A 57,671-nucleotide genomic window follows, 5' to 3' on the forward strand; every position below is an offset into this window, starting at 1 on the left:
TTCTCTTCATCACTTGAACTGTCAGGTCCATGACCATATGAATATTGTTTACCTATTGGTTGGTCGAATCGATGCACCTGATTTTCACGATACCATTTCATCCACGTTTTGATTTGAGACACATTTTTAATCCCATACTTCTCCATGATTTCTTGATTCGTAAACTGACCACTCATCTTATCTTTAACTACTGCCCATTTAACCTCATTTGAATATACGTTTTTGCCCACGCAAAAACACCTCCGAATTAACACTTTAATTAAGTGTACCATTTCGAAGGTGTTTTATAGTGTCTCATTTATCTAGGTTAGTCTATTGGGGAGGATTTTTATTTTATCATGGCCGTTCCAGCATTCTGTCCAATGCCAGTTTGGCAAAAGCTGCTGTCTGCTCTTCTACTTGGATTCGATTGTGACCTTCACCCCGTTCAATTGTTTCCAGGCACCAAACCAGGTGCGGCAAATCAATACGGTTCATAGTCAAACAAGGACACATATGTGGATTAAGAGAGAGAATATGCTTATCCGGGTGCTGATTGATAATCCTGTTAACCAGATTCATTTCCGTTCCAATCGCCCATGAAGAACCCGGTTTGGAATTTTCAATTGCCTCTATTATATAATTCGTCGATCCAGCCATATCGGAGATTGCTACAACTTCCCTTTTGCATTCAGGATGAACAATGATTTTCATTTCCGGGTACTGTTTGCGGACTTCTTTTACATTTTCCACAGTAAAATTTTCATGAACGGAACAATGACCCTTCCATAGGATCACTTTAACGTTCTCAAGGGGGCCCTCATATTCCAGCTTATCTGAAACCGGGTTCCAAACAGCCATTTCATCAAGCCCAACTCCTAAATTATAGGCAGTATTTCTGCCTAAATGCTGATCAGGAAGGAATAAAATTCTCGGCCTTTGCTCAAATGCCCAGCTCACCATCTTTTCAGCATTTGAAGAAGTGACCGTCGCTCCTCCATGACGGCCTACGAAAGCTTTAATGGCTGCAGTGGAATTTACATAGGTTAAAGGTAGCATGGTTTCCCCAAATATATTAACGAGCTTCGCCCAGGCTCTTTCAGTTTGGTGTATATCTGCCATATCAGCCATGGAACAGCCCGCACGCATGTCTGGCAAAAGCACTTTTTGTACTGGAGTTGTCAATATATCCGCGGTTTCAGCCATAAAATGGACTCCGCAAAATACAATGTATTCTGCATCCTTGTTCTCCTCTGAAAGCTGGGCAAGCTTTAATGAATCACCAGTGGCATCGGCAAACTGAATAACCTCATCTTTTTGGTAATGGTGACCGGGGATAAATAGCTTCTTCCCCAGCTTTTCTTTTATCTCCCTTACACGTGACTCGAGTTCCAAAACTGTCATCCTGCGATATTTTTCCGGAAGAATATTTGATTGTTTTTCTGCTGTCTGAAAAATACTCATATCCTTCATCCCCCTTTGCATATATACTTTTTTTATTCGACGGTAACTTTCACGCTAATATCAAGCGCCTTTACTGAATGTGTGAGAAAACCGAGCGAAATAAAATCCACCCCAGTATCTCTATAACTGGCCAAGTTTTCTAATGTTATGCCTCCGGACGCTTCTGTCAGGATTGTTTCAGGAACAAGGCTGATCCACTCTTTAATTTCTTCAGGCTTCCTGTTGTCGAACATAATAACATCCGCCCCTGCCTCAACTGCTTCCATTACCTGTTCTTTTGTCTCTGTTTCGACTTCGATCTTTACCATATGCCCAATTTTTGACCGTGCTGCTTCCACTGCTTTTGCAATCGAACCTGCAAAAGAAATGTGGTTATCTTTAATCATAACTGCATCGTAAAGGCCATAACGATGGTTAAATCCGCCGCCGCACCTGACTGCATATTTTTCTGGCATTCTCAGGCCGGGAGTTGTTTTCCTTGTGTCGCAAATTTTTGTATGGGAGCTGTTAAGAATACTGACAGCCTCATTTGTTTTCGTTGCAATCCCGCTCATTCTTTGGAGAAGATTCAAAATAACTCTTTCTCCTTTTAAAAGAATAGCTGCAGGGCCGTATGCTTCTGCAAGAATTTGACCTTTCTCAATCTTTTCTCCGTCCTGTACTTTTAAGTCAATATCCACACTTGAATGGAGAACTGTGTATCCTGACCGGATAATTTCTTCTCCGCAAAAAATCCCATTTTCTTTAGCAATGAAAACAACCTTCCCGGTCTGGCCTTCCCCAAATATCAGTTCGCTTGTCAGGTCACGGTCGCCGATATCTTCCAGGAAGAATTGTTCAAGTTGCAATCGCAGCTTTAATTTGTTCATTTTTACCATCCTTTTCTATTTTTCGGCATTGAATAATGCTTTTTCTAAGCCATTCATGATTGTTTTCGAAGGGAAAATCCTGGCGGAAATGGCCACCCCTGCTTTCCGTCCTTTTTAGGGCGGAATCGGTTACAAGCCATGCAGCAATCAGCATGCATGCCCTTGTAATCTCATCCTGGGAAAGATCATCGAATTCCGCTGCTACCCATTTTTCAATTTGAAAGCTCTCAAGCCAAGCAAGCTGCTTCAGCAGCCCTTCCTTTGTTCTGATAATGCCCGCATGCTTCATCATATTTGCCTTTATTTCAGTTATGGAAGGTAAATACTCTGGTGAAGGACTCATTCCTCCTGACTCTGGACTTGGATCCTTTTTACTGAATTCACAGGCAGGCTGTTCATTAATCCATTCCGCCAATTTTTTGCCAAAGAATAAGCCCTCCAGCAGCGAATTGCTTGCAAGGCGGTTTGCGCCGTGTATGCCCGTGCACGCAGCTTCTCCTATTGCATACAAACCGGGTATGCTGCTTCTTCCCAGTAAATCGGTTTTAATCCCTCCCATCAAGAAGTGGCTGCCTGGTGAAACAGGAATTCTTCCCAGGCTTATGTTTACTTCATTTTGCTCACAGATATCTGTAATGGTTGGAAATCTTGATTTAAAGTTTTCAATGGGGGAAATATCCAAAAAGACCGATTTTTCTTCTTTCAACAGATTGTAAATGGTCTGTGACACGACATGTCTAGGTGCCAGGTCTCCTTGAGGATGAATGCCTTCCATGATTGGTTTGCCTTCATCAGTGACCAGACTGCCACCCTCCCCCCTTACCGCTTCAGAGACCAGGCCTAAAGCTTTGCCGTCTTTATAGAGTAAAGTAGGGTGAAACTGTATGAACTCCATATCTACTATCTTTGCTCCTGCCCTATATGCCAGGGCAATGCCATCTCCTGTTACGGTTTCAGCATTGGATGTAAATTCATATAGCTGTCCGCACCCGCCGGTAGCCAGCACAACATGGTCTGAAAAGAACCTATTAATATTGCCATTAGTGTCTTTTCCTTTTGCACCTATGCACCTGCCGTCCGACTCATTTATCAGCAAGTCAAACACATGCATATTTTCTATGATTCTAATGTTTTCGTATTTCTTTGATAGCATAAAATCAATTACTGTCTTTCCGGTTGCGTCTCCGCCTCCATGGACAATTCTATTTTCTGTATGGGCGCCCTCCCTGCCCAATGCGAGGAATCCGTTTGAGTCCCTATCGAACATGCAGCCGTCTTCAAAAAGGCTATTAATAAGGGATGGGGCTTCATTTGTAAGGGCCAAGACTGCATCAAAATCATTATGGAATCTCCCTGCCTCAAGTGTATCCATGTAGTGCTTAGAGGGATGGTCGTTGATTCCGAGAGCAGCAGCAATCCCACCTTGTGCCATATAGGAATTTCCATTTTCCACAGCAGACTTTGTGATAATAATCACATTTAAGTCTCGGCGCAGCTTCTTTGCCAGCTGCAAAGCAGCTACCCCGCTTCCAATAATTAGAACGTCGGCGTACATCACTTTTTACCTCCTGTTTTTACAGGTGTCTTGACACCTATATTTACATAGTTTTAGAATTATGACAAGAGTTTTTCATAGAATAAGAGGAACTTCTGTCCGTTTTAAGCAGAGAACTGTATGTATTTAAAGAAAAGGCTCTGTTAAAGCTCGTTGTTGATATCGGCACCCTGTTGACTGGAACGGAAGGCGCCAGATCCGTAAAAATGCATTTGCATTTCCTTCGTGCGGTGTTTATTCGAGGAGGCTCATTCAATGTCCAGCGGGAGAAGCGAGTCAAAGGCAGACCCCACTGGTGTGCAGGCCGCCGAGGAGGCTCCGGACCTCCCTCGATAAGCTGAGCGCTTGGAGTAAAAATCAACTGGCAAGTATAATAAAGCCCAAAGAAAAAATTTATAAAAAACGAAAGCAGGTGTGATTATAAAATACTTTGATTATGCCGCAACATGTCCACTGGATAGAGAAGCGGCAGATGCCTATATAAAAGCTTCAAGTGAATTCTTTGGCAATTCAAGGAGCCTTCATGATACAGGCAGTGTGGCTGAGGGCCTTCTCGAAAATTGCCGTGCGGAACTTGCAAAAATTTTGGGTATAGAGAGGGAAGGTATCTACTTTACAAGCGGGGGGACGGAAGGGAATTTCCTTGCAATTCATGCACTGCTTTCTTCTTCGGAGAAAATTGGGAAACATATTATTATGGGGATGGCCGAGCACTCTTCAATTCATATCATATTGGAAAAGCTCAGTCTGGAAAAAGGATATGAAATTACCAAGGTCCCTTTTGGAATTGATGGACGTATTGACCAAGAGAAATTAAAGGCAGCCATAAGGGATGATACCGTATTGATTACCCTTCAGCACGGCAATCCTGAAATAGGCACATTGCAGCCAATCCTTGAAATTAGCGATATTTGCAAATCAAAAGGGATTTTGCTGCACAGTGATTGTGTCCATACATTTGGCAAAACTGATTTAAAAGAAATAGCAGCGAATGTTGACAGTTTATCTTTTTCAGGACATAAATTTTATGGTCCAAAAGGGGTTGGAGCTGTTTACCTTCAACCCGGATTGCGGTGGGATGCTTTTTTACCAGGAGTGTCCCATGAAAAAGGATTCAGGCCAGGAACCGTAAATGTTCCAGGTATTGCAGGGATGACGGTTGCAGCCCAGAAGGCATATGAAAATCTTAATGTCCATACCAGACACTTTCAACTGTTGCGCGATGCCCTTCTGCAGGAACTTGAGACTGCAAAAGGGAAATTCGTGATTTACGACTTTGGGCGCGAGTACCAGCTCTCTTCGACATTAGGATTGCGCATTAAAGAACTTGAAGGCCAATACATCATGCTGGAATGCAACAGACATGGCTTTGCCATTTCAACTGGAAGCGCCTGCCAGACAGGAATGAAGGCTATATCAAAAACGATGAAGGCACTTGGAGTGTCTGGAAAAAGCGGCAAGGAATTTATCCGAATTTCTTTTGGATGGAATACGTCCGTCGAAGAAGCAAAAGCTTTAGGCAGAACACTTACAGAAATCGTACAGGCACCAGTGCCGCTTTAAGTTTTTATCTTCTTCCGGTTATTATGTTAGAATGAGACATTATCGGAAAGTAAGGGAGAGTAAAACATGAAGGAACAAAAAAAGGTACTCGGAGAAGAACGAAGATCCTTTTTGCTCCAGCTTCTTAAAGAAAGCGGGCAGCCCATAACAGGCGGTGAGCTTGCTGCGAAGACAAATGTCAGCAGGCAAGTGATTGTAGGAGATATAACATTGCTTAAGGCAAGAAACGAACCGATCATTGCTACAAGCCAGGGTTATATGTATCTTCATCAGGCGTCTCCTTCTGTTACAGCTGAACGTACCATTGCCTGCCATCATCACCCCGAGAGGACAGAAGAAGAATTAAATCTCCTTGTTGATCACGGGGTCACAATAAAAGATGTAAAAATCGAGCATCCCGTGTATGGGGACTTAACCGCTTCTGTTATGGTGTCGACCCGTAAAGAAGTAAAGCAGTTTATGGAAAAAATAAAATCCACAAATGCGGCTTTCTTATCAGAGCTAACGGACGGCATACACCTTCACACCATCTCTGCGCCATCCGAACAAAAACTGGATGAAGCTGAACAGTCATTAAAAAAAGCAGGGTTTCTAATTGACCTGTAATATGAGATGCACTTCCGGCAATGCCGGCAGTGCTTTTTTATAGCCAATGAAAACCGCACCGGAACAAGCAATGACCCGAAAAATGGAAAGCAATACCATGTATGATTGATACAAAGCCATTTAGTCTTGAAGGACCTTATTTTCCTTTTTATGCAGATGGAAATACGGGTAACTCCCCAATATTTTCACGCTGCATCCTAATGCTTCCAATTCGGCAACCGCCCCAGGTATCAGCACATCATCCTGTTTCATATCTATATCTATGATAAAGAAGTAATTGCCCAATCCCGTTTTCATTGGTCTTGATTCTATTTTAGTTAAATTTAATTTCCTCCAAGCAAACGCAGAAAGCACTTGGTGAAGCGCTCCTGCCCTGTCAGCCGGCAATGTAACCATGACAGTCGTTTTATGTCCGGAAAACTCTTCCCTGTCTTCTTCAATTGTGATTTTCTTATTGGATAAAACAATGAATTTTGTATGGTTGAAATCAAAGTCGTGTATATCCTCTTTTGCAATAGCCAATCCGTACACCTGGGCAGCTAATTCATTGGCAATGGCACCAGCTTTTTCACCTGGGTGATCTTTAACATATTGTGCTGCGGCAGCCGTGGAAGTTGTACTTTCACATGGAATTCCTTTCAGCTCTTTATGTAAAAATTTGTGGCATTGGGCAATGGCATGGGAATGACTGTAAACCACATCTGTTTCTGCCCAATCTTCCAAATTGCCGGGATGGACCATAAAATGCTGGCGTATAGGTGCTGTTAGTTCGCCAACTATCGGCAAATCTACCTCATGGATTAAATAATCTAGAGTAATGTTCACTGAACCTTCCAATGCGTTCTCAAGAGGAACTACCGCCAAGTCTATTTCATTTCCGATCATAGCATCAAAGCAAGCGGGTATTGTCGGGTAGGGAACTGCTGTCTCTTTCGGAAATAAGCTCCTCACCGCTATATCTGTGAACGTTGCCTTCGGGCCCAAGAATCCAATTTTCACGGTAACTTCCTCCCCTTCGTCAGAGTTGTTTCAACTTACTGAAAACTTTCTTTATACTTTACCACTTTAACATATGTGTGTAAATGACGAAATGAAAATTTTAGAAAAACCAGGCAATCGCCAAGCCATGGTATTTATGATCAGATATTATAATTGGAACCTAGTTAATAAAAGTACATTTATAAAACTACGTTAAACTTGTCTTTTAGCGAAAAAAAGGGCCGGATACCGGAGCGCAATTCCTTACGCACCTGTTCCCAGCACCTCTACTTTTTCTACAAATTCCAATTTTCGGAGCCTGGTTAAAAGCTCATCAATGTCTATCCCCATTCCAGTTACATTCAAGGATAAAGTGACATTGGCCCTCCCTTGAAGGGGAATAGTCTGGTGAATCGTGAGGACATTGCATCCTGATGATGCTACTACTCCCAACAAATGGGATAGCGTCCCCGACCGGTCTTCCAAATGAAAAAATAATGTTATAAGCCGTTCTTTTACAACGGTATGAAAAGGAAACACAGTGTCTCTGTATTTATAAAAAGCACTCCGGCTCAAATCAACTTTCTGGACGGCGTCCCAAACCGATTCAGCCTTTCCCCTTTCGATCATTTCCTTCGCATCCAATGTTTTTTTCATTGCTTCAGGCAAAACATCTTCACGAACCAAATAAAATTTTTTATCGAATCTATCTTTTCTCATTTCTCCACCCCGTCAATCGAGAAGGTTAGTCAATAAACTCGAATTCGTAATCAAGGAGCTTGACGGTGTCGCCGTCTTTTGCTCCTTTTTCGCGAAGAGCATCATCTACACCCATACCGCGCAGCTGCCTTGCAAATCTGCGGACAGATTCGTCTCTTGAGAAATCCGTCATCTTAAAGAGCTTCTCAATTGCATCTCCAGATACAACAAACACTCCAGCCGGATCCCTTGTAATAACAAACTCTGTTTGATCGGCTTCATGCTTGTAAAGAACGCGATGAACTCCGGTTTCTTCTCCCTCTTCTTCATGTGCAAGAGGAAATTCAGGTGTCTCTTCGATTTTATCAGCGATTGCAAATAATAAGTCCCTTAGCCCCTGGCGTGTAACAGCCGAAATAGGGAAGATTGGGTAATCCTCTTCCAGTCGCTCTTTAAATTTCTCAAGGTTTTCTTTTGACTCCGGCATATCCATTTTATTAGCAACAATAATTTGCGGTCTTTCTGTTAATCGCAAGTTGTACTCTTTCAGCTCGTTATTGATGGTTAAATAATCTTCATAAGGATCTTTTCCCTCTACTGCTGCCATATCAATAACGTGAACAATGACCCTTGTCCTCTCGATATGCCTTAAAAATTGGTGGCCAAGACCTACTCCTGAATGGGCGCCTTCGATTAACCCCGGCAAATCTGCCATAACAAAGCTACGTCCATCCTCTGTTTCAACCACGCCCAAATTAGGTACAATGGTTGTAAAATGATACTCGGCAATTTTCGGCCTTGCAGAGGATACAACAGATAAAAGCGTGGATTTTCCTACACTTGGAAAACCAACCAAACCTACGTCTGCAAGAAGCTTTAATTCAAGAACTACATCCCTTTCCTGGCCAGGCTCACCATGCTCTGACAATTCTGGTGCTGGGTTCGCAGGTGTGGCAAAGCGGGTGTTTCCTCTGCCGCCCCGTCCACCTCTGGCAATAACAGCTCTTTGGCCATGCTCAGTTAAGTCTGCTATTACTTCGCCTGTTTCTGCATCCGTTACAACTGTGCCAGGAGGGACTTTTACAATCATATCTTTTGAATTTCTGCCATGCATGTTCTTGGACATCCCATGCTCACCGCGAGGCGCTTTAAAATGGCGCTGATAACGGAAATCCATTAACGTACGCAAACCCTCATTTACTTCAAAAACAACATCGGCGCCTTTACCGCCGTCACCGCCGGCAGGGCCGCCATTCGGCACATATTTTTCACGGCGGAAAGCAACCATTCCGTTACCCCCGTCGCCACCTTTTACATAAACTTTGACTTGATCGACAAACATTTTTTATTCCTCCCGTCTGCAGTATGTCCCGATTGCCTGGCATTCAGCCAAACAGCCGGTACTGACTGGATCCACTCCTACCTTGAAGGATTACCCCCAAACCTGCAGAGTTTCACTTTATAGTATTACTTTTTACGACGGAAATCACTCTCTGCCATTTGCAGCAAATGGCACAAAAAGCTCCAGCGCTAGCTCCTGTTCAGCTAATACCTGAACAGCTACAGTTATGTCAGCATATTCCTTTTTTAAAAATTGTTCCAAACTGCCCATATCTGTTATTATTCCGCTAAAATCAAAAAAGAAACGAGCACCTTCTTTTTCATGACCGATTGAAACGGATAAATGATTTTCATGGTAAGGCTTTACCGATGAATTAAGACAGTCAAAAAAAGAGCCTGTCCACTCAGAAAGAATGCAATCATCCAATCGTCCTGCTATTGCATCATCCAGGACTTCATATTCAAGCTGGAAGGAATGATTCTCCCAGTTATATGTGAAAAGAAGTGAAGCAAATTGTGGAAGGTTTAAATTCGACAGTTTTGCTTCCTGCTGTGCTTCCACCACAATTTCATCTATAATTTCCTTTGCCCTGTCAACCTTGTTAAGGGAAAGATTACCTTTAATTAATTGTATTTTATTTAGCCAGTCATGCCGGGCATGACGCAGCACCTCAATCATATTCCAGTCTTTTTCCATATATGCACTCCTGTATGGTTATTAAGGTGTCAGAAGACTGCTGCTTGCTGTAAGTATATCAAAAAACTAAATGACAGTAAGCAATTTTATGCTAAATAAGAAAATATTGCTTTATGTATCGAGAAGCAGACCCAGCTTCCTCAAAAAAGTAAGCTGTCTTCTAAAAAGCTATAAATTCCATATAAAAAAATAAGCCGAAGTGCATGTGTGAAATTTTTTTAACCAAAAAGAAAACCCTAACCTTGTGGGCTAGGGTTTTCTCGAAAGGCTTACGCCTCTTGAGCTGCAGGATATACGCTCACTTGCTTACGGTCACGTCCTAGACGCTCGAACTTAACAACACCGTCTACTTTCGCAAATAGTGTGTCGTCGCCGCCTTTACCCACGTTTACACCTGGGTAGATCTTAGTACCGCGCTGACGGTATAGGATAGAGCCGCCAGTTACGAATTGTCCGTCTGCACGCTTAGCGCCAAGACGCTTAGCGATTGAATCACGGCCGTTCTTTGTAGAACCTACTCCCTTTTTAGAAGCGAACAACTGAAGATCTAATTTTAATAGCATTTATTCCACCTCCTGCTTTTTGAAGGTAATGTTTATATACTTTCCGTAGTCTTCTTCAATCGTCTGCAATGATATGACCATGCCTTCAAGAAGAAGTTGGACTTTCTCATTTACGTCCTCCGGCAGATCCGGCAGAACACAGCGGAGAAAGCCATCCTCCCCCTGGCCAATCTCTGGCGTCACACCGGTTAAGGCGTGCACGGCATTGATTGCGCCAATGGAGACAGCAGATACGCCTGCACAGACGATATCTTTTCCTCTATTTGCAAAGAATGCATGACCGCTAATTTCAAACGAATGAATATTTCCGGAGCTTTTACGATTAATCGTAACATCAATCATCTAATATCGCCTTATTAAGCGTTGATTTTTTCAATCACAACTTTAGTGTATGGCTGACGATGACCTTGCTTCTTGCGATAGTTTTTCTTCGCTTTGTACTTGAAAACAGTGATTTTCTTTTGACGGCCTTGTTTTTCAACTTTAGCTGTAACAGTAGCACCATCAACTACAGGGCTTCCTACTTTTACACTATCTCCGCCAACGAAAAGAACCTTTTCAAAAGTAACTGTTTCGCCTGCTTCTGCGTTAAGCTTTTCGATGTAGATAGCTTGACCTTCTTCTACACGTAATTGCTTTCCGCCAGTTTCAATAATCGCGTACATGAACTGCACCTCCTCTTAGACTAAGACTCGCCATCCCAGGCGCCGACAAGAAAAGCGGAGAGTGCCTGTTTATCGGCACTCGCAGCTAGACACAACTGCGCGGACTTAACAACCTGTTCTGAGCGGTTGTAGCACGGGTGCGCTACAAACATAACATGAAAATCCTATCATATAATGAATAATCATGTCAATAAGAATTATATGATTCTCCCCAAAGGCATCCAATTAAATATTTTACTTGCATGCCTATCTATTATATAGCTTTTGTCCTTCCTGGGAAAGTGGCAAATAATGCTCTTGCTTCCCAAAACAAAAGCAGGCCGGGATTATTTTTCCCTCGCCTGCTTTTTCTTTAATTCTTCCGCATTGCCAAACTGCCTTATTTCATAAAATGGCTTACAAGTATCCTTGAAGGTAAAGATCACTTCCAAGCCGATACTGTCTTCTATTCTTTTTTTATGGATTTCATTCTCACCGGAAAAGACCCCTGCTACTTCCGGTGTGGTTTCAACCAAAACTGCTTCATGGTCCTGGCCCCGGTGCTCCCATAATTCCCTTTCAAGTCTGAATGCAATCGTTTCACCACTCAAAACCCTTCCGGTGCCTTCACATACTGTACACCTTTCGGTAAGTGACTCAGAAATCGCCGGCTTCGTTTTCTTTCTGGTCAGCTGAAGGATTCCTAGCGGGGTAAATCCCACCAAATTAGTGCGCCTATCATCTTCCTTCAGCGCAGCTTCCATTTTGGCAAGAATATGCTTTCGGTCAGACTCTTCTTTCATATCGATAAAATCAATTAAAATCATGCCGCCAATATCCCGGAGCCGGATTTGCCTTGCAGCTTCTTCAGCCGCCCATTTATTGGTCTTCAAAACGGTATCACTACGATCCTGTTTACCGATGTATTTTCCAGTATTCACATCTATAACCGTTAAGGCTTCTGCTTCGTCAAAAATCAGGTAAGCCCCATTTTCAAGCCAAACAATACGCTTTAGCGCTTTGTCAATCTCAGCTTCTATTTTATAGGCAGCAAAAATATTTTCCTTGCCGGTGTGCAGGTGAATAGGGAGACTGCTGGATTGCTGGAGCAAATTTTTCAGGTTTAAATCGTCTACAACGACTTCTCCTTCTTTCAGGTCCTTTATTTCTTCGAGAATTTCCACAATAAAGGAATCCACTTCAAATACTTTTCCTGGCTTTTTTAGAGCTTCAGCTGTCCTTAAGATATCCCTGTACTCCATCCTAAGCTTTTCGAGCTCTTCAATCAGTTCAGCTTCCTGTTTCTTTTGAGAGGAGGTCCTGAAAATCAGCCCTTCGTTCTCTTCTTTTAGACGATAGCCAAACTGGCGGCATTTTTCTCTGGCAGCACTATCCTCAATCTTTTTTGAAACGGCTACATAACGGCCGTTAGGCATATAAATGAGTGAATCGCCGGAAAACTCAATCAGCCCCGACAATCTCGGGCCTTTCGTTCCTGTCGCATCCTTCTCAATCTGCACAAGAAGCTTTTCCCCCTGATGCACATAGGAAGAAATACTCCTTTTATCCTTAACAAGCTTTTCTTCGTTAGATTGAATGTAGGAAGCCAATTTATCGCGATGAAGAAAGCCGCTTTCCTCTTCACCAATTTCTACAAAGGCAGCATTCAGCCCAGGCATGACCTTGGCAACCGTTCCCATATAAATATTTCCAACCGATGACCGATGCTTCGGCTGATCAATAAAAAGCTTCTCGACCCTGTTATTTTTAAAGCGTGCAAATCTCCGTTCTCTTGCTACATAATTAACAACTATCTTATCCAAATACATTTCCTCACTTTAACGCAGTAATCAAGCTGTGCCATCTTTAAAAAGCCTGCTCTTAATAAACATACAGCAAATCACCTATTTTCGCTGTTAGTACTTTTTCTGCAAAATAGGCATGCAACAGCTCATTTTCATCTAAAGAACCTTTTTCTTTCCCGTCTTTTTCAATTATGATTGGATGCTTACATCCACGCTGGAATCTTTCAAGAACGTGAATAACCAATTCTTCTTCTTTTACAACAAGGGGCTTTAACGTCCGAAAATCGCTGTTCTTGCCGTAATATCGCTCAAGGAGAAAGCGGATAAAGACAAATCGGCTTTGCTTCCATTCATGATATAGCGAAAAAAGCAAAAAAGCGAGGACTACCCATATATTCAGGTTAACAGGAGAAGTCAGCAAAGTAAAAATAATGAACCCCATTATGCCAGCTGCTGATATCAGCAATGTTTTTTGGTGAGCATCCGGAAAAGCCCGGTAAAGTGACATCCATAAAAAAATCAGCTTTCCGCCATCCAAAGGCCAGACAGGAAGCAGATTAAATATCAAAATCATTAAATTAAATTGTATAAATAGCTGAAAGATTTCTTCTGGCATCCAAGTAAGGTGGTAAAAAAGCAAGGCTGCTCCCATCATCCAAATATGCTGAAGCGGCCCGGAAATAATCACAATGATTTCTTCCTTAAGCGGCCGATTTCCATGCTCATCCATTTCCGCTACCCCCCCAAAGGGCAGGAGGGCTATCCTTTTGATTCTCCAGGAAAAAAGGGCCGCTGCCGCCGCATGACCCATCTCATGCACGAAAATAATCAGGAGCAACAGACATAGTTCAATAAAATGGGCAGTAGCCACTGCCAGCCCAATAATCGCCCATAACAAAGGGTGGATATGAATATACTTTATCAATTCTGCCATTTTATTCAAATGGTATCACCTGAATTGGATCTATAAAGTCATCACCTTTTTTAATAGCGAAATAAAACGAGCCTTTTTCACCATCTTCAGTATCACCCGCAGTGCCTAATCCTGTACCTTTTTCAATATATTGATATAGATTTACATTAATATCTGCTAAATTGCCATACCAGGACTCGCTTTTATCGCCATGTTGAATGATAACTGTGTTTCCGAAGCCATCTTTTTTCCCGGCAAACCGCACAAGTCCCTCGCTCATGGCTTCAACGGAAGCTTCCTTCCCGGTTTCAATTGTAATCCTTTGGCCGTTATCATTAAAGTCTTCAAGAATTTTTGCAGAAGCAGGGAGTGCATAATCACTGTTTTCTTGTGGACTCCGGGTCTCTTGTTTTCCGTCTGAAAATGGAAGGAACGCTAGCGGCTTACCAAACTGGTCTTCATACCATCCTGAAACCGCTGCGAATTGAAAATCCTTTTCCATGGAAGCTTTCACAAAATCCCTTGCAGGGTCAAGAGTCGCCGCTTCATTTTTAAAAAGAATGGCTGCAAGTAAAAATAAACAGGCCGAAGCTAGCAGTTTAAAAAGGAATAATTCTTTTCGAAATAAAGGGTGGTCTCCTTCCCCCACTTTGCTGTCATAAGAAGGAAGCTTATTAAATCCGTAGCGTTCCTCGTCCTCGGTCCAAAGAATATTTGAATCTACCTTGTTAGACACCCTGTCTTTTTCTTTTTTTCTCCGTGCAATTCTTTTGCGTATTTCATCCGCTCTTGAATTCATGAAATCCCCACCATTTCCTTAATAACTCTATTTGTACAAGTTTATGAGTTGTCCAAAAAGAGTATGACTCATGGAAGGAATAGATATGAAAAAAATAAACCGGGGAATTCTCCCCGGTTGTTTGACTGCTAATACTTGATTATTTAACACCAAAAAACTTCTTAATTTTGGAAAAGACGCCCTTGTTCTCTTCATCAAGAGGCTGAAGCGGCACCGATTCGCCAAGAATGCGGCGCGCAATATTTCGGTATGCTACTGATGCTTTGCTGTTAGGATTTAAAGCAATAGGCTCGCCATGGTTTGAAGCCTTGATCACTTCATCATCATCTGCCACAATACCGATTAAATCAATCGATAGATGGGCTGTAATTTCATCCACATCCAGCATATCGCCATTTTTCATCATATGGCTCCGTATTCTATTAATAATAAGCTTTGGAGCCTCTACATTTTCTTCTTTTTCAAGCAAACCGATAATCCGGTCTGCATCACGTACAGCCGAAACTTCCGGAGTCGTAACTACAATTGCTTTATCCGCTCCGGCAACCGCATTTTTATAACCCTGCTCAATCCCGGCAGGGCAATCGATTACGATATAATCATAATCCTGCTTCAACTCATCAACCAACTTCTTCATCTGCTCAGGCTTTACGGCTGATTTATCGCTTGTTTGAGCAGCCGGCAGCAAATACAGCAAGTCGTCAAACCGCTTATCTTTGACAAGTGCCTGATGAATTTTGCATCGGCCTTCAACCACATCAACAAGATCATAAATGATGCGGTTCTCAAGACCCATAACAACATCAAGGTTACGAAGGCCAATGTCTGTATCCACCAGGCAAACCCTTTTTCCCTGAAGGGCAAGAGCCGTACCTACATTTGCGGAAGTAGTCGTTTTTCCGACACCGCCTTTACCGGACGTAATGACAATCGCTTCTCCCATCCTAGCTTCCCCCTTGCAATCTAGTAATATTTTGTCTTAGATGCATTAAGACCTGTAATCTATCAACTGTAATTTGCTCATTTTCATCTATGTAAGCACATTCCATTTCTCTCTTTTCATCGTCCTGATCCTTGTCAGGAGCTCTATTAATGCAGTCGCTGATCCTTAATTGGGAAGGCTTCATAAGAGAAGCAACAACAACCGCCTCCTTATTTCCATGGCAGCCTGCATGGGCAATTCCTTTTAAAGCGCCCATAATAAATATATTTCCTCCCGCCATTACAGTGCCTCCCGGATTTACATCCCCGACGAGCAAAAGATCCCCCGGAACTTCTAAAACCTGCCCCGATCGAATCATTTTTGCAACTGATACGATTTCGTTTTCTTCTCTTCGTTTTTCAGCTTCTTCTTTTGTTATAACATTAGAACTTATAGACTCAACGATCAGATTTTTCTTTTGCCGGATTAACTCCTTCAATTCTTCCTGCTGTTCTTCGGTAAGATATCGATTGCCTACTTGAACCCTGACCGAAATAAGCCTGTCTTCGCCAGCTCTGGAGCTTTCTGAAAGCTTCAGATCAAGCTCTTTCTTCAGTTCACCGTAGGAGCAAGAATCATCGAGATGCAATGTCAGCCCGTCTTTTGTCCCTTTAATTGTTACGTTTTGGTTTTTTTTCATTTCAAGATGTTCACCTCAATGATAAGAAACGCATAAGTGCTTTATTGCACTCTATTTTCAAGCAGCCCGCCTAATAGGTACTAATCTGCAATAGAAGACTAGAGGTCAGTTAAGGCTGAATTTTTAAACAAATAATTATGTCTATTATCCCTATCCTAAATTGCCCATAGTAAGTAGAATTCGACAGAAACCTTCTAAATTCCTTTTTCCCTAAAAATATTCATTTAAAAGAAACCGGGGCCACCCGGTTTCTTTTTGTAGGATGATATTAAATTAGAATGGTACTCTTTTTTCCTATACCCGATCGCTATTCATTTAAGCTATCAGCATATTTTTCAAAAAGCCTTTTGAATGGATAGGCAGCCAGGATAATAAAAATCAAATTCAAAATAAGCGTGGGCACAAGGCGGGAAGATAAAAAGGCTGCAAAATCCATATCTGTTCGATGAATAAGAAAGTTCATCTGGTACGCGCCGGCCTCAAGCAAGGCAACACCCAAGAGAACAATTATAGAAGCCATGGCTATATTCGTCTGAAGAATTTTCATCAGTTTTGTCATGATATAAGCAATGATTGGAAACAGAAATAGATAAATCCCTATTATTTCAATATAAACGATATCGAAAAGCAAGCCGAATAAGAGCCCGTAAATGACTCCATGCTTTTTTGAACCGTAAATGGTCAAAAATAGCAAGCTGGCAATCAGAAAACGCGGAACGGCAATTTTGCCGCTGCCAAACAACTCAGGCGGCGTTAATTGAACGAATATACTTTCACCAATAAATAAACCAAGGAGTATGAGAGGAAGAAGGAATCTTCTCACAGTTCCTCCTCCTTCTCATCAATCATTTCCATTAATTCAGGCTGCAGAGCCCCTCTCTTTACGACCATCACATGCCCAATATCGTAAAAATCCGCCCCAGGTTCAATATAAGCAGTCTGCGTTAGGCCAAACTCATCAGGAACTACATCCACGACTTTGCCGATTGGCAGACTTTCAGGAAATACGCCTCCCAGGCCTGAAGTAATAACGTTCTGCCCTTTCTCTACTTTAGCATCATAGGGTATGCGTTTAAGCAGGAGAAGACCCTTCTCTTTATCATAGCCTTCGATCAGACCGAAAAAGTTATTTTCTCCAGCCTGGATTTTAGCCGATATGCGATTGGTCGGATCCATCGAACTTAGCAGCTGAACCGTTGAAGTGAAAGTATTGCTGCTCTTCACCTTACCGATAAGCCCTTTCGACGTAATGACCGCCATATTCGGTTCAATCCCGGCATTTTTCCCTTTATTGATGATAAGCAGTTCATGCCATCTATCCGGGTTCCTTCCTATCACCGTTGCCTGCTTTGGTTCAAATTCACTTAATGAATCTTGTTTATCAAGGATCTCGCGCAGCTCTGTATTATCTTTCTTAAGCCGCTGAACTTCTGACTCCAGGCGGGCAAGTTCATCCAGCCGTGTTTTCAACTCTTTATTTTCTTTGTATGTATTTTGCAAGTCTTGGACATTTTCAAAAAACACTGCAACATAATTTACAGGACGGGATACGGCATTTTGCACAAAACCGGTAGTATCTTTTAAAAATTGCTCAGGCCAAGTTAAATTTTCTCTATCTTTTAAAGAAAACCCAATCAATGCCACGAGAATAATGATGCTGACAAGCAAAATAATCAGGCGTTTATTCAAAAAGAACTGTGGCATCAGTTACACCTCGATTAGTATTTTTTCCATAGGCTATAAGAAAAACGCATTGCGCTTCACTAAACCATCATTGCTTCCAAAGATAACATATATCTACAAATTTATCATTTAGCATATAAGGACAACCATACGAAAGTTGAGCCCAAACACTTCATACTCGTGAATGGGCTTCATGATTTTATCGTATCTATCTTGTATTTTTTATCGTGACTCTTTTGCTTTAGTTTTGAATAAATCAATATGATCCAGAGCTTTTCCAGTACCAATTGCCACACAATCAAGCGGGTTTTCCGCAATAAGGACAGGCATTTTCGTCTCTTCGCTGATCACCTTGTCCAGGTTGCGAAGCAATGCACCCCCGCCAGTTAGAACAATGCCGCGGTCCATAATATCAGCAGCTAGTTCAGGCGGTGTTTTTTCCAGCGTGTTTTTCACTGCATCCACAATGGCATAAACAGTATCATTAAGAGCTTTTGAAATCTCTTCTGCAGTAATTTCAATCGTTTTTGGCAAGCCTGTCAAAAGATCACGACCTCGGATTTCCATGTTTTCCACGCCCTCTGGATCTCCTGCAGAGCCAACTTCAACCTTAATCATTTCAGCAGTACGGTCACCGATCATCAAATTATAATTTTTGCGGATATAATTTATAATGGCATCGTCCATTTCATCACCAGCAATACGGATAGACTGGCTTGTTACAATGCCGCCCAAAGAAATGATGGCTACCTCGGTAGTTCCTCCGCCTATATCTACAACCATGCTTCCTGTAGGTTCCCAAACAGGAAGATTAGCGCCAATTGCAGCAGCAAATGGCTCTTCTATTGTATAGGCATCACGAGCTCCTGCCTGGCGGGTTGCATCCACAACTGCACGCTCCTCTACAGCTGTAATTCCAGAAGGAACACAAACCATTACATAAGGCTTGCCAGAGAAGAAGCTCTTATTTTTATTGGCTTGTTTAATATAATATTTCATCATGACGGCCGTTGTTTCATAATCGGCAATTACCCCATCCTTCATAGGCCGGAGTGCTACAATATTGCCGGGTGTTCGGCCGATCATATTCTTCGCGTCATTTCCGACAGCCACAATATTTTTGGTGTCCGTCTGGAGCGCAACTACTGATGGCTCTCTGACAACGATTCCTTTTCCTTTAACATAAACAAGTGTATTAGCTGTCCCTAAATCTATTCCAAGGTCTCTAGTACCGATTCCAAACATAAATGGTATCTCCCTTTCTGATACAAAATGCTAATTTTAAGATAAGTATAATTATTGAAATCTCTTTAATTTATCAGGTAAAATGAGCCATTTTAAACGCAAGGCATCTCAAAAATCATAACCAATATTATAGCTTAACGTCAATTAAAAACATAGCTTTTTTACAAGGTTATTTCTAATGTTACATTATAAATAACCTTTTTCTTTAAGGCTGACAAATTTATTCTCACCGATAATAAGATGGTCAAGTACATCGATGCCGATTATTTTGCCGGCCTCTGCCAGCCGCTTTGTTACCTCTATATCTTCTCTGCTCGGAGTTGGGTCCCCGCTCGGATGATTGTGAATACAGATAATGGATGCAGCTGACCTGCGAAAGGCTTCTTTAAATACCTCCCTTGGGTGCACAATCGAAGCATTCAGGCTTCCAATAAAAATGGTTTGCTTATGGAGCACCTGGTTTTTCGTGTTTAAATAGAGGCATACAAAATGTTCCTGGGACAGGAATCGCATGTCGTTCATCACATAATTTGCACCATCTTCAGGAGAGCGGATGATATATCTGTCATCGTAGGCAAGATTTGAAATCCTCCGGCCAATTTCTACAGCAGAAAGCAATTGGATCGCCTTTGCAGCCCCAATCCCCTTAATCGCGGTAATTTCATCCAACGATGCATCCTTCAACAGGCGGAGCCCTTCAAATTTGGTGAGGAGCCTATTTGATAATTGCAAAACAGATTCTTCTTTAGTTCCCGTTCTGAGCAAAATGGCAATCAATTCGTGATTGGAAAGGCTTTGTGGTCCATTTTGGACAAATCGCTCACGAGGACGTTCATCTTGAGGAAAATCTTTAATCAAAAAGGATTCAGTTTGCATATTAATTCCTCCCTAACCTTTGGGCCAGGGACCAGAAGATGAGGAAAGTATATTAAGGATGCGAGTAACCCGCCTTCCTTAATTCCCGAACCGTTCTTGACACAGGAAGGCCGACAACCGAAAAATAATCTCCACTAATGCTTTTTACAAGCACGCTGCCAAAACCTTGTATTCCATATGCTCCCGCCTTGTCAAAAGGTTCACCGGTGCCGATATAAGAGTTAATTTCTTCATCTGTTAACTCCCAGAATACCACATCGGTTTTTTCATAGAATTTTATTTGTTTGCCTGGTGCCAGAATTGAGACACCTGTGTAGACGGAATGAGTTGTTCCCGACAAGCTCTTTAGCATGCTGAAGGCTTCTTCGCTGCTGCTTGGCTTTCCTAAAACGTTTCCATCTTTGACTACCACAGTATCTGATCCAATAACAAAAGCATCAGGATACTTTTTAAACACCGCATCTGCTTTCCTGAAGGCGAGCTCCTTCACAATTTCATCAGGTGTTAACCAGGGATCAAAGCTTTCATCAACATCACTGCTGGAAACTTCAAATGTAAAATGAAGATTTTCAAGAAGTTCTTTTCGCCGTGGGGAAGAAGAGGCTAAAATGAGGTTTTGCATATAATCACCTTACCTTTATGTATCATTTTGGGAGATACAGATTAATCGTATCAAAAATCGGCTAGACAAACAATTTAAAAAGGACTGCTTTACAAAAATATTTGATGAAATTTGATAAATATCGACAAAATGAAAGAGCCTGCCGAAATTTCCCGAACAGACTCCTTTAACATGTGATATTTCCCAGAAAATATTCGAATGGAAGAAGATTTTGGCACTATTTGCTTATAATGACTGATAAGCAGCAAGAAACGCAAGCAGATGCTGCTGAACTTTGCCTGCTGAAGCTGCATCTCCAGATTGCTGGAAGGCATCCATTTGCTTTGATGCATTTTCCAGTTCTTCTTTTATAGAAATAAGCTCTTGGTTTTTGATTTTATCTGCTTGCAATTCATTTAAATTAGCACTCTGTTTTTTTATATCCTCTAACAAGCCTGCAGGGATGGATTTTTCAACAGCTGCACTGGCTGCCCCTGCTGAAAGAGTATGATACAAAGAAGGTGCCATTTCAAGCAATTTTTTCTCTACTGCATTTAACCCCTCTATAGACTTCGCATCAAATGTGATTTCTTTTGCAAATACATCTATTCCTTTACTTTTTAAATCTGCACCCATTTCTTTCGCATGCTCAATACTGTCCGACACTCCTAAATAAAGAAATGTTTGTCCGCCCATTTCTATTAGGTGGCTATTGGCTCCTTTTTGAGCATTTGCTTCCTGTATTTGTTTGGCGGCTTCGTTATTTGAGAAGACTCCTCCCTGAACCACAAAAGTGGCCAATGGGTCTAGTGATGCCGTTTCCGTTCCGGCCTGCTCTCCAGAAACAGCAGGGGTTTCAGTTACGGGAGGAGTAACTGTCTCGGCTGCCTGGTCAGTGAATACCAATTTAAGCATAATGAATCCAAAACTTATTCCAAGCAGGACAGCAAAAAAGACAGCCAGAAAAATGGATGTGAGAAAACCTTGCTTATTTTTCCTCTTGAAGTTTTTGGCCAATGTACTGAATCCTTTTTTTGCTGGGGGCTTTGGAGGGGTTGCTACCTTAAATTCTTTAATTTCCGAATTCTCTGTTTCCTCTGGCAGGATCCAATCGAAACTGTCATCTGCTTCTTTTGCAGCTGCGGTTTGTATTGAAGCAAAGAACTCCGTTTCCTCGTTGTTTTCTTTTCTTTCCAAATCTTTTGGCTTCCAGGTTTCTTTCTGTTTTTCTTCATTTTTCTCCTGAAACGGACGGTCCTTGCCATTTATCTTTATTGTGATCGTTTTTCCGTTATTAGGCTTGTCCACATCTTGTCCTCCTTCCATGTCGATTGCTGAATTGGTTTCATCCTAACATACTGCAAAAAAAAAATAACAAGACTTTTGTCGTCTTGTTATTGAATGATTTCGTCAAATATCGTCATTTAAGAAGAAAGGGCATTTCAATCGTTTCACCAGATAAAAGCCTGGTAATCCCGTTCCATTCTTTAATGGTGTCTTCACCATCCCTGTTATTATAATATTTAATTGCAAGGCTAATTAATGTATCACCTGGTTTAACCTCGTAAATATACACTATATATGAATTTCCGTTCTTTTCTACAACCTTTGAAGCCAAAGTGCCAAGATTTTCTGACGGATACTCCGCTGCGTTATCCAACACACCGTCTATACTATCATTTTTATTTTCTGCAAAAGGATACAAAGGATTTGTTTTATTAGCTGGTGAAGGCAGTTCGTATTTTGGAAGCTGATCTTTAAGTTCCTTAAGCGTCGGATAGTAAAACGCCGAGACTGTCACGCTATAAATAAGTTTATTGACTGTTTTTCCAGCCTCTCGAACCTCCCTGTTCCCTGTAAAGGCAAGGCTATCAATTTGGGTTAAACGCTGCAAATCTTCAATTGCCTTAATGAAAGCTTCGAGCTCGATATAAGAAGGTGCTTCAACAATCATCGACACAGTAAGCCTTTCAATTCCTTCAGGGAAGAAAAATTTACGGGGCTCAGAAGCTATTTCGTCTTTTGTATTGTCATTTTGAAAGTTAAGATCGACCGAAAGCTCTTCGGATTGTTTATAGTCCGATTCGGATAAAGTCTCATTTTGAGCAACACTTTGGTTCTCATTAAAAGAAAAGCTTGTTATTAGACTGCCAGATGATATTTCGGCTTTTTCAAGGTCGAGAATAAATTGATCCAGTATAGGCGCAACCGGAAGCATCTGCTGCAAAAAAGCAGTTTGATTCGCTAACTCATTTCCTGTACTTTTTGGATCTTTCTCAAGCTGGGAAATTTGCACTTCTTTACTTTTAATAGATTGAGTTAACCCCTCAACCCGATCTTTCAAAGGGATTAAATGAAACCAATAATAATAGCCCAATCCCAAAATAAGCAAGACAAAGATCAAGGTAAAAGATAAAGTAATTTTCTGCCGGGAAGACATTAGGATCCACCCTCCCCGCTCTTATGGACTTGTTTAATGGCGTTTTTATCTATCTGAACTGTATATTGTGCAAAATACCTCGGCAATATAGATAGATCAGATTCTGACTCGCTGGATACTCTCTCTGTTGTTATGCTTAACAGGTTAGCGTTTTGAATAAATTCTGATTCCTGCATGCTTTTAAAAAAAAACGCAGCATCCCTTGAAGAATCAAACTGGACAGACAACTGGACATTCCCTGATTCCTGATAGGAAAATGACAATACAAATCCACGTTCCGGCAAAAGAGAAGTTATATGGCGCAGCAATTTATAAGTGGAAATCGGGTAATTTTCCGCCCAGGCCAAAGCCGTTTGCAGCTTTTCCTCTGCATTCGGGTTGTCAGGAGAGTTGGGATTCTGCTGTACAAGGCTTTTCAGCTGCTGAACGGTAGCCAATTCCGTCTGCAGTCTTTTTTCGTGGTCAGCAAGCTGTTTTTGTTCAAGCCAAAGATAGCCTCCGCACCCAGCTGCTAAAATAATGATGAAGATAAAAAATACAGCAATAGCGGAATTCCTCTTTTCTTTTTGGGGCAATAAATTTATATCAACCAGCATGCTAGGCACCTACTTTAATGCGAGTCCAATACAATCGTTGAATACAGGAGGAATATTAATTCCCTTTTTTATCTGAAACAAAGGCTGTATAAGCGTTTGGACTTGGAGTTCAAATGAGTCGCTTATGGTTCCCGCGTATTCATCCATATAAGGGTGGTCTCCAAACAAAATCAGCTTTGTTATTTGATGGCTGCCTTTTGTTAAATTAAAACGGTAAAAATTCATGAATCTTTCAATTTCTGTATTTATATCTCTTGCCTGGCCATCTAATCTGCTTTGTTCAACATTCCATATGTAAAATTCCTGTCCGCTCCTGCCTCTTTTCAATTCCAGCTCTTCCTGAGTCAAAGAAAGCTTGGAGTGCCGGACAATGCTTGGATAATGATCATGGAAGACAGAAAGCTGCAGCGTATCCATCCCAAGCTGAACCATTAGTACATGATCTTTCTTGTTAGCTTGTCCTATATGGTAATAAAAGCGATAAAGTGACAAAATTGACAAGTCCGCTACAACAGGCTTTAAAGAGCAGGCTTCAAAAATCTCCGTATAATCCCTAATAACAGATTCCTTTGTAGCAATGAGCAGGACTTCATTTAGTCCTCCTTTCCCCCCGAGGAAAACAGGCTCAATGATCGGATCATCAAAAGGAAGATGAATCGTCTCTCCCAACTGCATATATAAATAGCCTTTCAGCTCATCCTCCGTAATCTCCAGCGGCACAGAAACCTTTCTGACAATCATAAAGGGATCCGGTATACACATAGTGATTTTGCTTCCTTTCAACTTCCCTTCCTCAACGATTTCATCTAGAATCATGCCAAAAACTTCAACATCCTTGATCCGTCCTTCTTCAATGACTCCAGCAGGAAGGCATTTCTGCCGATAGGACAGGAAAGTATGTCTCTTATCACTCTCAACAAAGCGAATATAGTGGTCGTTAATTATAAAATGAACTCTGTGTCTGCTGCTTCTCATTAATGACCTCAACCGCTTCACCTCTCCATTACATTAAAAAACTCGTAAAATACCAATCAATAATTTCTTCTCCATAAAAATAGGCCAAAACCGCACCTGCGGCAATGAATGGGCCAAAGGGTACAGGCTGCCTCTTTTTATATTTGCCAAGAAGCATGCCGCTAAATCCATAACCAGCCCCAGCCAGTGTAGCCAAAAAGAATGAAAGCATTGTCAATTTAAAGCCCAGCACGATGCCGACGAGGAAATACAATTTAATATCTCCTCCCCCCATTCCCCCTTTGCTAACAATAGCAATGGCGAAGAGCAGCAGGAAGCCTGCAAAAGCACCTAGAGTTGAGTCCCACCACGGAGAAAGAGGCACCGCGATCCTTTCCAACATTAAAATCGGCAGGAAAAACAATAAGACTTTGTCAGGGATAATCATATAAACAATATCTGAAACAAAAATAATCACTAATAAGGAAATGAACGTTAAAGCGACAATCAGTTCCAAATGAAAGCCTATTTGGTGGAACGCAAACACAAATAATAACCCTGTGGCCAATTCGATCAATGGATAGACCGGCGAAATAGAAGTGCCGCACCCCCGGCATTTTCCTTTTAACAAAATGTAAGAAAATACAGGTACCAGGTCCCCAGCAGTCAAATTCCGTCGGCATACCGGACAATGAGACCTCGGAGCAACAATGGATTTCTTCAACGGCACTCTCAGCCCAACCACATTATAAAAAGAACCCAAAACAGCGCCTAAAACGAACAAATAAAAATAAAGTAAAAGCATAAAAGCCCTTTTCCTTTTCTATGAATATAGTCCTTATTATACTAAACAAACCTGCTGATGGAAATTAGAAAAAGAACTCCTTTGGAGAGGAGTTCAATTTTAGAGAATTTCTTTAGAAACTATTTCTAGAGATAGATTTACCTATTAAATTTCTTGTTGAAACTTTAGTATGCTGGCTTTCCTTTAGCAAATCCTCTGCAAACCGGTAAGTGATTCCAAGGATAATCCAATAATATGGAGCAACAGTGATAACACTAATATTGAAAAAGGCCTGTACAAGATAGCCGATAATAGACGCAATGAAACATAACAGGATGATAAACTCAGTACCCTCGGCAACATGCAAAGCCCGGAAAGCCTTATACAGAATAGTAAAAATAAGAGCCAGGTATGCGAATAATGCGGGTACACCCATTGTAATGGCCATATGCAAATACTCATTATGCGCTTTATCGACAATGATATTTGTTGTATGAAAGTATTGTTCATATTCTTCTTCATTGTACGGAAAGACTTCCCCTAACGTATCTGGGCCAGACCCCAGCCAAAAATACTCGAATACAAGAGGAAAAGATTTTTTCCATATATACATCCTGCTTGAACCAGCATGCATATTCTCTTCTAAAATTGCCTCATTTGCATCCTTTACAATGGATGTAAAACGGTTAGATATTGAACTGGACTCTGTGAAATTCACGGCTAAAAATAAAACAACAAAGCTGATGCTTGCTATAAAAAACTTCTTAAAATACATCCGATTTTGAAGCAAAATAAAGACTCCAATGAATACGAGCAATACCAAAACGCCCAGCCAGGCGCTTCTTGTTTGGGAGTAAAGCAGTGCAGCAAAATGAGTATTTAAAATAAATAAGAAAATCGGACTCTTTTTCTTATCGGATATAAAATAAACCAATAACGAGATAGCCAGTACCAGGACTAGATACGAGCCAAAAAAATTTGGGTTGTCAAAGAACCCATAGCTTCTGGTTTGATTAACCCTTGAATAGTACCTTGGAAAAAAGTCCAATTTGAAATGCTGCAAGATGCCATACATTGAAACCAAAAAGGATATGTAAACAAAATAATATAATTGATCTGTGAACTTATCCATTTTGATAAACATATACGAAAAAGTGAACAATGTTAAATAGCAAAACCATGCTACCAGGCCTTCATACCTGTTTTCTCTTCCGTAAAAAGACAAGAAGTGATCTACCGAGAAAATCGTAGAGATGATTAATAATACTATAAAAATATATATTAGTTTATTTAAGGTGAATATGTCTTTAAGATTCTGTTTGTTTTTTAGCAGAAAGGCTATTAATAAAATTAGTGCTGAGTACATCAAAAATTGGTTCTTAAGAAAAGTATCCGTGAAAAGAAATTCATTTGGGAAATAGATTAATTGATAAACCAGGATAAATATAAATAAAAGTTTTTTCATGAATATAATAAAAGGGAGTAGAATTATACTCCCCTTCCTGTCTTTGGATTTTTATTCTGATACTAAATCTCTACCTGCCTTTGCTAAACTTTGTGCAGTTTCTCCATTTATAACAGTATTACCCGAATCAACTAATGTAACTTTATATAAGAAACCTCCTGTAGCTGTTGTATCTATTACCACTTTACTAGTAGTTGAGTCATAAGCAACATTAGTTTTAGGACTTACCGGAATTTCCTCAATAAAACCTGCAGTGTGAAGTTCTCCTAAAGTCATAGTGTTATCGGTACCTGTACTAATCGGATCCTTCGAAGCCACAGCAAGCTTAGCAGCTCCTAAAATCTGCTGAGCATTCGAAACATGCGCATCCTTCTTACTATTTTCCATAATTTTCCCAATACTCGGCACCGCAATCGCCGCAATAATCCCCAAAATCACAATAACTGCCAACAATTCAACAAGCGTTAATCCTTTTTGATTTTTAAAATAGTTCCTAATCCTTTTAAACATCATTTTCTCCCCCACTATTTTCTAAATGTAAAACGCGCCTTATGTAAGTCTATTAACCTAGGATGATAGCTTTATTGATTTCTAAGTGAAATAAAAAACCAATTTTCAGACTGTATAAGAACAAATTCCCATATCAATCCTGAAAATTGGCGGGTTGCACTACTTGCTCACGTTCGTTCAAGTGCCCAAATAAGAACAAACGGTCATTGCTTCCAATTTCACTATAAAAATCCAACTTATAAAATCATTATATGATGCTTAAGTACTAAAATCAATTATGTAAATGTGAAGATTTATATATTTATTGCTGAATATTTTCAAAGATCGTAAACATTGGGACTGCAATGGCAGCCACAATTCCTCCTACTACAAAAGCAAGGAGGACAATCATCATCGGCTCGATTAGGGATTTTATTTGGTCGGTAGCGTTGTCCACTTCCATTTCATAAAAATCTGCCACTTTGTCGAGCATCTGGTCGAGTGTCCCTGATTTCTCCCCTACTAGTATCATATGTGAAACCATAGGCGGAAATGCCCAATGCTTTTCCATCGGGATCGAAATGGACTGCCCTTTTTCAATTGAAATTCTTGCTTCTTTTATCACATGTGCAAGCACTTCATTTCCCATGATTCTTTCAACAATGGTTAAGGATTGTAAGATTGGAACCGAACTTGCAAACAGTGAACTCAGGGTCCTGGTCATTTTTGCAATCTCAGCTTTTTGCAGAAGCTTGCCAAATATCGGAAGCTTAAGAAGGACAAAATCAAAATAATATTTTGTTCTTCGATTGGATTGCAAATAGCGGACTGAAAGGATCAAGGATACAGCAGCTGCGAATAAAAGCCACCAATAATCACTCAAAACATTTCCCATTGTCAGTACCATCATAGTGATAAGAGGCAGCTTTCCATCAAAAGAAACAAACATGTCGGCGAATGCCGGAACAACCGTTGATAATAAGAAGATCACGATTACAATGGAGATAAGCCCTACTGTTAAAGGATACGCCATGGCTGATTTAACTTTTTGGCGGGTATTATGCTGCTTTTCATAATAAACAGCAAGCCTTTCCAATATCTCATCCATATTTCCTCCAGCTTCGCCTGCTCTCATCATATTGATAAAAAGGGGCGGAAAGATTTTACGGTGGCTTTCCGCTGCTTCCGAAAAAGGTTTCCCTCCTTCAAGCCCTTCAGCTACATCTTTTAACGCTTTTTCCAGCAATTTGCTTGATGTTTGCCTTGATAATAAATGAGTGGCTTCAGCTAAAGTGATTCCTGCTTTGAGAAGCGTTGAAAATTGCCGGATATAGACGACAAGGTCTTTATGTTTTACCTTGCTTGGCCCTAGCTTAATTTCCCTATGCAAGAAGCCTTTTAGTTCTTCTATGGACGTGACCGCTATTTCTTGTTCCTTTAGTTTCCCAACAGCCTCTCTTCTATTTTCCGCTGTCAGTTTTCCATCTTTTCGCCTGCCTTTTTTATCTCTGCCGGTATAGCGGAAAACTGGCATTAAAACTCACTCTCCTGCAAATATTGTCCTGCAGTGGTTTTATCGATTTTCCCTTTTTCCAAAAGAGGTTTGATAGCCATTTCGAGCGTTTCCATTCCAGCAGATTTGCTTGTTTGCATAACACTGTGAATTTGATGAATTTTTTCATTCCGGATCAAATTGCGTATGGCAGCGTTATTAATCATTATTTCCAAGGCAGCTACCCTTCCGTCCTTTGAGATCGTAGGGAAAAGACGCTGTGAAATAATTGATGCAAGAACGGAGGCAAGCTGGATCCTTACTTGCGACTGCTGACCAGGCGGAAAAACGTCAATGATTCGGTCAATTGTAGACGGCGCATCCGTTGTATGAAGCGTACCGAGCACCAAATGACCTGTCTCTGCAGCTGTTATCGCCGTTGAAATGGTTTCCAGATCCCGCATTTCCCCTACGAGGATGATATCAGGATCCTGCCTTAAACAGGCTCTTAGGCCTTTGGCGAAGCTTTTTGTATCAAACCCTACTTCCCTCTGATCAATAATGCTTGTCCCATGGCTGTGGAGATATTCAATCGGGTCTTCAAGGGTAACAATATGCCTTTTCATATTTTTGTTCATATAGTCAATCATCGCTGCCAATGTCGTTGATTTCCCGCTTCCGGTTGGCCCTGTCACCAGAACAAGCCCCTGGGGTTTTCCTGCTATTTCCTTTAGGACATTTGGTAGTCCAAGCTCCTCCAGCGTCGGGATTTTAGTTGGGACAACGCGTATCGCCAAACTAACCGACGAGCGCTGATGGTAGGCATTAATCCGGAAGCGTGAAACGCCTGGAATTCCATATGAAAAATCAAGTTCACCGTTTTCCTTAAAGGTCTCCCATAGTGTGTCAGGAATAATGGCTTTTGCCATTTCTTCCGTATCCCGTGGTTTAATTATTTCCTTCCCGTATTGCTTTAAATCTCCATGCAGACGCATAATCGGAGGAACGCCTACAGTTAAATGAATATCTGAGGTGCCTAATTCATAGGCTGCTGTCAATATATAGTCTAATCGCTCTTTCATTTTTTTCCTCCTAATCCCTCAGTGCCACTCTCAGTACTTCTTCCACTGTGGTCATTCCACTTTTTGCCTTTAACAAGCCATCATCGATAAGAAAAATCATGCCGCTTTTCATGGCATACTCTTTTATCTCACTTAATGGTTTGTTATTCGTCATTAAACTCCGGATCGTATCATCCATTTCGAGAACTTCATGAATCGCCATCCGGCCGCGGTATCCTGTGTTTTGGCAATTTGGACAGCCTTTGCCCTTATATAGTTTATCGACTTTAATTCCTCTGTCTTTAAACAAATTTACTTCCATTTCTGAAGGGTCATAGGAAAATGCACATTCCTTGCAAATACTGCGGATTAATCGCTGGGCAACTATACCCGTCAGAGAGGATACCACCAAATAAGGCTCTATATCCATATCCAGCAAACGCGGTATGGTTGAAAGCGCACTGTTTGTATGCAAAGTGCTGAACAGCAAGTGTCCGGTTAGTGAAGCCCTAATCGCAGTATCAGCCGTCTCTTTATCACGGATTTCTCCAATCATAATAATATTCGGATCTTGCCTCAGGATCGACCGAAGCCCGCTTGAAAATGTAAGACCGATAGACTGGTTGACTTGAACTTGATTAATTCCGGAAATCTGGTATTCGACAGGATCTTCGACTGTAATGATGTTCACATTGTCTGTGTTTAAATGGTTCAATGCTGCATATAGAGTTGATGATTTTCCAGATCCGGTAGGACCGGTTATGAGCACCATTCCTGAAGGTTTTTCAATCATGGAAACAAATTTCTGCAGGTTCACCCGATTAAAACCCAGATTTGAGAGTTTTAGCAGAATGCTGGACAAATCCAGAATACGCATGACCACCTTTTCTCCATATACGGTAGGAAGCAGTGAAATGCGAAGGTCAATTTTCACATGATTAATTTCAAGCTTTATTCTTCCATCCTGCGGCAAACGGGTTTCGGTCACATTTAAATTAGCCATGATCTTAATACGGGCAACCAGCAGGCTGAAAATATTTTTGGATAGCTCGCGCTCTGTACGAAGCAAACCATCTACCCGATAGCGGACAAGTATTTTTGTCTCTTGGGGATCAATATGAATATCACTTGCCTTCATTTGGACACCGGTTGATAGTATCTGGTTTACAAGCCTGATCGCCGGTGCCTGTTCGCTATCCAAGTCATCTCCATCTATTTCGGTTAGATCAAGGTCCTCAAATGTCTCATTTAAATTATAGTATTTATGTATAGCGGAAATAATCTCGTCTCGCTTTGCTATAACAGGTGTAATCTGCAGACCTGTTGATAAGCGCATATCGTCCAGCGCAAAATAATCCATTGGATCATTCATTGCGACAATAAGCTGCGTACCTTCCTTCTTAATGGGCATCAAATTATTTCTTAGTGCAAAATCCTTGGATATTAAAGTAACCATCTTTGAATCGACAGGGTAGTTAAAGAGACTAATATGCGGAATGCCAAGCTGAAATTCCAACACCTCAATCAGCTGCTGTTCACTGATATATCCTCTTTCTAAAAGGGCATCTCCCAGCTTTTGGCCATCTTTTTTAGTTGTGAGCGTTTTCTGAAGCTGATCCTCAGAGAGCATCCCTGATTCAACTAACAGGTCTCCTAATCGTTTCCGCTTATTTGTCATTTTTTTCACCTTTTAAAGAAAATTATTTGTAAATCAGCACTAAGCTAGATGTGTTAATTATAGGATGGATCCAATTCTATTTCCCCGCCTTCTCCAGGCTGTGGAGAAGTCCACTCTGGCGGAGCCGGAAAATCTCCAGTGAATGTTACTGCACCCAATGCCCAAATTCCAGCGCTAAGCCCGTCTGTATTTTTACAGCCCATTCCGGCAGGCAATATGTTAATATCCTCAATTTCAATATTAATTCCTTCACGAATATGGGCAGTGCCTTGTATGCACATTAATGCAGAATTTCCGCTGCCAACCAATTTCCCCGTATCATTTCCGTAAAAATAAGCATCTCCAATCACGACTGTTGTCGAATTTGGCTTGCTGTCAATATCATTAAAATAAGCACTGCCATTTTGCACTTCAATGACACTATGGTTTGATAAAGTTGCTAAACCACTCACGTAAAAGTCTCCTGTAGCTATTAAAGTGGTTGCGTTATCCATAGTTAAAGGTCCTGCAGTATATAAATTATTTACAGTCACCTCAGATTTGTCGCTTATTGTAATTGGGCCCGCAGAATAGACATCACAAGGTGTATCCGGGTCATCATCACAGTTGTTAGGGTCTGACTCCACTGGAGTAGGCGGCGTTGCGCCTGGAAGGCCGATTCCCCTTTCAGATGTCCAACTGAAGTCCTTTTCTTCCTCCTGATAAGGCTGGGTCTCTTCAATCTCTCCGTTACCACTGGTAAGCCTGTATGTTAGGCGAATTACGCCATTTCCGTTTGCATCCTGGGTCACTATAAACTGATAGGAAACTTTAAAAAAGGTATCCGGACGATTATTCATATTTACTCTGAATTCAAAAAAATTATTAAGCCCACTATTCACTGGAATGCCCATTTCAGCTAGATTATAATTTAAGCGCCCTTCCAAACTGTTTCTAGCTTCTTGGATTGTATCGCCAGTAAGCGGCTGTGCAATTGTCAGTTTTAACGTTTCATTGAAAAATTCCAAACCCATTTCAGCTAAGTGGGTTGTCTGAACATCATTGTGGCTTTTGGCTATTTGTCCTGCTGAATTGACATTCGCTCTTATCAGAGCAGTAGTAAAAATAAAAATCAAAGAAATAGCAAGCAGTATATATATAAGGGTGTATCCTTTTTCATTACAGTATTTCCGATGCATTCTGCCACCCCTATTACCGTCTGTTTATAATCGTCTTTACTTCATAAGGATTCGTATCAATGTCCGGGTCTGATATTGTTAAGGTGAGGTTTAAAAAGTCATTCGTTTTATTTATCGATATGGAATCTGGAATATGGTATAAGAAATTGGGGTTGCCGATTGTCCAAACACGCTGGCTAGTGGTCACTTGAATGAGCCCATCCACAATGCTAATTTCGTAATCAGGATTTTTATGGTGTACTTCAGTAAGCTCAGCAAGCACCAAGTTTGCTTCCTGCCTTAAATTGGAATGGGTTAATGTCTTGTTATAATTTGTAACGCTTCCCAAAAACACAGAACTGACTAAGCTGAAAATGATTGCAGAGATCACAATGGCACCCAGTAATTCGATCAGTGTCATACCCTGCTCCGATTTAATCCCCATTTTATGGACCACCTTCCTTATAGCCAAAGGTCCTGGCCAGAAGGCTGCTATCTGTTTTAACGGACGAGGAATATACACTTATTTCTTTAAAATATAATCTGAAAGGCGGAATTCCGCCATCACTTAAATCATGAAGTTCCGGTGGTGTAACATCCTCAATAGAAACATAATACGTACTATTGCCTCTTTCAGCTGTGAATTCAGTGTCATATGTAAACCCTAGCTGTAAATTCGCATGAACCTCTCTTGCAATATTCATTGCCTCAATCTTTTTTTCGTTTTTACTGGAAAACAGCATGGATTGAGAATAAATTCCAAAAAACACAAGCAGGATCAAGCTTATAAGTCCGATTGACGCCAACACTTCAATTAAGGTAAACCCCATTTGTCCATTACGAATCCTCTTCATGTATTCTCACCTAATATATTTGTCTGCTTTTCATAGACTCTATCTTTCTCCATTAGCAAGTTCAGTAGAATCCTCAGCTATTGTATCTTTCTGGTCAGCTTCAGATTCCACTACACCCTGTACTTCACCGTCTATTTTCTCACTTTCAGATCTTTGTGATTCAGTGGTTTCTGTTTCACTCGTCTCAGGATAAGCGATTTTTCTTATTATAATTTCATTTACCGGCAGATAAAAATCTTCAGCAATCAGAGTCGTTTTTAAACGCTCACCCTGTGAGTTATATTCATCACGATAAACGGAAACCGAGGATCCCTTTCTGCCTTTTCTTTCACTGCTAAAAACGTTTTTGATATTATCTTGGTATTGAATAATTTTCTTTGGTTCGTATGTTTTTTTATTTTCAAACCTGACTTTATAACTGTTGCCAAGGTCAATCCCCAATACGGATACCTCCACAGTTCTGTTGTTCACTTTATCAAATTGAATCGTGATATCACTATCATTTGGATTAAATAGCATTAAATCCATCTTCTCTTTGACCACTCTTGCTTCAAATCCTGCAGTAATTCCTTCCGGCAGCTCTTTGCCAATATACCTCTCCATAATTTGGATATTTGTCGGAAGGATAGCCTCATAAATTCCCGATGAAATTTTAGTAAGCAGCTCATTCGATAAAAACGGATCCTCATCATTCAGCAGCTCTAAAAACGAGAAACTGTCTTGTGCAGGTATAATAACTTGGCTATGTGATTCCAGCCAAGATGATAGGCTGGTTCCATCTATCTTAATTTCCGCATTTGAAAGAATGCTTTGTCTCTTTACTACTCCTTCCCCCATGTGATCTGAAATTTTAATAACACTTACCTTTGTATTAAGAGCACCCGCTTCTTCCTCCAATCGGGCACGCAAGCTTTTGATATTCACATTTGACAGTATTGTTTCATCCAGAATTTTTCTCAGCTCTTCAATTAAATCCTGCTCATGTATGGTTGTATAAAGTGGATTCGCATTTCCCGGCACAGCCGCTGCAATGCTTTCCTCTACATGAAATCTAAAAAGCTTCCCAGGAATATCAACTTTTTGATCTGCAAATGACAATTGAACCCCATTGGCACTTTGCCAATTGGCAATAGGTTGATTCAGCCTGTGGCTAACGTCATCCTTCTGAATTCCATGAACCTCCACAGGTCCAATAAAAGTTACATCACTAAATGGGGTATCCTGCATAAATACCTTCTCATAAGCAAAAGTTCCTATACGTGAAAAAGCAGTGAAAAACAGAGTGCATAAAAGGATAAGGCTAAATAATTTTAATAAAAAATGCTGATTTTCTTGCAAACTGAAAGTCTCTCCTTTTGCCAACCACTTTAGATGGTAAAAATCCTAGATATCTTTTTTATTTCTTCGGCTTAAATATAACTCTTCTAAATCATCAAAATAATTTTGAACAGATTTTTCTGTTTCAGCCTTATTTTCAATCTCTTTATCCATATTCACTTTAGGTAGCTCTTCTTTGGATTTTTCCTTTACAATTTGCTCTTCCTTATTTTCCTGGAACATTTCAATCCTGGACTTCATAAGAAGTTCGGCATCATCTTCCATTTGCAATGAGGCCAATGAAGGGATTTCTTCCCCTTGTGCTTCCAGTTCTTCTTCCACTTTAATTTCCTTTATGTACAGTGGGTCTATAATGACTTCATTTTCCTTATTTCCAGTATCTTCAGCTGTCACTGCAGCCTGCGATTCCATTCGATTGCTATCAATGTAGTCTTGGTTTAGAGGTTCTAAAAAATCGATTTCATGAAATTCAGGGACAGTTTCCTCTCCTTCTGGCTGCTCTCTCGGCTCAGCTTTTTCCATACTAGGCAGATCTGTTTCTCCCGTATTATCTAAGTTGCGTATAGGGCTTGGGGCATAAAAGCGGTCCAATGTTTCGGTCTGCTTGGCTTTTTCAACTAAATCATCCATTGAAAATAGCGGCTTCCTTTCAAACAGATCTTCCTCTTTTTCATCCTCAGCGAAAAATGAGTGTGTTTTCTTGAACAATAAAAAGGAAATTAACATGGCAAGTAGTGCTTGAATCAGAAAAACGATCCAAATAGGATAGGTCTCACTTCCAAGAAAGCCAACTAACCCCAGGAAAACACTTACCATTAAGATTGTTAACCTTCCTTTGATTGACATTTTGATAGGAATAATCAATAAAATCGCACTAATTAAAAGAATGGATAAAATAAAGCTTATCGCAAAAACCAAATGTAACACCACCCTATTTGTCCCAGATCACTCTTCATTTTTATTGTAAATGATTCCAGTAAGGAAGTACCATGAATTTCTTGTTTTTTTCGAAAACTAATAGAACATTAGTCTGTAAAAAATGAAGAAAAACCCAAAACTTTGGGTTTTCTTAAAACTACAGTCCGGCAACTCTATTTCTCCCAGCTTGTTTTGCTCCAACATACATCGCTCTATCTGCACAGCGGATCAATCCAAGTGAATCTTCTGCATCCATTGGAGCAGAAGCTACTCCAATGGATGCAGTTATTTGTACCATTCTGCTATCATTATTAATTTTTAAATTGTTTTTCAGATTAAAAGGCCTATCAGCGACTGCTTTCCGAACAAGCTCGGCCCATTTCAGTGCTTCACCTTTTTCAATGTCCGGCAGCAGGACCACAAACTCTTCCCCTCCATATCGGGCAACTGTCCCTTTTAGTCCAATCAATCCTGTCAGCCTTTCAGCCAGCTCACATAGAATTTCATTGCCGCTCTGGTGCCCGTAAGTATCGTTTACTTGTTTAAAGTGATCAATATCAAGCATTAAAAGTGATAGTGATTTTCTTGCACCCGTTTTAAGATGAGAAAATTCCTCGCTAAGCCCATTTTCAATATATCGGTAATTATATAAATGCGTAAGTGCACATCTCTCACTCATCGCTTTTGTTTCCTGATGGTATTTCGCATTTTCCACTGTAATGGCAAAATGCGAACACAGAATGTCTACAATCATCAATTGGGATTTTTCATACGATCTTTTTTGCGTGGACGCCAGCAATAGTACACCGGTTACTTTATGATTGCGCATGATCGGAACACATATAACACTTTCAGCATCATCAGGCATATAGCCTTTGGTAATGCCACTCCATTCTTTTTTTGAATGAAACAGGGCTGCCTTTCTTGTAGACCAGACCAGGCCACTGATCCCTTCGTTTTTTCTAAGGCTTTCTTTTTCCAGACTCAATGTCTGGCCATGTTCGACCCGATAGATTAAGTGCAGTTCTTTATCATCGACGATATCCAAAATATAGGCATAATCAACCGGCAGCATTTTACCTAATCGAGCAATGAAGAGCTCCATAATTTCATTTATATCAAGTCTCTCTGCCAATTGATGGCCAATTTCGGCGGCTTTTTGGAGGTAATTATTTACTTTGTCACTAGAATTGTAGAGATTCAAAATGATTGATAGACTGACAAAGGGAACCCCAACGAAAAGGAGCGCCAAGAGGCCAACTTCCTGAAAAAGCATGTAGAGCACAAGACCAACTGGAAAGGTAATCATGGTGGTTACAGTTTCCCAAATGAAGTCTTTCCCAAAGAAAGAGCCTTCTCGTCCATAGACAAAGTAAATAATAAGGCTTAGCAGCAGCTGGTTTAGAATGAAATGAACAGCTGGATAAGCTACAGCAACCCAAAAATATTCAGGGTTGGCGATTAAATCAACCCCTGTTTTCCCGCCTAATGCATAATAAAGTAATCCGCTGACAAGTGATACAGCAAAAAACATTAAAGAGTTAAGCGGGAAACGGAAAAGCTGATCTTTTTGTATCTTAAGTTTGAATAGGAGAACAATAACCGCCAATTGGACCATAACCAATTCTGTGAAAAGGCCAAAAGATAAGAATACAGCCATGGAAACCCATTGAAGCAAAAAGACAGGTGTATTATTTACGACCATGGGCATCGCTGCCACAAATGACATCAAGATGAAAAAGGCAAAAACACTGACTCCTTGCTCTGACAAGCTTGGAGGATAGAAATAATAGGTTAGCCATAGCCCTGCTGGAAAGATTAAAAACCATATGATCCATATAACTTTTTTCATACTAGAACTAACCATTATTTCCCCTCCTTTATCTCTCATCATATTAGGTAAATAGGTAGATTATACAATCATTTTAGCAACTTTTCAAAATTTTGTCACATTAATGGGTTTATTTACCTAACAGCTTCAGAAGGTTGGGTTTTGCTTCTGATAAGAAATAGAGAGAACCAGTTACCACCAAGATACTGTCCTTTTCTGTTTCTTTCAGCTCATTCTCCAAAAGCTGTTTCCAATCTTTGTGGAAATGCTTATTTTTGTTTGTACTTATTTCATATAATTCCTCTGCCCGAGCTGCTCTTGGAAAATTGAATTCTGTGAAAGCAATTTTATCTGCAACAGAATCAAGATTATCAATCATTTTGTCGAGCTTTTTATCAGATAAGGCAGCAAAAACAAGGTTTATTCGTTTATCATGGAATCGGGCTGCCAACTCTGCCGTCAGAGCGATTATCCCTTCTTCATTATGTGCTCCATCAATGATAACCAATGGGTCATCAGAAATGATTTCGAATCTCCCCGGCCAGTATGCATTTTTCAGCCCGGCTCTTATATGCTCATCTTCTATTAGGAAGGAATAATATATATTTAAAAGCTCGGCCGCCATCACAGCAAGTGATGCATTTTCTGTCTGGTGCTTGCCTGCCATTCCTATTTCAAGGCCTGGAAACTCCTCAAAGACTGTGTTTACGCTAAAATATTCTCCCTTTGGCATGGATCTGTGACCTGAAATGCTAAATTCATTCCCTAGCAGATAAAGGGGAGCTTTCTTCTCCAAAGCCTTTTCTTTTATAACAGTTAATGCTTCTTCCTGTTTTACACCTGTAATGACGCTTATTCCCGGTTTAATGATCCCGGCTTTCTCAAATGCTATTTTTTCATATGTATCCCCGAGGATCGCTGTATGGTCAAGCCCAATGCTTGTAATGATTGAGAGGACGGGATAAATAATATTGGTAGAATCGTACCTGCCCCCCAATCCTACTTCAAACATTACAATATCAGCAGGATGTACATGTCCAAAATACTGGAAAGCCATGGCTGTAATGATTTCAAATTCAGTTGGACCTCCGAGTTCCGTGTTCTCCAGCTCTACAGCAAGCGGATAAATGTCATTGGCCAGCTGGACAATTTCCTTATCCTTAATAGGAGCGCCATTTATGGAAACCCGCTCATTGAATTGTTCAAAATAAGGGGATGTGAAAGTCCCGACCGAATAGCCGGCCTCCTGAAGAATCGACCTCAAAAATGTTACGGTTGAGCCTTTGCCATTGGTTCCGCCTATGTGTACAGATTTGATTCTTCTTTCAGGATGCCCGAGCTTGTCCATCATCCATTCCATCCTCTGAAGTCCCGGCTTCATCCCAAGTCTTAATCTGGAATGAATCCACTCCAGGGCTTCTTCATAAGTCGTAAACATTTATTTGCACCTCCGATATACAGGAAGGAAGACGAATCCTATATATGGACCCGCCTTCCAGAAATATGGTTATTCTCCTTTTAGCTCTTTAATGCGAGCTTCTACAGCTGCTCTTTTCTCGCTGTAATCTTTTTCTTTTGCCTTTTCTTCTTCAATTACTTTTTCCGGCGCTTTTTTAATAAAGCCTTCGTTTGAAAGTTTCTTTTGAACACGTTCTACTTCTTTATTTAATTTATCCCACTCTTTCTGTAGTCGGGCCACTTCTTCTTCGATGTTAATCAGACCTTCAAGCGGCAGGATAATTTCTGCTCCAGTTACAACTGCTGTCATTGCCTTATCAGGTGTCTCAACCTCTAAAGCCAGCACCAATTCTTCAGGATTACAGAAGCGTTCAATATAGGCACGGTTATTTTCCAGTGTACTAAGAACTTCCTGGTCCTTGGCTTTAACCATCATTTTAATCTTTTTGCTCATCGGCGTGTTCACTTCTGCACGGCTGTTGCGGACAGAGCGGATGATTTCAACAAGCAGCTTCATTTCGTTTGCAGCCTGGTTGTCCGTGTATTCATCCTTTACTGTCGGCCACTCTGCAACCGTAATCGATTCGCCTGAATGAGGAAGGTTCTGCCAAATTTCCTCTGTAATAAATGGCATGAATGGATGAAGCAGGCGCATTGTGTTATCCAATACATATGCCAGGATGGAGCGTGTTGTTTTCTTGGCAGCTTCATCTTCTCCATTTAGCGGAAGCTTCGCCATTTCGATGTACCAATCACAGAAGTCATCCCAGATAAAGTTGTAAAGCACTCGGCCAACTTCACCAAATTCATAGCGGTCAGACAGTCTTGTTACCGTTTCAATCGTTTCATTTAAGCGAGTTAAGATCCATTTATCAGCAACAGACTTTTCACCGCTTAGGTCGATTTCTTCGTACTTTAAGCCGTCCATGTTCATCAACGCGAAGCGGGAGGCATTCCAGATTTTATTGGCAAAGTTCCATGTTGCTTCTACCTTTTCCATACTAAAGCGTAAATCCTGTCCCGGAGAGCTTCCTGTTGATAGGAAGTAGCGCAGGGAATCTGCACCGTATTGATCGATGACATCCATTGGATCCACACCATTTCCAAGGGACTTACTCATTTTCCGGCCTTGGGAATCGCGGACTAAGCCATGGATTAATACATCCTGGAATGGACGCTGCCCTGTAAATTCAATACCCTGGAAGATCATTCGTGATACCCAGAAGAAAATGATGTCATAGCCTGTGACAAGGGCTGCAGTTGGATAGTATCTCTTGAAGTCGCTTGAGTCAGTATCCGGCCAGCCCATTGTTGAAAATGGCCATAATGCCGAACTGAACCAAGTATCCAAAACATCTTTATCCTGTTCCCAGTTTTCAATATCTTCAGGTGCTTCGTGGGCTACGTATACTTCACCAGTTTCCTTGTGGTACCAGGCCGGGATGCGGTGGCCCCACCAAAGCTGGCGTGAAATACACCAGTCACGGATATTTTCCATCCAGCGCAAATATGTTTTTTCAAATCTTTCTGGAACAAAGTTTACTTTGTCCTCTTTGTTTTGAAGATCAATGGCTTCATCAGCAAGCGGCTGCATTTTAACAAACCATTGTGTTGAAAGGTAGGGCTCTACAACTGCACCGCTTCGCTCGGAATGGCCAACAGAATGCATATGTTCTTCAATTTTAAATAAGACTTCCTCTTCCTGAAGATCCTTTACGATTTGCTTGCGGCACTCAAAACGGTCCATACCTTGGTATTTTCCTGCTTTGCTGTTCATTGTGCCGTCTTCGTTCATCACGAGAATTCTTTCAAGATTATGGCGGTTACCGATTTCGAAATCATTAGGATCGTGTGCTGGCGTAATTTTTACTGCACCAGAACCGAAATCCATTTCTACATAATCATCGGCAACGATCGGAATTTCACGGCCTGTAATTGGCAGCCTAACAGTCTTGCCGATTAAATGCTTATATCGATCGTCTTCCGGATGTACAGCAACAGCTGTATCGCCAAGCATCGTTTCAGGGCGTGTTGTCGCAATTTCAATATGACCAGAACCATCTGCCAGTGGGTATCTCATATGATAGAAGGCACCCTGGACATCTTTATAAATAACCTCAATATCTGAAAGAGCTGTTTTAGTGGAAGGGTCCCAGTTGATGATATATTCGCCGCGGTAAATTAACCCTTTATTATACAGTGAAACAAAAACTTCTCTTACCGCTTTTGACAGGCCTTCATCAAGGGTAAAACGTTCCCGGCTATAATCTAGGCCCAATCCAAGCTTGGACCATTGCTGGCGGATATGGCTCGCATACTCCTCTTTCCATTTCCAGGTTTCTTCTACGAACTTCTCCCGGCCAAGGTCATAGCGGCTTTTGCCTTCACTGCGAAGCTTTTCTTCTACTTTCGCCTGTGTGGCAATACCTGCATGATCCATACCTGGAAGCCATAACACATCATAGCCCTGCATACGCTTCATTCGTGTAAGGATATCTTGAAGAGTCGTATCCCATGCATGGCCAAGATGAAGCTTTCCTGTTACGTTTGGCGGCGGAATAACAATTGTGTAAGGCTGCTTCTCAGCATCATCCTTCGCCTCAAAAAATTTACCCTCCAGCCACCAGTCATATCGTCCTTTTTCAATCGACTGTGGATCATACTTAGTCGGCATTGATAATTCATTATTATCCATTTGCATTCTTCCTTTCTAAAAAGCAAAAATAGCTCTGTTAAATTAGCCTGTTAACTTCCGCTCCAGGCACTCAGCGAACCGCGGGCGGTCCGGGAGCCTCCTCGACGCATTCGCGCCTGCCGGGTCTCCAGTTGACACGCTCCTCCCGCACGACTCTCGTGCCTTACGCCCCAATCGGTGCTTATAAGAACCATAAGCTTTAACACAGCCTAAAAATAAAAAAACTCCAATCGCCATAAAAGGACGAATGGAGTTTGCTTCGCGGTACCACCTTTTTTTCAATCGATAAGGAAAAATAGATACGCATCAACACGCGGATTTCCCTATAAGGATTGACTCTTAAACAGATAACGGATTTCCCGTCTTTCACTACTCGGATGGAACCTTTCGCAAAAGATGCTCGAGGGCGACCTTCCAACGGTTCTGCCTGGAAGACCTTTCAGCTAGCGGTCTTCCTCTCTAAAGGCAAAGGGCCATCGTACTCTTCCCTGTCTTAGCAACTATATACAGTTTATATATATAAGATATACTACCGAAAAAAGGCTGTTATAGTCAATAAGGATAACCGAGTTTTTTATATATTATACGTTTTTTCATTTAGAGGTGAGGCATAAAGTAAAATTAGGAGGTGATTTAGGTTGAAAGCAACGCATGCCTAATATGGCCTGGTCCTTCATTTACTGAAGTTGAAGTTACTCCCATTTGAAAATTAGGCACTTTACCGCTGGATGAATCATAGGATAGAAATAAATAAGGACATTCGGGAAAGGGGCATGCGAAGTTGAGAAGAAAATATAACCCTTATACACTGCCTCCCTGGTTAAGAACTTTTAGAAATGTATGTGCACAGTTCATTATTCCATTTTGTGTTTTTCAGGGCATAAGAACAATACTTTTGCCCACTACCTTCGATGTGCTATTGCTTTCGATTTTCATCCTTACAGCGATTGCCTTCCACCTGGAAATAATTTAGGAGCCCAAGTCCTGTCAGCTTTGGGCTCCTTCTTGCTGCTGTGCTTCAGCAGCTGCTTTTGCTTCTTGTTTTTGGCGTTCAATTTCATCGATTCTCATTGCTACATATTCGGTGTTTTTCAATAGCCAATACTGCCTCTGCAGATGCTGGACGGCCTTTCTCTCCCCTCTTTTCTGTTCTCCTTTATGATATTGTTCAGCGGCCCTTATAATGGAACCAGGATGGGCGAAATAGCTTTGGAACAGCAGCATTTCATCTTCCTTAAATGGGAAAAACTTTAAATACGTGTATAACCAATCCACACTTTCATCCGATCTCTTTGGAAAGCTTTTCAAGGTCCGCGATAAAAATGGCAGCAAATCATGGAGAGGGGAACCTTGCCTTGCATTTTCAAAATTCATAAAGTAACCATATCCTCTATCATCATATAAAAAATGTTCAGTGGAGACTTTTCCATGTATGATAACAGTCCGGGCTTTATCACTGTCTTTCGTTTTTTCGTACCAATCCTTTAATTTATTTGTTGAGTACTTTAAAGCCTGGCTGACATCATGATAATAAAGTGAGAACAATAGCTCAAAGGGCGACATATACTCTTTCCTCTCACACGATTCAATAAAGCCATCCAAAAATTCTTTCTCTTTCTCCCACTCCTGCAATGTTCTTTCATAATGTTCCGTTCGGTCTTCTTTTTTGATGGGAACTTCACGGGCTGACAGAGTATGAAGGCGAGCCAGCTCCCTAAGCATCTGCTGATGGCGTTCAAACCGGTCCTCTTTCTCTTCATTTGCCAGCCACGGCATCAAATAAAAAAGCTCATTCTGATAAAGGACTGCATATCTTCCATCACCAGTTGGATAAATGGGAACAATTCGATTATAGCCTTTTTGGTAAAGGGCCTGGACATGCCGGATAAAATCCGCCCCGTGCTGAGGCTTAATTTTTTTCAAAGCAAAAACACCTTTATTGCTGTAAATCTTTTGGACTCTCCCAAACTCCTCCACAAAATGCGGCTCTAATGAATAATGCTTTAAAATGGGAGAGGCTTTACGCAGCCGATTTTTTTCTTCCACGTTAACCACTCACTTTCCAGATGGGGCTTGATTGCAATTAGGAGCAGCTTTCCTCTCAGGCCTTTTCCTAAGAGCCTGATTTACTCCCAGATTTGTCGCCGTTTCTCGTGATCTTTCTGTTGTGATGTTGTGTCATTCTTCTCCTTTGACGCCATATCTCTGGATCTTTTCCTGAGATATGGTATTTTTCCTCTCACTTCTCGGAAATCTCGCATGGGATATTGGGTCATTCACACTATACGATCTTCTTCAGACTTTTTCTCAAATTGTTTTTTCATGCCCACATTTCTCAAGAAATGAAAAGAGCTGAGCGGGTTATCACTACCTGCTCAGCTTGTTAACCATTTAATGGGCTACCGCAACAGGAATGTACAGCACTTGCCCTTCATAAATATCCTGATTTATTTCCAGGTGATTCACCCTTAATAATTGCTGGGCAGGAATATCATACCTTTCAGCAATTGCATCGATTGTATCCCCATTCTGCACAATGCAGACCTTCAGCTTTACATGTTCTTCTTCCTCTTCTTTTCGGGCAAAGAATTCAGTTAAAGACATACTTTTCTTTTTCGAAAATTTCTTTTTTTTGGCTTCCTGTTCAGAAGATGATGATTCTTCTACCTCCTCGGGACTTTCCTGTACAGCCATTTCTTTAGGCTTCTTTTCATAGGAAGGACTATCCGATTCTAATGCTTCCGTCATTTGATAGATTTCCTGTGCTGAAGGTGGCGCTTCCTCACTCCGCTGGGAAGCAAATGAAATTTCTGGTGTAGACTCTGCAGGCTGTTCTTCTTTTTCCTCCAGTTTTTCTTCAGTTGCTGCAGGAGCTTCCGGCTGCTTTACTTCAGTTTCAGGCTGTTTCCTTGCCTCTGCCTCAAATGGTACATATACCTCTTCAGGCTCAGCCTGTTCCTCTTGGTGTTCCTCTTCCCTATTTTCTTCCACTGCAAAATCGTAAACCGGCTCAGTAATTTCCTCCTCTTGTTGTTCTTTTTCCTGATAAACTGAGTATTCTTCCTGGTCTACCGCCTCCTCCTCATTCTCATCAACAGCAGCTGTTGATCTCTGAAGCGGCTCAAGCTGTTCGACTTCAACTTCCTCCTGCCATTCCTGAACAGGTATATGCTGCTGATCCCCATATAATCCGGTGATCGTTAAATTGGCTGTCAATTTCATGCAGCTTCTTTCCGGCAGAACATAGTCAAATGATTCTACCGCTACGTCAATATCATAAATGCTTTGGATCCTATTATTTGGGATTGTAATATCGACGGGAAAATAGTGTTTAAATTCGCAGGTTCCCTCTTCTCTTTCCTCAACTGCCTGAACGAATTTGGCTCCTGCAAAAACCTCTTCATCACCGGCTGCTTCTGCATCACTCCGTTTATATTCACCCGCTAGTTCAAGAGCTCCCTGAATCGTTACATATTGATCGCTTTCCTGAATAGTTATATTGGGATCTAACGAAATTGAAATCAGTTCTGATACTTCCTGTCCTTTTTGAAACCAGACCGATTCTTCTAAAGAAAATCGTAAGCACGATGGATTCCCCTGAGACAAAGCGACTCCTCCCTTCAAATCTTCACGTTTAATCACTATGTCATTAACAATCCTATGAGAGTTTAATATACTTTATGATTAGAAAATAACGGTCAGAGAGATTCTTTTATTGATTTTTTAGCTTTTTAATCTAATAACAAGGCTCTGTAAAATTACCCTGTTGATTTCCGCTGCTGGCACTCAGCGAACCGCGGGCTGTCCGACGCTCCTCGGCGCATTCGCACCTATGGGGTCTCCCGTTGACACGCTTCTCCCGCTGGACATTGAATGAGCATCCTCGAATAAACACCGCACGAAGAAATGCGAATGCATTTTCGAGGGATTAGCACCTTCCGCTCCAATCAACAGGGTGCCAAAAACAACAATATCCGTTAACAGACCCAATAAAAAAACACCCACCTATTTGATGAGTGTTTGGTCGTACTTATTTTAATTTTGAGAACGCATTTTCAGCAGCCTCTATCGTCTTCTCAATATCTTCATCTGTATGCGCAGTTGAGAGGAAAAGACCTTCAAATTGGGATGGAGGAAGGAAGACACCCTGATTTGCCATTTCCCTGTAGTATTCTGCAAAGTATTCCAGATTGGACGTTTTTGCTTTTTCATAGTTAATAACATCTTCATTCGTAAAGAAGAAACCGATCATGGACCCGGCACGATTAATTGTATGCGGGATATCATATTTTTCTGCGGCAGCTTTTAAGCCCTCTTCCAGCCGGTCTGCTTTCCGTTCAAACTCTTTATACGAATCAGAAGTAAGCTGGCTTAATGTCTCAAAGCCGGCTGTCATCGCGAGTGGATTACCGGATAAAGTGCCAGCCTGGTAAATTGGGCCGCTCGGTGCAATTTGCTTCATGATTTCAGCTTTACCGCCGTAAGCACCGACAGGAAGGCCTCCACCAATAACCTTGCCCAAACATGTAATATCAGGTGTTACATTAAAGTAACCCTGGGCACAATTGTAACCAACACGGAAACCGGTCATAACTTCATCAAAGATCAGCAAAGAGCCATTTTGCTCAGTGATCTCTCTCAAGCCTTCAAGGAAGCCAGTCTGAGGAGGAACTACTCCCATATTCCCTGCAACAGGCTCAACAATGACTCCTGCAATATCATCACCGTATTGTTCAAAAGCATAACGGACGCTTTCAATGTCATTATAAGGAACAGTGATTGTATTTTTGGCAACACCTTCAGGTACTCCAGGGCTGTCAGGGAGTCCTAGAGTAGCCACACCAGACCCAGCTTTTATTAAAAGGGAGTCCCCATGGCCATGGTAGCAGCCTTCAAATTTCATGATCTTATTTCTGCCGGTATAGCCGCGGGCCAATCGCAATGCACTCATTGTAGCTTCTGTACCTGATGACACCATGCGCACCACTTCAATAGACGGTACACGTTCAATGACCAGCTTAGCAAGTTCATTTTCTATTTCAGTCGGTGCACCGAAGCTCGTCCCCATTTCGGCAACCTTTTTAATTGACTCGACAACACGGTCATTTGTATGGCCCAGGATTAAAGGCCCCCAGGATAAAACATAATCAATGTATTCATTGCCATCAATATCGTAGATTTTTGATCCTTTTCCCCGTTCCATGAAAATCGGATCCATATTGACAGATTTAAAGGCACGGACAGGGGAGTTAACTCCTCCAGGCATCAATTTGCTTGCTTCTTTAAAAGCTTCAATAGATTTTTCGTAAGAGCGCATGTCATCCCTCTTTTCGTTTTATAGGTAAGATTATTGTTGTTCCTTAATCCATCTCGCTGCATCTTTTGCATGATAGGTAATAATTAAATCGCTACCGGCCCGCTTCATGCCAGTAAGCATTTCCATTACAATTTTTTCTTCATCGATCCAGCCATTTTGTGCTGCAGCTTTAACCATGGAATATTCACCGCTCACATTGTATATGACAATCGGCAGGTTAATGTTATTTTTTACATCACGGACAATATCAAGGTACGGCATACCTGGTTTTACTATAAGGAAGTCCGCTCCCTCCATTAAATCAGACTCTGCTTCACGCATTGCTTCCATGCGATTGGCAGGATCCATCTGGTATGCTTTGCGATCGCCGAATTGCGGAGTGCTGTCTGCTGCGTCCCGGAAAGGGCCATAAAATGCAGAAGCATATTTTACAGCATAAGACATAACCGGAATATTTTCAAAGCCCGCTTCATCAAGCCCAGCACGAATGGCAGCTGTAAAACCGTCCATCATATTTGAAGGTGCAATTATATCTGCTCCCGCTTTCGCCTGGCTGATAGCAGTCTGTACAAGCAATTCAAGTGATGCATCATTCAGCACTTCCCCATTTTCAATCAGTCCGCAATGGCCATGATCCGTATATTCGCAAAGACAAGTATCAGCAATGACGATCACTTCAGGAAACTTGGATTTAATAAATCTTGTTGCTTCCTGAACGATGCCATGGTCATGATAGGCCTGCTGCCCGCATGAATCCTTTTCTTGGGGAATCCCGAATAATAAAACTGATTTAATTCCAAGAGAAACCACTTCATTCATTTCTTCTTCCAAATGGTCCAGTGAAAGATTGTAAATTCCCGGCATAGAAGAAATTTCTCTTTTGATATCATTTCCCTCAGCTACGAAGATCGGGTAAATTAAATCCTCTGTACGCAAAAAGTTTTCGCGTATAAGCGCTCTCATGTTTGGGCTTCGGCGAAGCCGTCTATGCCGAGTAAATTGTAGATCCATTAATTTTCCCTCCTAGTCTTTGTTTCCAAAAAGGCTATAATACTTTCAAGCATGCTATGTACGGTATACTCTTCCGGAACAGCATGGACCTGCAAACCGTAGGCTTCTGCTCGTTCTTTTGTTACAGGGCCAATACAGCTGATCAAGCTGCCCTTTACAGAATCTAGATATCCAAGTTCCTTTACGGCCCCCATGAAATGATCCACAGTTGAAGGGCTTGTAAAAGTCAGGATATCTATCCCTTTCCCGGAAAGCTGCTTCTTTAACAGGTCAATGCTTTCTTTTGGAAAAAAGGTCTTATAAACGATAATTTCATCGACCTCGGCGCCTTTTTCAGAAAGGGCTGCGGCAATATAGCCCCTTGCCAGATTTCCCTTGGGAATCAACACCTTGGTTCCTTTTTCAACGAATGGCAAAAAATCCTCAACAAATCCCTCTGCAACATATTCCCGGGGGATGAAGTCCGCATTAACCCCTTTATCCACAAGGCATTTTCGCGTCTTTTCTCCGATAACTGCGATTTTCGGAAAAATTTTATTGATAGTCATTTTGTCATTCTCAAAGAAAGCTTCAACAGCTGTTTTACTTGTAAAAATTACCCAGTCATAAGTATGGATCCGCTTTCGCGCTGCAGAAAAAGCTTCCGAGTTCCGTAAAGGCATAAAAGCAATCAGGGGGATCTCAACTGGTATCCCCCCATAGTTTTTAATAAGCTTTGAATAGGCCTGAGCCTGTTTTTTCCCTCTTGGCACCAAAACAGTCATGCCTTTTAAAGGGGAGGAAAGGGTCATTGCCCGTCAAGCTCCTCTTTTACCCGGTCAATCAGTTCTTTAGCTCCCTGTTCAGTTAATTTTTCAGCCATCTTAATCCCAACCTCTTCTGGATTTGTACCTGTTAACGCTTCCTTATAAATGACTTTTCCGTCAGGTGAACCGACAAGACCAGTTAATTCAATTTCGTCTGTCTCATTTAGTGTGGCATATCCTGCAATTGGCACCTGGCAGCCGCCCTCCATTTTATGAAGAAACGCCCGCTCTGCCCTAACAGTTTGATTTGTCTCACGGCATGTGAATTTGTCCAGCAACGCAAGAAGCTCTTTATCGCTTTCGCGGCACTCAATGGAGAGCGCGCCCTGGCCAACAGCCGGCACGCAGACTTCAGGCTCCAAAAATTCAGTCACAACATCAGAAGCCCAGCCCATTCTGGAAAGTCCAGCCGCTGCGAGAATAATCGCGTCATACTCTTCCGTTTCGAGCTTTGCTAATCTTGTATCTATATTTCCTCTAATCCATTTAATCTCCAAATCAGGGCGCTGGGCTAAAATCTGTGCTCCCCTGCGCAAACTGCTTGTTCCAATAACGGAACCGGCTTTTAAGTCACTGAGCTTAACATGCCCTTTTGAGATAAGCGCATCACGATGGTCTTCCCTTTCAGGAATGCTGCCAATCACAAGGCCTTCAGGCAGGACAGCCGGCATATCCTTCATGCTATGTACAGCCATATCAATTTCTTTATCAAGCATAGCCTGCTCGATTTCCTTAACAAATAATCCTTTGCCTCCTACCTTGGAAAGTGTTACATCAAGAATTTTATCTCCCTTTGTCACGATTTCCTTCACTTCAAACTCAAAGGAAGGATCGATGCTTTTCAATTGATTGATCACCCATTTTGTTTGGGTTAGGGCTAGCTTGCTTCGTCTTGAACCAACAATAATTTTTCTCATGACAGCCTCCTACAATTGTCCAACTGACCGTAAGCTGTGGCCGCTGGGCTTTAAGAATACCAAAAATGGAAAGATGAAAGCTTTCCAAACAGAAAGAAATTAATTAATACAATTAAAAAAGATGCTATATTCCAAAATGCCAAAGATTTGCCGTATAAGCCTTTCCCAACTTTCATGTAGAGATAAATACTGTATAAAGCAAGGACAATGAAAGACCCGATAACTTTCGAATCGAACCAAACCATATCAGGCAATTTAAGATAAGCCCACTGAATACCTAAAATTAAGCTTATCATCAGCATAGGTACACCAATTACGTTTAATACATATGACATATGTTCAAGCTTTGATAAATCCGCTATCCGAAGCAATCTGGTTCCCCATTTTTTCCTTTTAAGCAAATCATATTGAATTAAATATAGTAATGAAAAAACAAAGGAGAGTGAGAAAGCCCCATAAGAAAGAATCGCAACGGTTATATGGATCAGCAGAAGTTCTGAAATAAGCTGCTGCGCCTTTACAGCTGAATCAATCTGGACGGGTGCGAATGTATGGATGGCCATAATAATAAAGCCGAGAACATTTGTAAAAAAGACAATAAAGTCGACCCTGAGAAGCCGGTTAATCACCAGTGAAAGAGTGATAAGAACCCAAGCATAGAAATAAAGGCCCTCAAAAATGGTCAGCACCGGGAACCTGCCTGTATTTATCATGTATAGAACAAGAAATACGGTTTGCAATACCCATACAAATGCAAGTAACCAGAAGGCAATTCGGTTCGCCTTCCGGTTCTGATGAAGAAAATCGATAAAATATAAAAGGACACATAAGGCATACAGAACCACCGTAAATTCATGCAGCCGTGTCATATAGATGTCAAACATGGACAGAACCTCTCTTATGATTGAAAGGAAGCCTGCGGTGATTGAGCGATAGCGTGTTTTGGTTTGGCTGCGTACACGTTCTGCTGCTCTGAAACAAGTTCGTCTATATTAAAGATTTTTACAAATAAATCTAATGCCTGTTCGGAATCTTTCTGTCCAGCCATTTCTTTAGCTTGTAAAATAGGATCTTTTAATAGCTGATTGATGATGCTCTTTGTATGCTTGTTCAACACCTTTTTATCACGATCACTCAAGTGAGGCAGCTTTCTTTCAATGCTTGTCATGGTTTCACTCTGTATAGCCAGTGCTTTCTCACGCAATGCAGAAATAACCGGAACAACTCCAAGCAAATTCAGCCATTGTTTGAAATCAACAATTTCTCCTTCAATCATAAGCTGAATTTTTTCTGCTGCCTTTTTGCGCTCCTGAAGGTTTGCTTCGACAATTCCCTCAAGATCATCAATATCATATAGGAAAATGCTGTCCAATTCAGCCAGCTTTGGATCCAAATCCCGCGGCACGGCAATATCCACCATAAACAGAGGCTTGCCTTTGCGCATTTTTTCCACGTTAGCCATCATGTCCTTAGTAATAACAAACTCTTTGGCTCCCGTTGAACTGATCAAAATATCAGCATCCATAAGGGCGTTTTGCAGCTCATCCAGTGTCTTTGCTTCACCGGCATAACGGCTTGCAAGATCCTGAGCTTTTTCATAAGTGCGGTTAATGACAGTTACTTTACTCGCTCCATTAGCATGAAGGTTCTGGATTGCAAGCTCTCCCATTTTGCCAGCGCCTAAAATAAGGACATGCTTATTTTCAAGCGTACCGAATATTTTTTTAGCCAGTTCTACTGCTGCGTAGCTGACTGAAACAGCATTAGCCCCTATATCAGTTTCAGAATGTGCACGCTTCGCAAGGGTTACCGCCTGCTTAAACAGGTGGTTGAATACCGTACCAGTCGTTTTTTCTGATTGAGCCTCCAGAAAGCTTGACCGTACCTGTCCCAAAATTTGTGTTTCTCCAAGAATCATGGAATTCAGGCCGCATGCAACTTTAAATAAATGCTCTATTGCCCCATCCTCTTCATAGATAAACAGGAAAGGAGAAAATTCGCTTTGATCCATATTAAAATGCTCTGCCAGAAATTCCTTTATATAATAACGGCCAGTATGAAGCTGGTCCACCACCGCATAAATTTCGGTCCGATTGCATGTAGACAGAATAATATTCTCTAAGATGCTCTTTTTATCATTCAATGTCTTCATAGCATCGCCCAATTGTGAAGAATTAAAGGTTAGACGCTCACGAATTTCAACAGGGGCAGTTTTATAGTTTAGACCGACGACCAAGATATGCATTTGAAATTGACACCCCCAGATAAATTGCATAGTTCACTAAGATAATTATATCACTTCTATTTATTTAATTTAATGCTAAAATGTGAACAGAAATTGAACACATATGTTAATATGTTTTAGACAGGAAAAGTGTAAGGCGCCTGCTTATCGGCGACAAGGCCCTCAAGCCGATGGCGCTTGAAGCTAGACAGCAGTCAAATTAAAAAGATAGAAAAATTAACTTTAATAACTTATTTCTGAAATAGACAAATACTCCCTTTAGTACAGTAACAAAAAAACTTGCCAGATTCAAGTGAACCTTATTGGAAGTGGTGTTTTAATGAAAAATCAGCGTATTTTCCCGGGAATAATCTTGATCGGCTTTGGAGCCTACTTTTTCCTGCAGCAAACAAACTTCAGTCCCTTACAGCCGTTTTATACTTGGCCTACTCTTCTTTTGATCGTCGGGGGCGCCTTTTTATTTCAGGCTTATGGCGCCAGAGACTATGAGGCAATCCTGCCGGGTGTGATTTTGGCCGGATTCGGCCTGCACTTCCATGTTGTGAACCGCCTTGAAATATGGCCCGATCACATAGGAACTTTTATTCTGATCATTGCACTGGGTTTCCTTCTTCGCCACCAAAAGACAGGCACTGGCTTGTTCCAGGGCATCTTATTTTTAATTCTTGCCGCCATGCTGCTTTTTTATGACAGAGTCATTGAATGGATGGGACTTCTGGAAAACGGCGTATCCAACGCCTGGCGCTTCTGGCCGATTCTCTTAATTCTAATTGGATTCTATTTCTTAATTGCAAAGAAAAAATAGAAAAGACAGAGGATACATTACTCTTCCCCTGTCTTTTCTGTATGCAAACAATATTATAAGACGGAATCCAAAAAGTTCTTGGTCCTCTCTTCTTTTGGATTATTAAACAAATCCTCCGGATGCCCAACTTCCACAATTCTTCCATCGTGCATATAAACAGCCCAGTCGGCAACCTCTTTCGCAAAGCCCATTTCATGGGTAACGACCACCATGGTCATGCCTTCTTCAGCCAATTCTTTCATTGTTGAAAGAACTTCCCCGACAAGCTCCGGATCCAAGGCGGATGTCGGCTCATCAAAAAGCATGATATCCGGTTTCATCGCCAGAGCCCTGGCAATGGCAACACGCTGCTTCTGTCCCCCGGATAGCTTTGATGGATACACGTTTTCTTTATCAGAAAGCCCCACTTTTCTTAACAGCTCCTGCGCTTCCTTTTTTACTTGATCTTTAGACAGCTTTTTTACATGCAAGGGTGCTTCCATGACGTTCTCGAGAACCGTCATATGAGGAAAAAGGTGAAAATGCTGGAAAACCATTCCGACCTTTTCCCTGACTTTATTAAGGTCATGGGTTTCTTTTTCAACCTTTTCACCCTCAAAAATGATGTTTCCGCTATCTTTCAGCTCAAGAAAGTTCAAGCAGCGGAGCAGTGTGCTTTTTCCGGACCCGCTCGCACCGATCAGGCAAACCACGTCACTTTCTTTCACTGTTATGTCAATATCCTTTAATACATGCAAATCACCGAATGATTTATTAAGCTTTTCCACTTTTATCATGTACGATTCACTCATGCCTATCCTTCCTCCTTAATCACTGCTTGCCATTCTCTTCTCAACCATATTTACAAGGACAGAGAAAATAAGTACAAGTACTAAATAGTAAACAGCTACGATCAGCAAATAGCTCATGTAGTCATATTCGTTAGAACCATATGTTGTTGCCACATTAAAGAGCTCGTACATGCCGATGAAGGAAGCAAGCGAAGAATCCTTCAAAGCAATTATAAACTGATTGCCGAGCGGCGGCATGGCACGGCGGAAAGCTTGGGGAAGAATAATTCTCCTCATCGCCAGGCCGGCTGTCATGCCAAGCGAACGCCCTGCTTCCATCTGTCCCTTATCGATGGATTGGATGGAGCCTCTAAATATTTCCGCTATATATGCGCCATTGTGGAAGGCAAGTCCAAGCACAACGGACCAAAACTGTGATATATCCAAAGCAGTCAATCCAAAATAAAAAATGAAAATTTGTACAACCAGCGGTGTTCCTCTTACCAGGAAAATATAAATATCAGCAATCCATTCCAAAACTTTTATTCTTGATATCTTTAAAAAGGCAAAAAACAAACCTATAAAAATGGCAATAAAAACGGCTACCGCTGTTAACTGAAAGGTTAACAGCATCCCTTTTAAAAAAACGGGATATGTATCAATAAACTTCGTAAGCAAATCCAAAAGGATCCCTCCTATCCGATGCTAGTTGAGTTTGATGTTGTTTTAAAAAAGCTGTTTTCTTAAAGTTTGTTGCTTACGGGCAGCTAACTAATTTTAACCACTGAGTTGATTGGAGCTGAAGGCGCGAGATCCTCGAAAATGCTATCACATTTTCTTCGTGCGGTGTCCATTCGAGGAAGCTTATTCAACGTCCTACGGGAGTAGCTTACCAAGGGAGACCCGCAGACGCAGAGCGTCGAGGAGGCTCCCGGTAGCCCCGTGGTTCGCTGAGTGCCCCGTGCTGAAATCAACGGGCAGAATTCATAAGCTATAACAACATTCATGAGAAAAGAGCCTAAATAAATAAAACAGGCGAATGCATTCTACACACATCCGCCCGCAATGTTATTCCTTCTCAGGATCAACCGTTATATCTTCACCGATATATTTTTTGCTGATTTCTGTGAGTGTTCCATTCTCGCGAAGTGTTTCCAGAGCTTCATTTACTTTTTCCAAGAGCTCTTCATTATCCTTTGCAACTGCGATTGCCTGCTCACTGCGTCCAATAAGCTCTTTTCCTTCAATTTCCATACCTGCGCCAATCGCTTCTTTTCCTGTTATAAAGTCTGTAATAACAGCATCATGCTTGCCTTTGCTTAATGCTTCCAGGGCTACAACATCACTGTCGTAAAATTGAATATTATCTGTGACTTCTTCTGCATTTGCAGTATATGTAGAGCCTTTAGATACGGCGATTTCCAAGCCTTCCAAATCTTCAAGTGTTTCAACAGAACTATCTGGGCGCACATAAATTTGCGGACCTGAATAGTAGTAAGGCGTCGAGAAGTTGACAGCCTGTAAGCGTTCTTCAGTAATTGTATGGCTGGCTACAGCTGCATCAAAACGGCCGGATTTTACGCCTTCCACAATACCTCCAAATTTAAATTTATTCTGAACCGGCTCGAGTCCAAGCTCTTTTGCTACAGCTTCTGCTACTTCAATATCAAAGCCGCTCATGCTTCCATCATCATTTGTAAAACTAAAAGGTTTGAACTCACCTGATGCCGCATACGTAAACTTTCCATCTTCTACAAGGTCCATTCCATCTTTAGACGCTTCCTCTGATCCACACGCAGCCAGGATCAATACGAAAGCAGCTGCTATAATTCCTTTTAACCAATGTCTCACTAGTCTAAATTCCCCCTTCAGTTTCTCTCTTTTATAAATACCCTTTAACTTTATCATTCTTTTAAAATTTTCTCAAAATTCATATTTTATGATAATTCATGATAAACAATGATATGGCCGATTCTCATCAACTGACATGCCCTTTGCTCCATTATGTCCTTAGATCCTCGTTTATCCTGCAAATTCCTTTTGATTCGACAAAGCCAAATCGGTTTGCTTATCTTTCCACACAGCTTCGCATCTTCTGCCAGGTTATACACACCTAGTCATATCCGCCTGCTCCTTAAGCACGAAAAAATCCCGCTGCAATATACAGCGGGATTCTTTTACATATAGCTTAGCAGTGCAGACCAAGCCTGATCTTTTCCATACCCTGTTTCCGAGGAAAACATGATAATCTGGTCATTCTGGTCAATATCCAATGTTTCTTTTGTTATCTTCATATGCTTTTGCCACTTGGACTTTGGTATCTTATCCGCTTTTGTGGCAATCACTACACAAGGAATGTCATAATGTTTTAAAAAGTCATACATCATGACATCATCATTTGTTGGAGGATGCCGCAAATCAACAATCAGAACAACTGCCTTTAACTGCTCTCTGTTTGTTAAATAGGTTTCAATCATTTTACCCCATGCTTCACGTTCTTTTTTAGATACCTTTGCATAACCATAGCCTGGTACATCTACAAAGTGCAGCATCTCATTAATGAGGTAGAAGTTTAATGTTTGCGTTTTTCCTGGCTTGGAGGAGATTCTCGCCAGTCCCCTTCTATTGAGCATTTTATTGATAAAAGAGGATTTCCCGACATTTGAACGGCCAGCAAGGGCAAACTCCGGCAATTCACTGTCAGGGTATTGATCCGGCTTTACAGCACTGATGACGATTTCTGAGCTGGTTACTTTCATGCTTGTGCACCGCCGTTCAGGGCATGCTTCAGTACTTCATCTACATGTGACACCAAAACAAAATCAAGTTCCTCCCGGATGCTTTCCGGGATATCCTCGATATCTTTCTCATTATCTTTTGGTAGGATAATTTTGGTCAATCCGGCACGGTGTGCACTTAATGATTTCTCTTTTAAGCCGCCGATAGGGAGGACCCGTCCCCTTAGTGTAATTTCGCCTGTCATTCCCACTTCTTTGCGGATCGGTTTTCCTGACAGGGCTGATACCAACGCTGTAGTAATGGTTATACCAGCTGATGGTCCATCCTTTGGAACAGCCCCCTCCGGAACATGAATATGGATGTCATGTTTTTCATGGAAGTTCTCATCAATGCCAAGTTCCTTTGCTTTGGAACGTACATAACTGAACGCAGCTTGTGCAGATTCCTTCATGACATCTCCCAGCTTGCCTGTTAAGACAAGCTTTCCTTTGCCTGGCGAAAGGGATACTTCAATTTGCAGCGTGTCGCCGCCGACAGTCGTATATGCCAGCCCGGTGGCAACACCAACTTGGTCCTCTTGCTCCGCCTGGCCGTATCGGAACTTTGGTTTTCCAAGAAACTCTTCTACATTCTTTGCAGACACAATGACTTTCTTCTTGTCCCCTGAGACGATGATCTTGGCTGTTTTCCTGCAAATTGTAGCAAGCTGGCGCTCCAATCCGCGGACTCCAGCTTCACGGGTATAATAACGGACTACCATTTGCAGCCCATCTTCGCGAATTTGAAGCTGAGACTTGGAAAGCCCATGTTCCTTTACTTGCTTTGGAAGCAGGTGGTCTTTTGCAATGTGTATTTTCTCCTGCTCGGTATAGCCGGCAATTGTGATAATTTCCATTCTGTCCAGCAATGGGCCTGGTATTGTTCCCAGATTATTTGCTGTTGCAATAAACATAACCTTGGAAAGATTATACGTTTCTTCAATGTAATGATCGCTAAAGTTATGGTTTTGCTCCGGATCTAGTACCTCTAGCATGGCTGATGAAGGATCTCCGCGAAAGTCTGAAGACATCTTGTCTATTTCATCAAGTAAAAACACAGGATTATTTGTACCTGCTTTCTTCATTCCCTGGATGATGCGTCCCGGCATGGCTCCTACATACGTTCTTCTATGGCCACGGATCTCTGACTCATCCCGTACCCCTCCAAGAGATACCCTTACAAAATTCCGGTTAAGCGAGGTTGCGATTGATCGTGCCAGACTTGTTTTACCAACTCCTGGAGGTCCTGCAAGACATAGAATAGGACCTTTAAGGGAGTTTGTCAGTTTCTGGACGGCAAGGTATTCAAGA

56 protein-coding genes, 1 riboswitch and 2 other annotated features (1 of these 59 running past the window's edge) are annotated in these 57,671 nt (G+C 41.4%); of the genes, 4 read left to right on the top strand and 52 right to left on the bottom strand.

Translation table 11 applies throughout. From position 1 onward, the window contains the following. From IQ19_RS16320 to nadB, 4 genes are all read right to left on the bottom strand, one after another. Positions 1-230: transposase (locus IQ19_RS16320; RefSeq protein ID WP_144543444.1), on the bottom strand; the 230-nt coding region annotated here is incomplete at its 3' end. A gap of 106 nt (positions 231-336) precedes the next feature. Continuing rightward, positions 337-1,443: a quinolinate synthase NadA gene (gene nadA, locus IQ19_RS16325; protein WP_144543445.1), complete on the bottom strand. Its 1,107-nt coding sequence runs from the start codon at positions 1,441-1,443 to the stop codon at positions 337-339. A gap of 32 nt (positions 1,444-1,475) precedes the next feature. Continuing rightward, on the bottom strand, positions 1,476-2,312 hold the full coding sequence (gene nadC, locus IQ19_RS16330; protein ID WP_144543446.1) for a carboxylating nicotinate-nucleotide diphosphorylase: 837 nt from the start codon (positions 2,310-2,312) through the stop codon (positions 1,476-1,478). After that, positions 2,281-3,867, bottom strand: a complete 1,587-nt coding sequence (nadB, locus tag IQ19_RS16335; protein WP_144543447.1) for an L-aspartate oxidase — start codon at positions 3,865-3,867, stop codon at positions 2,281-2,283. The genes nadC and nadB overlap by 32 nt, the downstream gene beginning before the upstream one ends. Positions 3,868-4,281: 414 nt before the next feature. On the opposite strand from nadB, the gene IQ19_RS16340 reads away from it, so the two are divergent. Both IQ19_RS16340 and IQ19_RS16345 read left to right on the top strand, forming a co-directional pair. Then, positions 4,282-5,430 (top strand): IscS subfamily cysteine desulfurase, encoded by a 1,149-nt coding sequence (locus tag IQ19_RS16340; RefSeq protein ID WP_242021028.1) that lies wholly within the window; start codon positions 4,282-4,284, stop codon positions 5,428-5,430. A 66-nt stretch (positions 5,431-5,496) separates the two neighbouring features. Beyond that, positions 5,497-6,036, top strand: a complete 540-nt coding sequence (locus IQ19_RS16345) for a transcription repressor NadR (RefSeq protein ID WP_144543448.1) — start codon at positions 5,497-5,499, stop codon at positions 6,034-6,036. Positions 6,037-6,156: 120 nt separating this feature from the next. On the opposite strand, the gene pheA is transcribed toward IQ19_RS16345, so the two are convergent. From pheA to IQ19_RS16520, 35 genes are all read right to left on the bottom strand, one after another. After that, positions 6,157-7,035, bottom strand: a complete 879-nt coding sequence (pheA, locus tag IQ19_RS16350) for a prephenate dehydratase (protein WP_144543449.1) — start codon at positions 7,033-7,035, stop codon at positions 6,157-6,159. 243 nt (positions 7,036-7,278) lie between these two features. After that, complete coding sequence (locus IQ19_RS16355; RefSeq protein WP_144543450.1) at positions 7,279-7,734, bottom strand: ACT domain-containing protein; 456 nt, start codon at positions 7,732-7,734, stop codon at positions 7,279-7,281. Positions 7,735-7,759: 25 nt separating this feature from the next. Next, the gene (obgE, locus tag IQ19_RS16360; protein WP_144543451.1) at positions 7,760-9,055 is read right to left on the bottom strand and encodes a GTPase ObgE; all 1,296 of its coding nucleotides are present in this window, start codon (positions 9,053-9,055) and stop codon (positions 7,760-7,762) included. A 144-nt stretch (positions 9,056-9,199) separates the two neighbouring features. Beyond that, positions 9,200-9,751 carry a sporulation initiation phosphotransferase B gene (locus IQ19_RS16365; protein ID WP_144543452.1) on the bottom strand — a complete coding sequence of 184 codons (552 nt, stop codon included), beginning with the start codon at positions 9,749-9,751 and terminating at the stop codon, positions 9,200-9,202. A 269-nt stretch (positions 9,752-10,020) separates the two neighbouring features. After that, on the bottom strand, positions 10,021-10,314 hold the full coding sequence (rpmA, locus tag IQ19_RS16370) for a 50S ribosomal protein L27 (RefSeq protein ID WP_026585361.1): 294 nt from the start codon (positions 10,312-10,314) through the stop codon (positions 10,021-10,023). Beyond that, the gene (locus IQ19_RS16375; protein WP_144543453.1) at positions 10,315-10,656 is read right to left on the bottom strand and encodes a ribosomal-processing cysteine protease Prp; all 342 of its coding nucleotides are present in this window, start codon (positions 10,654-10,656) and stop codon (positions 10,315-10,317) included. A gap of 14 nt (positions 10,657-10,670) precedes the next feature. After that, positions 10,671-10,979 carry a 50S ribosomal protein L21 gene (rplU, locus tag IQ19_RS16380; RefSeq protein WP_076257366.1) on the bottom strand — a complete coding sequence of 103 codons (309 nt, stop codon included), beginning with the start codon at positions 10,977-10,979 and terminating at the stop codon, positions 10,671-10,673. Between the two features lie 13 nt (positions 10,980-10,992). After that, positions 10,993-11,117: a sequence feature (ribosomal protein L21 leader region), on the bottom strand. A gap of 188 nt (positions 11,118-11,305) precedes the next feature. Continuing rightward, complete coding sequence (locus tag IQ19_RS16385) at positions 11,306-12,781, bottom strand: Rne/Rng family ribonuclease (protein WP_242021029.1); 1,476 nt, start codon at positions 12,779-12,781, stop codon at positions 11,306-11,308. Between the two features lie 58 nt (positions 12,782-12,839). Next, positions 12,840-13,706, bottom strand: a complete 867-nt coding sequence (locus IQ19_RS16390; protein ID WP_144543455.1) for a M50 family metallopeptidase — start codon at positions 13,704-13,706, stop codon at positions 12,840-12,842. Continuing rightward, positions 13,699-14,475 (bottom strand): M23 family metallopeptidase, encoded by a 777-nt coding sequence (locus IQ19_RS16395; protein ID WP_144543456.1) that lies wholly within the window; start codon positions 14,473-14,475, stop codon positions 13,699-13,701. The genes IQ19_RS16390 and IQ19_RS16395 overlap by 8 nt, the downstream gene beginning before the upstream one ends. 139 nt (positions 14,476-14,614) lie before the next feature. Next, positions 14,615-15,418, bottom strand: a complete 804-nt coding sequence (gene minD, locus IQ19_RS16400; protein WP_144543457.1) for a septum site-determining protein MinD — start codon at positions 15,416-15,418, stop codon at positions 14,615-14,617. 1 nt (position 15,419) lies between these two features. Then, positions 15,420-16,097, bottom strand: coding sequence for a septum site-determining protein MinC (gene minC, locus IQ19_RS16405; RefSeq protein WP_144543458.1), 678 nt, complete (start codon positions 16,095-16,097; stop codon positions 15,420-15,422). Between the two features lie 307 nt (positions 16,098-16,404). After that, complete coding sequence (gene mreD / locus IQ19_RS16410) at positions 16,405-16,920, bottom strand: rod shape-determining protein MreD (protein WP_144543459.1); 516 nt, start codon at positions 16,918-16,920, stop codon at positions 16,405-16,407. Then, on the bottom strand, positions 16,917-17,801 hold the full coding sequence (mreC, locus tag IQ19_RS16415) for a rod shape-determining protein MreC (protein WP_144543460.1): 885 nt from the start codon (positions 17,799-17,801) through the stop codon (positions 16,917-16,919). The genes mreD and mreC overlap by 4 nt, the downstream gene beginning before the upstream one ends. Before the next feature lie 201 nt (positions 17,802-18,002). After that, positions 18,003-19,025 (bottom strand): rod shape-determining protein, encoded by a 1,023-nt coding sequence (locus IQ19_RS16420; RefSeq protein ID WP_144543461.1) that lies wholly within the window; start codon positions 19,023-19,025, stop codon positions 18,003-18,005. 186 nt (positions 19,026-19,211) lie between these two features. After that, a complete protein-coding gene (gene radC / locus IQ19_RS16425; RefSeq protein WP_144543462.1) occupies positions 19,212-19,901 on the bottom strand; it encodes a RadC family protein in 690 nt (229 codons plus the stop codon). A 52-nt stretch (positions 19,902-19,953) separates the two neighbouring features. Next, a complete protein-coding gene (locus IQ19_RS16430; RefSeq protein WP_144543463.1) occupies positions 19,954-20,523 on the bottom strand; it encodes a Maf family protein in 570 nt (189 codons plus the stop codon). Between the two features lie 225 nt (positions 20,524-20,748). Beyond that, positions 20,749-21,810, bottom strand: a complete 1,062-nt coding sequence (locus IQ19_RS16435) for a hypothetical protein (RefSeq protein WP_144543464.1) — start codon at positions 21,808-21,810, stop codon at positions 20,749-20,751. Between the two features lie 112 nt (positions 21,811-21,922). Further along, positions 21,923-22,942 (bottom strand): LysM peptidoglycan-binding domain-containing protein, encoded by a 1,020-nt coding sequence (locus IQ19_RS16440; protein WP_144543465.1) that lies wholly within the window; start codon positions 22,940-22,942, stop codon positions 21,923-21,925. Then, positions 22,942-23,538: a PilN domain-containing protein gene (locus IQ19_RS16445; protein WP_144543466.1), complete on the bottom strand. Its 597-nt coding sequence runs from the start codon at positions 23,536-23,538 to the stop codon at positions 22,942-22,944. Before IQ19_RS16445 ends, IQ19_RS16440 begins: the two co-directional genes overlap by 1 nt. Before the next feature lie 9 nt (positions 23,539-23,547). Next, the gene (gene pilM / locus IQ19_RS16450) at positions 23,548-24,513 is read right to left on the bottom strand and encodes a type IV pilus biogenesis protein PilM (RefSeq protein WP_144543467.1); all 966 of its coding nucleotides are present in this window, start codon (positions 24,511-24,513) and stop codon (positions 23,548-23,550) included. Between the two features lie 28 nt (positions 24,514-24,541). Next, on the bottom strand, positions 24,542-25,297 hold the full coding sequence (locus tag IQ19_RS16455) for a prepilin peptidase (protein WP_144543468.1): 756 nt from the start codon (positions 25,295-25,297) through the stop codon (positions 24,542-24,544). Positions 25,298-25,409: 112 nt separating this feature from the next. After that, a complete protein-coding gene (locus IQ19_RS16460) occupies positions 25,410-26,501 on the bottom strand; it encodes an O-antigen ligase family protein (protein ID WP_158638841.1) in 1,092 nt (363 codons plus the stop codon). Positions 26,502-26,792: 291 nt separating this feature from the next. Continuing rightward, a complete protein-coding gene (locus IQ19_RS16465; protein ID WP_415801989.1) occupies positions 26,793-27,254 on the bottom strand; it encodes a type II secretion system protein in 462 nt (153 codons plus the stop codon). A 136-nt stretch (positions 27,255-27,390) separates the two neighbouring features. Continuing rightward, a riboswitch (cyclic di-GMP riboswitch) is annotated at positions 27,391-27,474 on the bottom strand. A gap of 78 nt (positions 27,475-27,552) precedes the next feature. Beyond that, positions 27,553-28,764 carry a type II secretion system F family protein gene (locus IQ19_RS16470; RefSeq protein ID WP_144543470.1) on the bottom strand — a complete coding sequence of 404 codons (1,212 nt, stop codon included), beginning with the start codon at positions 28,762-28,764 and terminating at the stop codon, positions 27,553-27,555. Continuing rightward, positions 28,764-29,804, bottom strand: coding sequence for a type IV pilus twitching motility protein PilT (locus IQ19_RS16475; protein ID WP_144543471.1), 1,041 nt, complete (start codon positions 29,802-29,804; stop codon positions 28,764-28,766). Before IQ19_RS16475 ends, IQ19_RS16470 begins: the two co-directional genes overlap by 1 nt. A gap of 10 nt (positions 29,805-29,814) precedes the next feature. Continuing rightward, positions 29,815-31,461 (bottom strand): GspE/PulE family protein, encoded by a 1,647-nt coding sequence (locus tag IQ19_RS16480; protein WP_144543472.1) that lies wholly within the window; start codon positions 31,459-31,461, stop codon positions 29,815-29,817. Between the two features lie 53 nt (positions 31,462-31,514). Then, on the bottom strand, positions 31,515-32,639 hold the full coding sequence (locus IQ19_RS16485) for a hypothetical protein (protein ID WP_144543473.1): 1,125 nt from the start codon (positions 32,637-32,639) through the stop codon (positions 31,515-31,517). A 13-nt stretch (positions 32,640-32,652) separates the two neighbouring features. Further along, the gene (locus tag IQ19_RS16490; protein ID WP_144543474.1) at positions 32,653-33,063 is read right to left on the bottom strand and encodes a PulJ/GspJ family protein; all 411 of its coding nucleotides are present in this window, start codon (positions 33,061-33,063) and stop codon (positions 32,653-32,655) included. Position 33,064: 1 nt separating this feature from the next. Beyond that, positions 33,065-33,472, bottom strand: a complete 408-nt coding sequence (locus IQ19_RS16495; RefSeq protein ID WP_144543475.1) for a type II secretion system protein — start codon at positions 33,470-33,472, stop codon at positions 33,065-33,067. Positions 33,473-33,511: 39 nt separating this feature from the next. Further along, positions 33,512-34,699, bottom strand: coding sequence for a VanW family protein (locus IQ19_RS16500; protein WP_144543476.1), 1,188 nt, complete (start codon positions 34,697-34,699; stop codon positions 33,512-33,514). Positions 34,700-34,855: 156 nt separating this feature from the next. Beyond that, a complete protein-coding gene (locus tag IQ19_RS16505) occupies positions 34,856-35,728 on the bottom strand; it encodes a DUF4229 domain-containing protein (protein WP_144543477.1) in 873 nt (290 codons plus the stop codon). A gap of 157 nt (positions 35,729-35,885) precedes the next feature. Next, positions 35,886-37,595 carry a sensor domain-containing diguanylate cyclase gene (locus IQ19_RS16510; RefSeq protein ID WP_144543478.1) on the bottom strand — a complete coding sequence of 570 codons (1,710 nt, stop codon included), beginning with the start codon at positions 37,593-37,595 and terminating at the stop codon, positions 35,886-35,888. A gap of 94 nt (positions 37,596-37,689) precedes the next feature. Continuing rightward, on the bottom strand, positions 37,690-38,997 hold the full coding sequence (locus IQ19_RS16515) for a bifunctional folylpolyglutamate synthase/dihydrofolate synthase (RefSeq protein WP_144543479.1): 1,308 nt from the start codon (positions 38,995-38,997) through the stop codon (positions 37,690-37,692). A gap of 69 nt (positions 38,998-39,066) precedes the next feature. Next, the gene (locus IQ19_RS16520) at positions 39,067-41,712 is read right to left on the bottom strand and encodes a valine--tRNA ligase (protein WP_144543480.1); all 2,646 of its coding nucleotides are present in this window, start codon (positions 41,710-41,712) and stop codon (positions 39,067-39,069) included. Between the two features lie 236 nt (positions 41,713-41,948). After that, positions 41,949-42,216: a binding site (T-box leader), on the bottom strand. A 277-nt stretch (positions 42,217-42,493) separates the two neighbouring features. Between IQ19_RS16520 and IQ19_RS28590 the strand changes: the two genes are divergently transcribed. Continuing rightward, positions 42,494-42,685, top strand: a complete 192-nt coding sequence (locus IQ19_RS28590) for a hypothetical protein (protein WP_110067415.1) — start codon at positions 42,494-42,496, stop codon at positions 42,683-42,685. Positions 42,686-42,699: 14 nt separating this feature from the next. Here the strand turns inward: IQ19_RS28590 and ysxE are convergent, their stop codons facing one another. The 8 genes from ysxE to hemA form a co-directional block, all read right to left on the bottom strand. Further along, entirely contained in the window at positions 42,700-43,758 is a 1,059-nt protein-coding gene (gene ysxE / locus IQ19_RS16530) for a spore coat protein YsxE (RefSeq protein ID WP_144543481.1), read from the bottom strand. 345 nt (positions 43,759-44,103) lie between these two features. Then, complete coding sequence (gene spoVID / locus IQ19_RS16535; protein WP_144543482.1) at positions 44,104-45,318, bottom strand: stage VI sporulation protein D; 1,215 nt, start codon at positions 45,316-45,318, stop codon at positions 44,104-44,106. Between the two features lie 424 nt (positions 45,319-45,742). Then, on the bottom strand, positions 45,743-47,029 hold the full coding sequence (gene hemL, locus IQ19_RS16540; protein ID WP_144543483.1) for a glutamate-1-semialdehyde 2,1-aminomutase: 1,287 nt from the start codon (positions 47,027-47,029) through the stop codon (positions 45,743-45,745). 30 nt (positions 47,030-47,059) lie between these two features. Next, on the bottom strand, positions 47,060-48,040 hold the full coding sequence (gene hemB / locus IQ19_RS16545) for a porphobilinogen synthase (RefSeq protein WP_144543484.1): 981 nt from the start codon (positions 48,038-48,040) through the stop codon (positions 47,060-47,062). After that, the gene (locus tag IQ19_RS16550) at positions 48,040-48,831 is read right to left on the bottom strand and encodes a uroporphyrinogen-III synthase (RefSeq protein WP_144543485.1); all 792 of its coding nucleotides are present in this window, start codon (positions 48,829-48,831) and stop codon (positions 48,040-48,042) included. The genes hemB and IQ19_RS16550 overlap by 1 nt, the downstream gene beginning before the upstream one ends. After that, positions 48,828-49,763 (bottom strand): hydroxymethylbilane synthase, encoded by a 936-nt coding sequence (gene hemC / locus IQ19_RS16555; protein WP_144543486.1) that lies wholly within the window; start codon positions 49,761-49,763, stop codon positions 48,828-48,830. The genes IQ19_RS16550 and hemC overlap by 4 nt, the downstream gene beginning before the upstream one ends. A gap of 50 nt (positions 49,764-49,813) precedes the next feature. Then, positions 49,814-50,647, bottom strand: a complete 834-nt coding sequence (locus IQ19_RS16560) for a cytochrome C assembly family protein (protein ID WP_144543487.1) — start codon at positions 50,645-50,647, stop codon at positions 49,814-49,816. Positions 50,648-50,661: 14 nt separating this feature from the next. Further along, complete coding sequence (hemA, locus tag IQ19_RS16565) at positions 50,662-52,008, bottom strand: glutamyl-tRNA reductase (RefSeq protein WP_144543488.1); 1,347 nt, start codon at positions 52,006-52,008, stop codon at positions 50,662-50,664. A 319-nt stretch (positions 52,009-52,327) separates the two neighbouring features. Here hemA and IQ19_RS16570 point away from each other — a divergent pair, with 319 nt between their 5' ends. Next, positions 52,328-52,813: a LiaI-LiaF-like domain-containing protein gene (locus IQ19_RS16570; protein WP_144543489.1), complete on the top strand. Its 486-nt coding sequence runs from the start codon at positions 52,328-52,330 to the stop codon at positions 52,811-52,813. A gap of 53 nt (positions 52,814-52,866) precedes the next feature. On the opposite strand, the gene IQ19_RS16575 is transcribed toward IQ19_RS16570, so the two are convergent. The 5 genes from IQ19_RS16575 to lon all read right to left on the bottom strand — a co-directional run. Continuing rightward, the gene (locus IQ19_RS16575) at positions 52,867-53,604 is read right to left on the bottom strand and encodes an amino acid ABC transporter ATP-binding protein (protein ID WP_144543490.1); all 738 of its coding nucleotides are present in this window, start codon (positions 53,602-53,604) and stop codon (positions 52,867-52,869) included. Positions 53,605-53,619: 15 nt separating this feature from the next. Further along, positions 53,620-54,267: an amino acid ABC transporter permease gene (locus tag IQ19_RS16580; RefSeq protein WP_144543491.1), complete on the bottom strand. Its 648-nt coding sequence runs from the start codon at positions 54,265-54,267 to the stop codon at positions 53,620-53,622. 384 nt (positions 54,268-54,651) lie between these two features. Continuing rightward, positions 54,652-55,434 (bottom strand): transporter substrate-binding domain-containing protein, encoded by a 783-nt coding sequence (locus IQ19_RS16585; protein WP_144543492.1) that lies wholly within the window; start codon positions 55,432-55,434, stop codon positions 54,652-54,654. A gap of 326 nt (positions 55,435-55,760) precedes the next feature. Next, positions 55,761-56,342 carry a ribosome biogenesis GTP-binding protein YihA/YsxC gene (gene yihA / locus IQ19_RS16590; protein ID WP_144543493.1) on the bottom strand — a complete coding sequence of 194 codons (582 nt, stop codon included), beginning with the start codon at positions 56,340-56,342 and terminating at the stop codon, positions 55,761-55,763. Next, positions 56,339-57,671, bottom strand: partial view of an endopeptidase La gene (gene lon, locus IQ19_RS16595; RefSeq protein WP_144543494.1) — the 3' portion only. Its footprint extends 995 nt past the window's final position; only the last 1,333 of its 2,328 coding nucleotides appear in the window; its start codon lies off the right edge, out of view — the gene reads right to left on this strand; the stop codon is at positions 56,339-56,341. The genes yihA and lon overlap by 4 nt, the downstream gene beginning before the upstream one ends.

The sequence above is a fragment of the Cytobacillus oceanisediminis genome, assembly GCF_007830235.1.
GTDB classification, from domain to species: domain Bacteria; phylum Bacillota; class Bacilli; order Bacillales; family Cytobacillaceae; genus Cytobacillus; species Cytobacillus oceanisediminis.

Bases quoted from the DNA above. Each gene is read 5' to 3' on its own strand.
- nadA (WP_144543445.1), bottom strand. From the start codon at position 1,443: ATGAGTATTTTTCAGACAGCAGAAAAACAATCAAATATTCTTCCGGAA.
- nadC (WP_144543446.1), bottom strand. From the start codon at position 2,312: ATGAACAAATTAAAGCTGCGATTGCAACTTGAACAATTCTTCCTGGAA.
- nadB (WP_144543447.1), bottom strand. From the start codon at position 3,867: ATGTACGCCGACGTTCTAATTATTGGAAGCGGGGTAGCTGCTTTGCAG.
- IQ19_RS16345 (WP_144543448.1), top strand. From the start codon at position 5,497: ATGAAGGAACAAAAAAAGGTACTCGGAGAAGAACGAAGATCCTTTTTG.
- IQ19_RS16355 (WP_144543450.1), bottom strand. From the start codon at position 7,734: ATGAGAAAAGATAGATTCGATAAAAAATTTTATTTGGTTCGTGAAGAT.
- obgE (WP_144543451.1), bottom strand. From the start codon at position 9,055: ATGTTTGTCGATCAAGTCAAAGTTTATGTAAAAGGTGGCGACGGGGGT.
- IQ19_RS16365 (WP_144543452.1), bottom strand. From the start codon at position 9,751: ATGGAAAAAGACTGGAATATGATTGAGGTGCTGCGTCATGCCCGGCAT.
- rpmA (WP_026585361.1), bottom strand. From the start codon at position 10,314: ATGCTATTAAAATTAGATCTTCAGTTGTTCGCTTCTAAAAAGGGAGTA.
- IQ19_RS16375 (WP_144543453.1), bottom strand. From the start codon at position 10,656: ATGATTGATGTTACGATTAATCGTAAAAGCTCCGGAAATATTCATTCG.
- rplU (WP_076257366.1), bottom strand. From the start codon at position 10,979: ATGTACGCGATTATTGAAACTGGCGGAAAGCAATTACGTGTAGAAGAA.
- IQ19_RS16395 (WP_144543456.1), bottom strand. From the start codon at position 14,475: ATGAATTCAAGAGCGGATGAAATACGCAAAAGAATTGCACGGAGAAAA.
- minD (WP_144543457.1), bottom strand. From the start codon at position 15,418: ATGGGAGAAGCGATTGTCATTACGTCCGGTAAAGGCGGTGTCGGAAAA.
- minC (WP_144543458.1), bottom strand. From the start codon at position 16,097: ATGAAAAAAAACCAAAACGTAACAATTAAAGGGACAAAAGACGGGCTG.
- mreC (WP_144543460.1), bottom strand. From the start codon at position 17,801: ATGCCACAGTTCTTTTTGAATAAACGCCTGATTATTTTGCTTGTCAGC.
- IQ19_RS16420 (WP_144543461.1), bottom strand. From the start codon at position 19,025: ATGTTTGGAATCGGTACTAGAGACCTTGGAATAGATTTAGGGACAGCT.
- radC (WP_144543462.1), bottom strand. From the start codon at position 19,901: ATGCAAACTGAATCCTTTTTGATTAAAGATTTTCCTCAAGATGAACGT.
- IQ19_RS16430 (WP_144543463.1), bottom strand. From the start codon at position 20,523: ATGCAAAACCTCATTTTAGCCTCTTCTTCCCCACGGCGAAAAGAACTT.
- IQ19_RS16440 (WP_144543465.1), bottom strand. From the start codon at position 22,942: ATGTCTTCCCGGCAGAAAATTACTTTATCTTTTACCTTGATCTTTGTC.
- IQ19_RS16445 (WP_144543466.1), bottom strand. From the start codon at position 23,538: ATGCTGGTTGATATAAATTTATTGCCCCAAAAAGAAAAGAGGAATTCC.
- pilM (WP_144543467.1), bottom strand. From the start codon at position 24,513: ATGAGAAGCAGCAGACACAGAGTTCATTTTATAATTAACGACCACTAT.
- IQ19_RS16455 (WP_144543468.1), bottom strand. From the start codon at position 25,297: ATGCTTTTACTTTATTTTTATTTGTTCGTTTTAGGCGCTGTTTTGGGT.
- IQ19_RS16465 (WP_415801989.1), bottom strand. From the start codon at position 27,254: ATGATGTTTAAAAGGATTAGGAACTATTTTAAAAATCAAAAAGGATTA.
- IQ19_RS16470 (WP_144543470.1), bottom strand. From the start codon at position 28,764: ATGCCAGTTTTCCGCTATACCGGCAGAGATAAAAAAGGCAGGCGAAAA.
- IQ19_RS16475 (WP_144543471.1), bottom strand. From the start codon at position 29,804: ATGAAAGAGCGATTAGACTATATATTGACAGCAGCCTATGAATTAGGC.
- IQ19_RS16480 (WP_144543472.1), bottom strand. From the start codon at position 31,461: ATGACAAATAAGCGGAAACGATTAGGAGACCTGTTAGTTGAATCAGGG.
- IQ19_RS16485 (WP_144543473.1), bottom strand. From the start codon at position 32,639: ATGCATCGGAAATACTGTAATGAAAAAGGATACACCCTTATATATATA.
- IQ19_RS16490 (WP_144543474.1), bottom strand. From the start codon at position 33,063: ATGGGGATTAAATCGGAGCAGGGTATGACACTGATCGAATTACTGGGT.
- IQ19_RS16495 (WP_144543475.1), bottom strand. From the start codon at position 33,472: ATGAAGAGGATTCGTAATGGACAAATGGGGTTTACCTTAATTGAAGTG.
- IQ19_RS16500 (WP_144543476.1), bottom strand. From the start codon at position 34,699: ATGCAGGATACCCCATTTAGTGATGTAACTTTTATTGGACCTGTGGAG.
- IQ19_RS16510 (WP_144543478.1), bottom strand. From the start codon at position 37,595: ATGGTTAGTTCTAGTATGAAAAAAGTTATATGGATCATATGGTTTTTA.
- IQ19_RS16515 (WP_144543479.1), bottom strand. From the start codon at position 38,997: ATGTTTACGACTTATGAAGAAGCCCTGGAGTGGATTCATTCCAGATTA.
- IQ19_RS16520 (WP_144543480.1), bottom strand. From the start codon at position 41,712: ATGGATAATAATGAATTATCAATGCCGACTAAGTATGATCCACAGTCG.
- hemL (WP_144543483.1), bottom strand. From the start codon at position 47,029: ATGCGCTCTTACGAAAAATCTATTGAAGCTTTTAAAGAAGCAAGCAAA.
- hemB (WP_144543484.1), bottom strand. From the start codon at position 48,040: ATGGATCTACAATTTACTCGGCATAGACGGCTTCGCCGAAGCCCAAAC.
- IQ19_RS16550 (WP_144543485.1), bottom strand. From the start codon at position 48,831: ATGACCCTTTCCTCCCCTTTAAAAGGCATGACTGTTTTGGTGCCAAGA.
- hemC (WP_144543486.1), bottom strand. From the start codon at position 49,763: ATGAGAAAAATTATTGTTGGTTCAAGACGAAGCAAGCTAGCCCTAACC.
- IQ19_RS16560 (WP_144543487.1), bottom strand. From the start codon at position 50,647: ATGTTTGACATCTATATGACACGGCTGCATGAATTTACGGTGGTTCTG.
- hemA (WP_144543488.1), bottom strand. From the start codon at position 52,008: ATGCATATCTTGGTCGTCGGTCTAAACTATAAAACTGCCCCTGTTGAA.
- IQ19_RS16570 (WP_144543489.1), top strand. From the start codon at position 52,328: ATGAAAAATCAGCGTATTTTCCCGGGAATAATCTTGATCGGCTTTGGA.
- IQ19_RS16575 (WP_144543490.1), bottom strand. From the start codon at position 53,604: ATGAGTGAATCGTACATGATAAAAGTGGAAAAGCTTAATAAATCATTC.
- yihA (WP_144543493.1), bottom strand. From the start codon at position 56,342: ATGAAAGTAACCAGCTCAGAAATCGTCATCAGTGCTGTAAAGCCGGAT.